Below are 56,759 nucleotides of genomic sequence, written 5' to 3' on the forward strand. Positions count from 1 at the left end.
GTGGATGGGTCCGATCACCGAGGCGACCGCTGCCATGCTCGCCTGCGACTCGACCATCAGCTTCATAACCCTGGACGGCCAGCAAGTGCCAATCGACATGAGTCCGCCGAAGCGGCTGTTCAGCGGATTGGTACGCAAGGCCATCATCGTGCGCGATGAGTGCTGTATCAAGTGCGGCGCACCCGCCGGTTGGTCGGACTGCCACCACATCGTCTACTGGTCGAACGGCGGCACCACCACAGTCGGGAATGGTTGCCTGCTGTGCCGAACATGCCATCGCGCAGTCCATTACACCGAGTGGGAGATCGAGATGGGTAGCGACGGGCATCCGTGGTTGATCCCGCCGGCTGACGTCGACCCGCGGCGAAGACCCCTGCCCGCGTACAACCGCCGGACGATGACACTCGCAGCCTGATCCCGACGCCTCGATCCTCGAACCCATAGCTCTGATTGCTTCGATTCCTGCCGCACCCGACCGACATCGGGACCGCGCACGTTACTTTGAAAACTCCATAGTGTGAAACCGCATGGTGCTGCCGCCCAGATGGGCTGGGCGGCAGCACCACGAGGCGACGTCATCCCGTCGTCCGCCACGCGGGCACGGTCGGTGTCTGGAAGGGCACGCTCAACGGAATCACAACGGTCTCGCGGTCAGGGTCGCGACGACCCCGCGACCGGGCGAGCAAATTCAACACAGCAAAGGCCCGTACCGCGAGGGGGGACGGTACGGGCCTTGCCTTATCGGGGCGGCGGAAAACTAGACCGCGTGATGGATCACTCCCCGAATGTTCTTGCCGTCGCGCAGATCCTGGTAACCCTGGTTGACGTCTTCGAGACTGTACGTCTGGGTGATCAGCTCATCGAGCTTCAACTGCCCGGCGTCGTAGAGGCGAAGAAGTCTGACGATGTCGTATTGGGGGTTCATCGAACCGAACAGACTGCCCTTGATCGTCTTCTGATTGAGTGTCAGATCAGTGCCGGAGACCTGCACCGTCAGTTTGGTCGGGTCGGCCAGGCCTGTGATCACGACCGTACCGCCCTTGCCGATCACGGCCGTCGCAGCGGAGACCACATCCTGATCGACCGTTCCGACCAGGATCAGGGCGGCATCTGCGCCCTGACCCCAGGTCAGCTCGTTGACCTTCTCGGCAGCGCTGGCTGCGTCCGCAAAGGCGTGGGTGGCACCGAATTTCAGCGCCGTCTCCCGCTTGCGTGCGACCGGGTCGACGACCACCACATGCTTGCATCCTGCGCTGACCGCACCCTGGACGGCGTTGATACCGAGGCCGCCGATGCCGTAGATGACCGCGGTGTCGCCGGCACGGAGATTGCCGGCGTTCACGGCAGTGCCCCAACCGGACGGGACGCCGCACCCTACGAGGACGGCAGTTTCCAGCGGTAGCCAATCATCGACCTTCACCACCGAGTGCTGCGAGATGGTGGCCCGCTCGGCAAAAGTGCCGAGCATGCACATCGCTCCGAAATCCTTTCCGTTGCCGTGGAATCGGAAGGACCCGTCGGGCATCGAGCCCTCGAGGATGGTGGCGCCCATGTCGCAGAGATTCTGCCGACCGGTCGAACAGTAGCGACAGGTTCCGCAGTTCGGGATGAAGCTGCACACCACGTGGTCGCCGGGTTTGACCTTGGTGACACCAGGGCCGACTTCCTCGATGATGCCTGAACCCTCATGTCCACCGACGATGGGGTAGCGGGGTGGCAGGTCGCCGTCCGTCAGGTGCAGGTCCGAATGGCACAATCCTGCGGCGGTGTACTTGATCAACACCTCACCGGCGCCGGGGCCGTCGAGCTCGAGTTCCATGATCTCGAAGGGCTTACCGGCTTCGAGAAGTACTGCTGCTTTGGTTTTCATCATTCTCCCTCTCGTGGATCTCTCTTGTCAGAGTGCGATGTTGACGGACTTGGTCTCGGTGTAGAGATCGATTGCAGAGCTGCCGAGTTCGCGTCCCCAGCCGGACTGCTTGTAGCCGCCGAATGGCATCGCGGTGTCGAAACCGTTGTACTGGTTGACCCATACGGAGCCGGCCTTGATCCGGCGGGCGGTCTTGTGGGCCTTCGACAGGTCCTTGGTCCAGATTCCTGCGGCCAGACCGTAGATCGAGTTGTTCGCGGCCGACACGACGTCGTCGCCATCAAACGGCATCGCCGCCACGACCGGTCCGAAGATTTCCTCCTCGACGATCGAGAAGCTCGGGTCGACATCGACGAACACCGTCGGCTCGACGAAGTAACCCGTTGCGTCCCAACGTTGCCCGCCGGTGAGGGCGCGGGCGCCATCGGCGAGACCCTGGGCGACATAGGCATTGACCTTGTCGAACTGCTCCTGCGAGACCATGGGGCCCAGTTCGGTGGTGGGGTCGAGGCCGGGTCCGATCTTGGTTTTGGAGGCGGCTTCGGCGACTGCTGCGGTGAAGTCGTCGAAGATGGGTCGTTCGACGAAGAGCCGAGTGCCGGCGACGCAGGACTGGCCGTGGTTGAACATCCATGCGGCCACCGATCCGGCGACCGCCTGCTCGAAGTCGGCGTCGGCGAACACGATGTTGGGGCTCTTGCCGCCGAGCTCGAGCGAAACCTTCTTCAGGTTGCCCTGTGCGGCCGCGACGATCTTCTTGCCGACCTCGGTCGAGCCGGTGAACGCGATCTTGTCGACATCGGGGTGAGCGGACAGCGCCGCACCGGCATCGCCGAATCCGGTGACGATGTTGACAACACCGGGCGGGAAGCCGGCTTCTTCGAAGACCTCGCCGAGCAACAGTGCGGTGAGGGGGGTCTGCTCGGCCGGTTTGAGGATGACGGTGTTGCCGGCAGCCAGCGCGGGCGCCAGCTTGAACGAGGCCATCAGCAGCGGGAAGTTCCACGGCACGATGAGGCCGCACACACCTACCGGATCGCGCAGGGTGTAGGCGTGGAACTCGCCACCGGGGACGAACGGCATCGAGACGTTGACGGTGGAGCCGAAGATCTTGGTGGCCAGTCCCGCGTTGTAGCGGAAGATGTCGGCCGACCACTGCGTGTCGACCGCAGCCGCGATGCCGGCGGACTTGCCGTTGTCGATCGCTTCGAGCTGGCCGAACTCCTCGGCCCGCTCCGACAGGATGTCGCCGACGCGCCACAGCAAGCGCTCGCGCTCGTTGGGCTTCATCCGGGCCCAGTGGCCGTCGTCGAAGGCCTTGCGGGCGGCGCGGACGGCACGATCCACGTCGGAGGCGTCGCCATGCGCGACGTTGGTGATGGGGGCGGTGGTGGCCGGATCGTAGGTGGTGAAGGTCTTGCCGGACGCGGCGTCGACCCATTCACCACCGATCAGCATCTTGCGATCGGTCGAAACGAAATCCCTGACCCGCGACGTCAGTTGGGGTTCGGCAATGGCGGTCATTCACATCTCCTCGTTGAGCATGCACAGTCTTGAATGTGACTGCCGTCATACTGCCAACGAAGAGTGATCCCTAACTGTCCGGAATCTGTACACCGTGCCGGACACCCGGAAGTGGTGGCCTTGGGCGACCGCCACCTGCGGAAATGATCGCCCGAACCCACCACGATCGGGGGCGGGAGGTCAGTGGTCGATGCCCAGGGCGCGCAGTCGGGTGTACAGCGTGCTGCGGCTGATGCCGAGGGTCTTGGCGGCATGCACCTTGTTGCCCGATGCCGCGGCCATCGCCTCGACGATGGCCGCTCGCTCTGCGCGATCGCGACCGGAGAGCCGATGTGCCTTGGTCGACGTCTGATACTGCGCGGGAAGGTCGGAGACAGCGATGACCCGTTCACCACGATCGCCGGACCGGTCGGCGGCCGTCTGCAATGCCATCGTCAGCTCGCTCAGGTTGCCGGGCCAATCGCAGGCCAGCAGTGCCTCGCCCGCCGCGGCGCCGAGGGTGACGCGCGGCGCGACCCGCGCGAGGATCTGACTTGCCAGCGCGGGCAACTCGGTCGTTCGTCTGCGCAGTGGGGCAAGATCGATCCTGTTCGGGCACAGCGAGATCAGTGCCGCCACCGGCCCTGGTGATTCGGCCAGTGGGGGAGCGGTGAGTACCAGTGGACCCTTGCCGGCCAGGATCGCCCCGCGGAGCGAGTTCAGATTGACTGCGTCGAGCAGGTGGACGTTCTCGATGAGCAGCGGTGTGCTGTCCAGATCCGCGATGAGCGGTTCGAGGCCGCTCATGACATGCCCGCCGAGCAGAGTTGCCGCGTCGACCGACCGAACCTCTTGGTCGCCGAGTAGCTCCATCGCCGCACTGGTACGGCCCGTACCCGGCTCTCCGGTGATCGCCGCCTGCCTCCATCCGGTGCGCGCGACCGGGGGCTCCGGGGTCAACCGAGGTGCCCGCGCCTTGCGGGGCACCGCGACCCGGCCCAGATCGGTGGGTTGGATCCGGAACAGCGCACCGCCGGCGCTGCCGGTGACCTGCTGGCCTGTCACCTGGACCGTGTTGCCTGACGACAGCGTGAGCGGTGTAGTGCGGGGGCCGGAGCCGAGGTCGGCGGCCACCGCCCGTAGTGTCCCGAAGTCCGCGGACGCGAGGATCTCGGCGGCCAGTGCATTGGTCAGCAGCAGATCGTCGCCGATGGCCACCACCGCCACATCACGCCGGGGAGCGACCCGCTGGAATGCCTCGACCACGGCCAGCTGCCGGGCCCGTGAATTGTCGAGCAACCGCTGCTCGATGTCGCCGGCGATCCGGTCGACGAACGGCGCGAACAGGGGATTGACGGTCTGCTCGAGGTTGCTCATGCAGATGATGCCCTCGAGCCGGCGCGACACCGGGTGCAGGATCGGCCGGCCGTAGCAGCTGATGGCCTTGAACTGGTCGAGAAAGTGCTCCGCGGCATTGATGGTGATGCCGCCCCGGATCTCCAAGGGCGTGCCCAGAGCCGTCGTGCCCATCGCGTCTTCGGCGAATCCGACGCCGCTGACGGCGCCCACCGACTCCATCACCTGTTCGACGCGCACGCCGCCGAACGTCCGGGAGATCAACCGGGCGTCGGCGTCCACGAGCAGCAGTGCGGTGTCGGAGTCGGCGAGCTGGTGCGCGATCTCGTCGAGTACCGGGGACGCCGCACGAAGCAGCGGATGGTCCCGGGCCGATATCGACACCGGTTCGACGTCCGGGGAGTCCTCCGGGTGGAGCCCGCTGAGCTGCGACCGTCGCCATGACTGCGCGATGACGGGACGGTCGAGCGGAGAACCAGGGCTGGTGTTCATCAGCTCTGACGCTACGCCCGCTCGATGGCCGGTTGTAGCGTTTCATGATCGGCCATCTCAGGCATCCGCGCCGACCCCCGTCGAGGGGCCGGCCGCCTTAGGCCGCCGAACCCCACGACGAACTGGACGAGCCTGACGAGCAGTTGTTCGCCAGTTGGTCCAGCGCAATGGTGTCCGCCAGTTTCTGGTAACCGGCGGCGTTGAAGTGCAGGTGGTCGCCGCTGTCGTAGGCGGGCAGGATCTGTTTCGGTGATGCGGGGTCTGCGACGGCCTTGTCGAAGTCGATGACCCCATCGGCTGGGCTGTCGGTCCGGATCCAGGCGTTGATCTGGTTACGCAGATCGTTGGTCGCGTCCGTGCCGTAGTTGCCGGGTCCGGTGTTGCCACCGGCCGGCGTGATCGTGCCCTGCAGAACCCGGATACCGCGCTGGTGCAGCGTGGTGATGATGCTCGTGTAGTTCTGCGTGATCTGCTCCAAGGTCACACCGGGTGCCTGTCCGAGGTCATTGATGCCTTCGAAGAACACCACCGTGCGGACGTTCGGGACCGACAGCACGTCCCTGCCGAGGCGGTTGAGTGCCGAAGGTCCGTCCGCGGGACGTTGGCCGCCGACCGAGGGGTCGAAGCTGACACGGTTGCCACTGATGCCGGCATTGACGACGGTCATGGGCAAGCCTCGATCGTTGACCCGGCGGGCCAGGTAGTCGGGCCACCGCACGTTCTCGTCGAGCCCTTGCGCGGATTCGCCGCCGGGCTTCGTCGGGTCGAGACCCGGCTGATAGCCGTCGGTGAGTGAGTCGCCGAGCGCGACGATCGCCCCGGTGTCAGGTGCCAGCACGTCCATTCCGGTCACGAACAACCTCGACGTGATGCTCTGGCCCGATTTGTCGCCTGTGAACATCTCCCCGCTGTGTCGGAGACCTGATTCCCGCTGCCGGCGGCGGTCAGGTACGAGGTCTGCCGTGCGACCCAGTGGCGGGTAGGAGACGTCACGGTGTCAGGCAAGAAGGTGGAGACCGCCAGGGCCTCGAATGCTTGGAACGGCATGGGTGCGGGATCGCTGACGACCTCGCCGCCCTCGGGCACCGTCACCGACGGGCTCCCCCCGAACGCCAGGGGTACAGGAAGGTCGATGCCGGCTCCCTGCGATCGCTTCGCCACGCTCGCTGCGCCGACGACCAGTGGACCATCGCCGAACGCGTTCGACAGGTGCACGCGGACCACCTGTCCCGCCCGGGTGGGAACGATCATCGATCGCACGGTGGAATTGTCGACCGCCCCGATCAGGTCGTAGCTCGGATCGACCGGCGGGTTCTGGGTGTTGTCAGAGGCCGGCGCGCTCCAGGCGCCGACCCAGGCACCTGCCGTCGGACAGCCGGTCGGACCGGGTGCCGCAGCGGCCGGGCCGACCGGTACGACGGTCAAGGTGGCGCCCAGGGTGAGGGCCACGATTGCCGACCCCGAGAAGCGTTTCGCGCTCTGGCGCAACGATCTCGCCGGCCGCTGGTCCGGCTTGTTCAGTGACATGAGCTGAACATTAAGGTTCGCCGAGTGATCCGGTGCGGTTCCGGGGGAATGGAACCGCTCCGACAGCGGTTGCATACGCGGTACCCCGGCGCCTGCCAGGTCATCGTCGGTGAATCGCCCACATCGCGACGACACCCTCGCCGAACTGCGAGATTCGTGCGTCCTGCTGTGGTATCGAGCGATTTTGACCTGGGCATGGCTGGTCGGTACAGTTGACCGCTGGTGCTCGGCCTCCGCTTTCGTCTAGATACGGCCGGGTTCCATCTGCGTGCCTTCAACTACCGCGCTGGGCGATTTCGACACGCCCGACTGTGGGGTAGGGAAGGCCACACCTGACCAGGGCTTTCAACTGGTGGGGCGTACTGCGGAGGTTCCGATCTGATCGGAGACTTGCCCGGAGCAGAAACCGCAGCAGAGTACGAAAAACGCCAAACAAAGGAAGAACTCTCAGTGCCAACTATCAACCAGCTGGTCCGCAAGGGCCGTCACGACAAGCCTGCCAAGCAGAAAACGGCAGCGCTGAAGGGCAGCCCGCAGCGACGCGGTGTATGCACCCGCGTCTACACCACCACTCCGAAGAAGCCGAACTCGGCGCTCCGGAAGGTGGCCCGTGTTCGTCTCACCAGCTCGGTCGAGGTGACCGCTTACATCCCCGGTGAAGGCCACAACCTGCAGGAGCACTCGATGGTGCTCGTTCGCGGTGGTCGTGTGAAGGACCTCCCGGGTGTGCGTTACAAGGTCATCCGCGGCTCGCTCGACACCCAGGGTGTCAAGGCCCGCAAGCAAGGCCGCAGCAAGTACGGCGCGAAGAAGGAGAAGGGCTGATGCCACGTAAAGGACCCGCGCCGAAGCGCCCACTGATCAACGACCCCGTCTACGGCAGCCCGCTGGTCACCCAGCTGGTGAACAAGATCCTGCTGGACGGCAAGAAGTCGACCGCCGAGCGCATCGTCTACAAGGCGCTCGAGCAGGCTCGCGAGAAGACCGGCACCGACCCGGTCGTCACCCTCAAGCGCGCGCTGGACAACGTCCGCCCCGCACTCGAGGTCAAGAGCCGCCGCGTCGGTGGTGCCACCTACCAGGTGCCCATCGAGGTCAAGCCGGGCCGCGCCAACACGCTGGCACTGCGCTGGCTGGTCACCTTCTCGCGGCAGCGTCGTGAGAAGACCATGGTCGAGCGTCTCGCCAATGAGCTCCTCGACGCCAGCAACGGTTTGGGCGCAGCAGTCAAGCGTCGCGAGGACACCCACAAGATGGCCGAGGCCAACCGGGCATTCGCGCACTACCGCTGGTGACCTCCCGAAGCTTGCTTCGGTGGGCGCACTAGTCGCGCTCGCAGTCAAGACAGTCTTCAGTCAGAAAACTTCCCGAAGGGAATCAAGTGGCACAGGAAGTGCTCAGCGACCTGAACAAGGTTCGCAACATCGGCATCATGGCCCACATCGATGCCGGCAAGACCACCACCACCGAGCGAATCCTCTTCTACACCGGCGTCAACTACAAGATCGGTGAGACGCACGACGGCGCGTCGACCACCGACTGGATGGAGCAGGAGAAGGAGCGGGGTATCACCATCACCTCCGCTGCGGTGACCTGTTTCTGGAACAAGAACCAGATCAACATCATCGACACCCCCGGGCACGTCGACTTCACCGTCGAGGTGGAGCGAAGCCTGCGTGTGCTCGACGGTGCTGTCGCGGTGTTCGACGGCAAAGAGGGTGTGGAGCCGCAGTCCGAGCAGGTCTGGCGGCAGGCCGAGAAGTACGAAGTCCCGCGTATCTGCTTTGTCAACAAGATGGACAAGCTGGGCGCTGACTTCTACTTCACGGTGCGCACCATCGAAGAGCGTCTCGGTGCCAAGCCGCTGGTTCTCCAGCTGCCGATCGGTGCCGAGGATGACTTCGACGGTGTCGTCGACCTCATCGAGATGAAGGCCATCACCTGGCGCGGCGTCGTGCCGACCGGTGCCGAGCCGACCATCGAGGAGATCCCGGCCGATCTGCTGGAGAAGGCCAAGGAGTACCGCGAGAAGATGATGGAGACGGTCGTCGAGACCGACGAAGCGCTCCTCGAGAAGTACTTCGGTGGCGAAGAGGTCACCATCCCCGAGGTCAAGGCAGCCATCAGGAAGCTGACGGTCACCCGTCAGCTGTACCCGGTGCTGTGTGGCTCGGCGTTCAAGAACAAGGGCGTCCAGCCCATGCTCGACGCGGTCATCGACTACCTGCCCAGCCCGCTCGACGTTCCCTCCGTGGAAGGTCATGCGGTCGGCAACGAAGAAGAGATCCTGTCGCGCAAGCCGTCGTCCGACGAGCCGTTCGCCGCGCTGGCATTCAAGATCGCCTCGCACCCGTTCTTCGGCAAGCTGACGTTCGTGCGTGTCTACTCGGGACACATCACGGCCGGCACCGGCGTTCTCAATGCCACCAAGGGCAAGAAAGAGCGCATCGGCAAGCTGTTCCAGATGCACGCCAACAAGGAAATGCCGGTCGAGGATGCCACGGCAGGCCACATCTACGCGATGATCGGCCTCAAGGACACCACCACCGGTGACACCCTGTGCGACTCGAATGCACCGATCGTCCTGGAATCGATGAGCTTCCCGGACCCGGTCATCAACGTCTCGATCGAGCCGAAGACCAAGTCGGACCAGGAGAAGCTGGGTGTCGCCATCCAGAAACTGGCCGAAGAGGACCCCACGTTCTCGGTCAAGCTGGACGACGAGACCGGCCAGACCGTCATCGGCGGTATGGGCGAGCTCCACCTCGACATCCTGGTCGACCGCATGAAGCGGGAGTTCAAGGTCGAGGCCAACGTCGGTAAGCCGCAGGTTGCCTACCGAGAGACCATCCGCAAGACGGTTGAGAAGCACGACTACGTCCACAAGAAGCAAACGGGCGGAAGCGGGCAGTTCGCCAAGGTCATCGTCAAGCTCGAACCGCTGGTCGACGCCGAAGACGGCGCCACCTACGAGTTCGTGAACGCCGTGACCGGTGGCCGCGTTCCTCGCGAGTACATCCCATCAGTGGATGCCGGCGCGCAGGACGCAATGCAGTACGGCGTGCTCGCCGGGTACCCACTCGTCAACTTGAAGTTCACTCTGCTGGACGGCGCCTACCATGACGTCGACTCCTCGGAGATGGCGTTCAAGATCGCCGGATCGGCCGCCATGAAAGAGGCGGCCCGGATGGCGGGCCCAGTAATCCTTGAACCGTTGATGGCCGTCGAGGTCACCACGCCAGAGGATTACATGGGTGACGTGATCGGTGACCTCAACTCACGCCGTGGTCAAATCCAGGCCATGGAAGAGCGCAGTGGCGCACGTGTCGTCAAGGCATTGGTTCCTCTGTCGGAGATGTTCGGCTACATCGGTGACCTGCGGTCACGGACCCAGGGCCGGGCGAACTACTCCATGGTGTTCGACTCGTACGCTGAAGTTCCGGCGAACGTGTCGAAGGAGATCATTGCCAAAGCAACGGGTGAGTGAATACTCTTCCCCTCGCCTCGGCGATAGCGCCGCCACCGGCGCAAAGCAGATAAGAAACCTGCTGCGCACGAACTGAATATTCAATGCAGTGGGATTACACCCAGTGACCAGGACAACCCCGGTCACTACAACAAGTCCAGGAGGACAATCAAGTGGCGAAGGCGAAGTTCGAGCGGACCAAGCCGCACGTGAACATCGGCACCATCGGTCACGTCGACCACGGCAAGACCACGCTGACGGCGGCCATCACCAAGGTGTTGCACGACAAGTTCCCGGATCTCAACGCGAGCTTTGCGTTCGATCAGATCGACAAGGCTCCGGAAGAGAAGGCTCGTGGTATCACGATCAACATCTCGCATGTTGAGTACCAGACGGAGAAGCGTCACTACGCCCACGTCGATGCTCCTGGTCACGCGGACTACATCAAGAACATGATCACCGGTGCAGCCCAGATGGACGGCGCGATCCTCGTGGTTGCCGCCACCGACGGTCCGATGCCCCAGACGCGTGAGCACGTGCTGCTCGCTCGCCAGGTCGGCGTGCCGTACATCCTGGTCGCGCTGAACAAGGCCGACATGGTCGACGATGACGAGATCATCGAGCTCGTCGAGATGGAGGTGCGTGAACTTCTCGCAGCTCAGGAATTCGACGAGGACGCCCCGGTCATCAAGGTCTCGGCCCTGAAGGCTCTCGAAGGCGATCCCGAGTGGGTCAAGACCGTCGAAGAGCTCATGGACGCTGTCGACGAGAGCATCCCGGAGCCGGTTCGCGAGACCGAGAAGCCGTTCCTCATGCCTGTGGAGGACGTGTTCACGATCACCGGTCGTGGCACCGTTGTCACCGGTCGTGTGGAGCGTGGCGAGGTCAAGGTGAACGAGGAAGTCGACATCGTCGGCATCCGCGAGAAGAGCACCAAGACCACCGTCACCGGTATCGAGATGTTCCACAAGCTCCTCGACTCGGCACAGGCAGGCGACAACGCCGGTCTGCTGCTGCGTGGTCTGAAGCGCGAAGACGTCGAGCGTGGACAGGTTGTCATCAAGCCGGGCACCACCACCCCGCACACCGAGTTCGAAGGACAGGCCTACATCCTGTCCAAGGACGAAGGCGGACGGCACACCCCGTTCTTCAACAACTACCGTCCCCAGTTCTACTTCCGTACAACTGACGTGACGGGCGTTGTGACCCTTCCCGAGGGCACCGAGATGGTCATGCCCGGTGACAACACCGAGATGTCCGTCAAGCTGATCCAGCCGGTCGCCATGGACGAGGGCCTGCGCTTCGCGATCCGTGAAGGTGGCCGCACCGTCGGTGCCGGTCGCGTCACGAAGATCAACAAGTAAGAACAGCGGCACCCGAGCAAGAACCCGAAAACGCCCGATCCCGTAAGGGGTCGGGCGTTTTCTGCTGTATCGGTATCGAATGCGGCCCGAGATCGTCCCCCTGACGGGGTGCGAAGGGCATATTGCCCTTGGTGACCCTTCAGGGGGACGATCTCGGGGCCGGTCTGCGCTAAGGAGTAGTACAGGAGCGCCGAGTCTCGTGTCTGCCCCTTCTGTCACACCGCGGTGCGCGATACTGAGCTGCAGACTTCGAGAACTGGGGGCGAGGCAATGGGCCTTTTCGGGCACGGCAGCAGCGACAGAGAGCCGAGTTTTGTGCGGACTTTCGTGCCGATCCTGGCCTTCTCGCTGCTCTGCGGGATCGTCGGCCCGATCTTTCTGGCAGCGTATTTCGTCATCGACGACCCGATGGTCGGCTGGATGTTCTACACCGGGCTCGCCGTCACCGTCTTGGATGTCGTCATCGCGTTCTTCATCGCGCGTTTCACCTACCGCGGTCGGCGTCGGCGGTACGAACTCGAACAGACCGGGCGGCTCGGTGTGGCCGACGTGCTGTCGGTGGAGCAGACGAACGTCCAGGTCAACAATCAGCCGATGATGAAACTCAAGCTGCGGATCCATGGCGACGGCATCGCGCCGTTCGAGGCCGACAAGCGGCTGGTCGTTCCGCTGATGCATCTGGCAGCACTCAACGCGCGACGGCTGGCAGTGCTGGTCGACCCCTACTCGGGTGAGTTCGAGATCGATTGGAACCGTACGTCGTTGCTGGCCGGGTCCGCGCCTGCGCGGTTCACCGACACCGATACCGGCCGTGAATATGATCTGTCGGGGCAGTCCGCAGCCTTGATGGAGATCATGAATGTGTTCAAGAACAACAACATTCCCTTCGGTGGCACCGTCGATCTTCGCTCCAATCCCGTTGCCCGTCAGCAGGTCATGGACATCGTGCGCCGCGTCGGAGGACAACCCGCTGGTGGCCCGGACCTGCGAAAGGTCGACTATGCCGCACCTCCTGCGCCCCCGCAAAGCCCGAGTCAGCGGCTGGCCGAACTCGAGGCGATGCGGGGTGCCGGCAACATCAGCGACGCGGAGTACCAGGCGGTTCGGACGCGGATTCTCGGCCAGCTCTAGACCCCGAAATTCGCGCCAGATACCTGCGTACGCGCCGGTTGCAACCGGCGCGTACGCAGGCAAGCGGCGCGAATTCTGGCTGCAGCTGAGGGCAGAGCTGCCCACGGCAGCAACGGCTTTCGCGATCACCTGCTGGCGCGCAGGCTTGGTCCATGACAGATGACAAGACACCCGGCCCCATCGACGACGAATTGGTCACCCGACTGTTTCACCAACGCGTGATCGTTCTCGGTGACCAACTGGACCAGCAACTCGGCAATCGCCTCTGCAGCCAGCTACTGCTGCTCTCGGCCGAGGACTCCCACAAGGACATCAGCTTCTGGATCAACTCGCCGGGAGGTTCGGTCCCGGCGATGCTGGCGATCATGGATGTCATGCGCGCCATTCCCAACGACGTGAGCACCCTGGCCCTCGGGATCGCGGCGAGCGCCGGCCAGTTCCTGCTCTCGGCCGGCACGCCGGGCAAGCGGTACGCGCTGACGCACTCGCGAATCCTGATGCATCAGGGCTCGTCGGGTATCGGGGGCACCGCCGTCGACATCGAACTGCAGGCCGACGACCTGCGCCACACCCGGGACACCGTGCTGGCCCTGATCTCGGCGAACACGGGTCGCCCGGCCGAGCAGATCTGGAACGACTCGCTCCGCGACCGCTGGTACACCGCGCAGCAGGCAGCCGACTACGGATTCATCGACCGGGTCATCGACACCGTCGAGGACATCTACCCGGCGTACTCCCGCCCGGCGGCGCTGGGAGGTCGGCGATGAGCGGCTACACGATTCCGTACGTGGTCGAGAAGTCCGCAGGCGGCGAACGGTCGATGGACGTCTACAGCCGACTGCTGTCGGAGCGGATCGTGTACCTCGGCACCGCGATCGACGACGGGGTCGCAAACGTCCTGATCGCCCAGATGCTGCATCTGGAGTCCGACAGCGCTGACCTGCCGATCAACCTCTACATCAATTCCTCTGGCGGATCGCCCGAGGCGATGCTGGCCGTGTACGACACGATGCAGTACATCCGATCCGAGGTTGCCACGACCTGCGTGGGGCAGGCGGGTGGCCCCGCAGCGGTACTCCTGTCGGGCGGTGCTCCCGGGCAGCGCGGCATTCTGGGCCACGGGCGGGTTGTGCTGCATCAGCCGTCCATCCAGGGGCAGGGTTCGATTCCCGACCTCATCATCCACGCGGACGAGGTGGTGCGGGTACGCGGCGAACTGGAGCAACTGCTGGCCCGGCACACTGGGAAGGACCTGCAGACGTTGCGCCACGACACCGACCGCGACCTGATTCTGCCGGCCGCGGCGGCGGTCGACTACGGGCTGGCCGACGAGGTGCTCTCCACGAGACCCAGGTGATGGAGGGGCGGTCAGGACACCATGCGCAGTTGCGCTCGCCCGCGCGCCGGGTCCACTGCGGACGGGCGGGCGCCGCGGCGGTGAGTGCCGCCGACGGCGACGACGGGGCGCGCGGCTCGCTCGAGCAGCAGCGCGACGCCTTTGGTCACGTCGAGCAACGTGATCCCGAGAGCGCCGCTCACCGCGGAAAGGATCTCTGACGAGGGCTCTTTGCGCCCGCGCTCGATCTCTGAGAGGTACTGCGGAGAGACCCCGGCCTCCGTCGCGATGTCGGTGAGGATTCGCCCCTGCGCCGTTCGCTCCGCCCGGAGGTACGTCCCGAGCACACTCCGCCACAGGGCGTCTGGACGCGAAGGCTCGGGGGTGCGGCCGGGGAGGGTCATCGAGGTGTCGCCCATGGTTCGAACCTAGTTCGACGAACCGCGTCGTGGTGTGGATATCCGCTCTGGGCAGAATTGCTGCAACTCTTTGCGAGTGGTCACTCTCTATGTTATGTTGCACGTGAGTGATGGAGGTCACATATGAGTCTGCAGCTGGAAACATCAGGACCGGTGGACGGCGGCGACGGTGGTCGGTTCGACATGGTCGTCCGCGGAGGCACCTGGTTCGACGGCACGGGCGCCCCCGGTCTACGCCGCGATCTCGGGATCCGCGACGGCAAGGTGGTCGAGATCTCCAACGGCCCGCTTCCGGTCGGACCTGCGACGAAGGTCATCGAAGCCGGTGGCCAGTGGGTCATGCCTGGGTTCATCGACGTACACACCCATTACGACGCCGAGGTTCTCGTCGCTCCCGGACTCGGTGAATCGATCCGGCACGGCGTCACCACCGCGATCATCGGCAACTGCTCGCTGTCGACGGTGTACACGACCCCGGTCGACGCTGCCGACCTCTTCAGCCGGGTGGAGGCATTGCCCCGCGACCACGTGATCAAGGCGCTCGACCAGGGAAAGAACTGGACGGACCCGGCGTCGTACATCGAGTCGCTGGAGGCGCTGGCGCTCGGCCCGAACATCGCGGCGTTCCTCGGGCATTCCGACATCCGCGCGTCGGTGATGGGGCTCGGACGCGCCACCGATCGCGCCCACAAACCGAGCCGCTCGGAGATGGCTGCGATCAGCTCGGCCATCGAGGACGCACTCGACGCCGGGTTCCTCGGGGTCTCGTCGATGACCAATCCCTGGGACAAACTCGACGGAGACCGATATCGCTCCCGCTGCCTGCCGTCGGTGTACGCGCGCTGGAGCGAACGCCGGAAGATCAACCGGATCCTGCGGCGGCGTGACCGGGTGCTGCAGACGATTCCGAACCTGAACACCAAGTACGACATCCTCTTCTTCCTGGCAGGCAGCACCGGTCTGGGCCGGAAGCCGTTGCGCACCTCGGTGCTGGCGGCGGCAGATGCGAAGTCCGACCGTTGGGTACGCCGGATCTTCGGTCCCATCGCCACGCTGGCGAACGACCTGGGCCGGGGTGCGTTGCGCTGGCAGCATCTACCCGTGCCGTTCGAGGTGTACAGCGATGGCATCGACCTCGTGGTGTTCGAGGAGTTCGGCTCCGGTCGTGCGGCTTTGCATCTGCGCGAGGAGATGGGTCGCAATGACCTACTCAAGGATCCGGAATACCGCCGGTGGTTCCGCGAGGACTTCGAGAAGAAATTCAGTTCGCGGGTCTGGCACCGCGACTTCGATGACGCCGAGATCACCGAATGCCCGGACGAGGCCTTGGTCGGCAAGACGATCGAGCAGGTTGCTCGGGAACGCGGTATCCACAGCACGGACATGTTCCTCGACCTCGTGGTCGAGCACGGCACCGACTTCCGCTGGCGCACGGTGATCACCAACGACCGTCCCGACATCGCCGACTGGCTGATCAAACAGAACGGTGTCACCATCGGCTTCTCCGATGCCGGTGCACACCTGCGCAACATGGCGTTCTACAACTATGGGATCAAGTTGCTGCAGCGGGTCAAAGAAGCCGAACACGGGGCCCGGACGCCGTTCCTGACGATCGAAGAGGCGATCCACAAGCTCACCGGTGAGCTGGGTGAGTTCTACGGTCTGGACGCGGGCTTCCTTCGAATCGGTGACCGTGCCGACTTCGTCGTCGTCGACCCGGCCGGTCTCACCGACCAGACGAAGGAATACGCTGAGGAAGCGATGCCCGAATTCGGAGGAATCATGCGGATGGTGAACCGCAACGACGACGCGGTGACGGCAACAGTTGTCGCCGGTGAATATCTTTACGGCCGTGGAGATTTCGCTCCGGGCTTCGGGACCACACTGCGCAGTGGGCAGTTCCTGCGTGCGGATCAGCCGCGAGGCACGGTGAAGAATCAGTCCGATCGACCCAGGCAGACGGTGGTTGGATGACCCCTGCCACGGACACCACCGGGGATGGCCGGCGGACCCAGCAGCAGCGCCGGGACGCGACCAAGGCCCGGCTGGTCGACGCGTGCGTGGAGTCGCTGTGCGAGATCGGTTACCAGCGCAGCACGATCAGCGAGATCTGTGGTCGCAGTGGGGTATCGCAAGGCGGTCTGTTCCGGCACTTCCCGACTCGGCTCGACCTGGTGATCGCTGCCGCGGACGAGGTGCGGCGCAGACAGTTCGAGGCGTTCTCCCAGAGTTTGTCCATGCTCGGGGTCGGTACGCTGTCCGACTGTTTGCTGTTGGTCCGGGCCGCCTGCCGAGCTCCGGTCAACGGCGCCTGGTACGAGTTGCTGGTGGCGGCGAGGACCGACGCGGACTTACGTGAACGCCTCGCTCCCATGCTGGCCGAATATCACAGCCAGATCGCCGACTTCGCCAGGACGATACCCGCGGTACAGGGGCTGCCCCCGGGGCAGATAGAGGTGGTCGCCTTGACGGTCGTCCACCTGTTCGACGGTGAATCTGTTGCGGCAGCGGTCAATCCGCAGCCTGCGCTCGACGATGCCCGCCTCGAGCTGGTCCTCGGTTGGCTTGCCGGGCTCGCGGGATGAGTTGGGGCATGGCCAAAGGTCCGTCGTATTCCGATCTGGCCGAGTCGGCTGCTGTCGTTGCGTTGCCGATGCGGATGCGCTTTCGCGGGATCACTGTCCGTGAGGTGATGATCTTCCGCGGACCCGCGGGGTGGGGTGAGTTCGGTGCTTTCCCCGAATACGACGACGTCGAGGCGTCGGCGTGGCTGGCGGCGGGTATCGAAGCGGCCTACGAGGGCCCGCCGTCGCCCGTGCGCGCGGCGGTACCGGTCAACGCCACCATCCCTGCGATCCCCGCAGACCAGGTTGCGGAGGTGATCGCTCGGTTCCCCGGCGCGCACACCGCGAAGGTCAAGGTGGCACAGGAGGGGCAGACCCTCGCAGACGACGTGGCGCGGGTCGAGGCGGTACGCGAGCACATCGCGAATGTCCGGGTGGATGCCAATGGTAAATGGACTGTGGCCCAAGCCATCACGGCGTTGCGCGCGATAGGTGAGCTGGAGTACGCCGAGCAGCCCTGTGCCACGATCGACGAACTCGCGCAGGTGCGCAGGGCCACGGCGACGCCGATCGCCGCCGACGAGAGCATCCGCCGGGTGGCGGATCCGCTGCGGGTGATCGCGGCGGGTGCTGCGGACATCGCCGTCCTCAAGGTCGCCCCGCTCGGGGGGATGCGGCGGGTTCTCGAGCTCGCGGCCGAGATACCGATACCGGTGGTGATCTCGAGCGCACTCGATTCGGCGGTCGGGATCTCGGCGGGGGTGGCCGCCGCAGCTGCGTTGCCCGATCTGGGTTTGGCGTGCGGGCTCGGCACGGGAGGGCTGTTCACCACCGATGTCGCCGCGCCTTTTGTTCCCGATGGGGGCCTGCTGATGCCGCGAACGGTCGACGTCGACGTGGCGGCCCTCCCGCGTGCCGATGCGGCGCGTACCCGCTGGTGGATGGAGCGCCTCGAGCGCTGCCACGCACTCCTGCCGGGGTGAGCCCGAACTGGCGGGTGGTCTTCGTCACCGACAGAAGATACAATTTCCGCAAAACGTTCCAATAGCGAACGTTCAGCCACAGCGGAGGTTCGGAATATGTCGGTCATCCTGGCGCAGGCCCCAGCGGACAGCGGCTTGAAACCGGTGCGCGGGTCGAAGACCAACGGCGCCATCCAGATCCTGAAGATGCGCCGCGATCCCTTCGCCTTCGCCGATGCCCAGCAGGCCGAGTTCGGACGAGTGTCGTTCATCAACGCCTTCGGGCAGAAGCTGGTGACCTGTCGAGGCCCACAGGCGGCCGACCAGATTCTGATGAACAAGGACAAGGCCTTTGCCAACGGCCCTGCCTGGAGTTTCTTCATCGGCCCGTTCTTCAACCGCGGCGTGATGCTCCTCGACTTCGAGGAGCATCGGCACCACCGACTGATCCTGCAGCAGGCATTCACCCAGCCCGTTCTCAAGGGCTACATGCAAGAGATGCAGCCGATGATCACCGAACGCATCAAGCAGTTCCCGGTCGGCGAGGTGAAACTGTTCAGTGAGTTCAAGGCGCTCACCCTCGATGTCGCCCTCGAGGTCTTCATGGGTCTGGAACTGCCGCAGGCCGAGGCGGATCGGATCAACAAGGCCTTCATCGACACCGTGCGGGCCGGGGTTGCGCTGGTGCGGCGTCCGGTGCCGGGCGGTCGCTGGTGGAAGGGTCTGCGCTCACGCAAGGTCCTCGAAGATTTCTTCATGAGCCACATCGCTCAGAAGCGGGCGGGCGAGTCGCCAGATCTGTTCTCGGTGCTGTGCCATGCCGAGAGCGAAGAAGGGCACCGGTTCACCGACGAAGACGTCGTCAACCACATGATCTTCGTGTTGATGGCCGCCCATGACACCTCGACGATGACGATGACCCAGATGGCCTATCGCATGGCCAAGTCGCCCGAATGGCAGGAGCGAGCTCGTGCCCAGTCACTCGAGCTCGGACCCGAGCTCGCCTACGAGGATCTTGCCAAGCTGACCGACCTCGACATCATCATGAAGGAGTCGTTGCGGATGTGTGCGCCGGTGCCGGGGCAGCCGCGCATGACGATCAAGGACACCGAGGTGCTCGGGCATTTCGTTCCCAAGGGATCCATCGTCACGGTGCCGAGCCTGACCAACCACTACGACGCCGAGTACTGGTCGAATCCTTACGTTTTCGACCCCGAACGTTTCACCGCCGAGCGCAGGGAGGACAAGTCGCATCGGATGGCGTGGTCGCCGTTCGGTGGTGGGGTACACAAGTGCATCGGGCTGTATTTTGGCCAAATGGAGATTCGGACGATCATGCACCAGTTGCTGCGCGGATTCGAGTGGTCGGTGCCTGCGGACTACACGATGCCGATGGATTTCAGCGCGCTGCCGGTGCCCAAGGACAATTTCCCAGTGACCGTGCGGCGCGTCTGATGCCGCCGACATCGGCACGACCCGCCCGCAAAGTCCGCAACACCGCCTCGCCGCGTGAGCAAGAAGGCGCGATCCTGCAAGCGGCGCGACAAGAGTTCGAAGAGAACGGTATCCGGCGGACCGGCGTCGACGACGTCGCCAAGCGGGCAGGTGTGAGCAGGAGCACGCTGTACCGGCGGTTTCCGAACAAGGAAGCGCTGCTGCTCGGCGTGGCCGAGCGGATCTACCTCGACGGCATGGTCGTCCTCGAGGAGGCCACCGTCGGGCACGGGCCACAGGAAGCCGTGGTCGAGGCCTTCCTCGCAGGAGCGGAACTGGTCAACGAAGACCCCCTGATCCGGCGGATGATGGTCGATGAACGGGATGCGCTCAAGGGGATCACGAACTCGGTCACCGGCCTGTTCATCGAGATCGTCACCGGGCGGATCATGCAGACCCTGCGCGGCGCCGGAGCCCAGATGCCCGACGAGGATCTGCACGCCGTCACAGAAATTCTTGTACGACTGGTCATCTCGTTCCTCGACACCCCGTCGATCGACGAGTCGCGTTCGGAGCCGGAGTCCGTGCGCGACTTCGCCCAGCGGTACCTCGCACCGATGGTCTGGTGAGGGTGCCGGTGGCGAAGCTGGACCACCTGAAGACGGAGATGCTGGCGGTCCGAGAACTCCGGCGCGCGGGAGCGTTGCCCGGCGTGAAGCTGCTGCCCCAGGTCGCGAGACTGCGGCGCCGGGCCGGTGAGGCTTCCGGGCCTGCGGTGTACGCAGCGATGTACGGCGATCGGGTCGCGATCGTCGACCCCCACGGTGAAGTGACCTACAACGATCTCGCAGACCTGTGCCACGGTGTCATCAACGGGCTGCGTGCTGTGCTGGTGGCCCCAGGTCGGCCGACGGTCGGTGTGATGTGCCGCAACAGCCGGTATGCCGTGATCGGACTGTTGTCGGCGATCGGTCTCGGCGCCCGGGTAGTGCTGTTGAACACTGATCTCGGGGCCAAACAGATGGCCGAGGTGGTTTCCCGCGAACGGGTGGACGTGATCCTCCACGATTCCGAGTTCACCGGGGTGCTCGCGCTCGTCGAACCTGATGTGCGCCGATATGTGGCGTGGACGGACGACGCGACAGATTCGGCGACGGTGGACGGGCTGGTCGCCGGGAACTCCACGGCACTTCCGCCGGCGCCGGCGTCGAAGTCTTCGCTGGTGATTCTCACCAGCGGCAGTACGGGTGCACCGAAGGGCGCACCCCGCGACGGCGGTCCGGCCATGTCACTACCGGCCGGGTTCGTGTCGAAGATCCCGATCCGCGGTTCGGACACGGTGCTCATGTGTGCTCCCGCTTTTCACGGCTGGGGCCTGCTCGCCACCATGGTGTGTCTGCTCACGGGCGCCACCGTGGTCATGGACCGACGATTCAAAGCGCAGGAATCGCTGGAGCTTGTGGTCGAGCATCGCTGCACCGCGGTGATGATGGTCCCGACGATGTTGCGGCGTCTGATGGACCTCGATGACAGCGACCTCGACCGGATCGACCGGAGCCGTTTGCGCATGATCGCCTCGGGAGGGGCGAAACTCGACGAGTCACTGGTGCGCGCAGTACAGGCCCGGTTCGGTGCGGTCCTGCACAATCTCTATGGCGCCACCGAGGCGTCGTACATCACGATCGCGACCCCGCAGGATCTGGCGGCGGCACCGACGACGGCCGGTCGTCCACCCCTCGGCGTCGCGGTGGCGATCATCGGTGACGGCGCGCCGGTGCCCGCCGGTGAAACCGGTCGGATCTTCGTCCGTTCGGGTAGCCAGATCAGCAAGTACACCAATGGCACCAGCAAAGAGATGCTGGCCGGGATGCTGGCGACCGGTGACACCGGTCGATTCGACTCCGCAGGCCGCCTCTTCGTCGAGGGGCGCAGTGACGGCATGATCGTCTCGGGCGGAGAGAACGTCTTTCCAGAAGAGGTCGAACTGGCCCTGGGCCGGCATCCGGACATCGTCGACGCCGCCGTCGTGGCGGTCGCCGACGCCGATTTCGGACAGCGGTTGCGTGCCTTCGTGGTCGCCCGGGACGGCATCGAGGTGACGGAGGCGGATGTGAAGAAGTACGTCGGCGCCGAACTGTCCCGCTCCCGCGTCCCACGAGAGGTGATCGTGGTGGCAGAGTTGCCGCGGGGTGCTCAGGGAAAGGTCACCAAGCTGACGCTCGACGCCCTGGCCGCAGAACACGGGCAGGGCTGACCGAGGGTGTGTTGCTCACCAGTCTTCGAGGCGGGTGTGACCATCTTGGACGGCTCTGGCAAACAGGCTCGATTTCGTTTTCGCGGGCCTTCCGCAAGCGGCATATTTGGCACGGATTCTCGTCACGTGAGTGCTCACCGTTGCGGCGGAGATGTAAAGACGTGCTGCTGCGGCCTCTTTCGAATCGGCGTCGAACCACGCCAACAACACCTCTATTTCACGAGATGACAACTGCGGCTTATCATTCGTTTCGCAAACAAGTCTGAGCGGTGCGGGTCGCGAATCTATTTCATCTGAATAGACGATTGAATCGCTTGCCTCTGTGTGCATTTCGAAGCTCCCCTTCGCCCATCGACATAGGCGTGTAAGTGTCCGAAGCGGACCTGTCTATCATTTCGGAGATCAGGAAACGATTGCCACCTGAAGGGGCGTATCGGGGCAAGTCGATACGGAATCCGTACAGCGAAGTGGCTGTTCGTCGAGGAAGATCGCCAGACGGGTTGGTATCGCATGTATCCGGAAACAGTTCAGACACGGGACGATCTGGGCAAGGCGCTCACCGAACTTCGGGAGAATGCCGGTCTCACCGTGCGAGAACTGGTCGAGCAATCGGACGCCCTGCTCGGAACGGTGAGTGGATGGCTGGCCGGCAATCACGCGCCGACCGCCGCGAGCAAAGAAATGTTTTTCGCCGTGCTCAATACGTGCGGAGTCACCGGTTCCGACACCGATATCTGGTGGGCTGCCGTACGGCGGGCCCGGCGAAAGGTCTCGACCCGTTCGAAGATAGCCCCGACGCCCTATCGAGGATTCGAGTCATTTCAGACCGACGACAAAGAGTGGTTCTTCGGTCGAGAAGATGTGACCGATCGACTCGTCGAGGCGGTCTCATCGGCAGCATCGAGCAAGGATCCTCGGCGGCGGATGGTGATGGTGGTCGGGCCGTCGGGCGCCGGTAAGTCATCGGTGGTCCGCGCCGGTTTGCTTCCCTCTGTAGGAGGTGGATTGCTCACCGGCTGGCGTTCGACCCTGATGGTTCCGGGGGCCGATCCCGTGGCGGCGCTGGCGACGGCCCGCGTAGAAGCCGTGCCCGGTGAACCGGGGACCCGTGGAGCGCAAGACACCGGGAACGGCCCGCTGGTCGTGGTCGTCGACCAGCTCGAAGAACTCTGGACCGTGGCGCCCGCGGTGGCCAGGCAGGACTTCCTGGCGGCCGTCACCGATTTGGTCGAGGACCGTGGTGGTCCCGGGACAGTGGTGGTGGGGGTGCTGCGGGCCGATTACTACGCGCGGGTCTCGGCGGTCCCGTTCCTCGTCGACGTCCTGCAGCATTCGCAGGTGGTGGTCGCGACGATGGGCGTCGACCAGCTCCGTGACGTGATCACGGGGCCTGCTCGCCGCGCGGGGCTGGACATCGACGACGATCTGGTCGACTTGTTGCTCGCCGACGTCGCCCCCGCTGCCGGATACTCCGGTGCCACCGCGCTGCCCATGCTCTCGCACGCATTGCTGGCGACCTGGTCGCACTCGGACCGGCAGCGGCTCACGGTTGCCGACTACCTGGCCACAGGCCGGATCAGCGGGGCCGTCGAGCGCACGGCCGAAGCGGTCTACGCAGACCTCGACGACACCGAGCGAGATCTCGCCAGGCGCCAGCTGCTCGCCATGGTCAATGTCGATGACGACGTGGTGAGCCGGCGAAAGGCGCCGCTCGAAGCCCTGCGTATCGCGACCGCCGACTCTGTGGTCGCCGGCGATGCCCCGGCGGCACTGAGTCCGGAGGCCGCCCGCGCCGTCGAGGTACTCGAACGGTTCGCCGCGGCCCGCCTGGTGAGCGTCGATGCCGACTACGCCGAGGTGACCCACGAGGCGTTGCTCACCGCCTGGCCCAGGCTCCAGCAATGGATTGACGGGGATCGTGCCAGGCTGCTGATGCACAAACGCTTTCGGCAAGCGTGGACCCTGTGGGAATCGGGCGATCGCGCCGACGAACTACTGATCCGCGGCGCCTGGCTCGGTATGGTCAACGACTTCATCCCCGGCGAGCGCGGTGAGCCGCAGCTCACGGCCGCCGAGTCCGACTTCCTGCGCGCCAGCAATGAGCAGCAGCACAGGCTCGAGGCGGGCGAGCGTCGCCGGGTGCGGCAACTGCGGCGTATCGCTGTCGGTGTCGCCGTGGTGGCAATGGTGGCCGCGCTCGCCGCGACCTTCGCGGTGATCGCACGCGGCGACGCCGTCGACGAGCGAAATCGTGCAGAGCAACTCCAGAGACAGGCCATGAGCCGGCAACTCGCTGTGCAATCAGGCGAACTAACCGAGCGCGATCCGGCCCTCGCCCGGCAGTTGGCCATGATCGCCTATCGAACATCACCGACCTTGGAGGCGCGGTCCAACCTGATCGACAACAGCGCGATCGCCACGCCCGCCAGGTTTCTTGGTCCAGTCGGTCCGATCAAGGTCGCCTACAGCGCTGATCGCGGGCTGTTGGCGATGGCCGATGCCGGAAATCGTGTCACCCTCTACACCACCGCGCCCGGGGCCACCGGTCCTGTCGTATTGGGCGGACTGGCCCACCGTCTCGGCGATTTCGGTGGACACGAGTCGAACGGTGCTCTGCGTGCACTGTCCTTCAGCGCGGACTCGGCGACCCTCGTCCTCGGGGGGCGCGCCGCGGTCGAGGTGTGGGACGTCCGCGACCCGCTGACCCCTACCAGGACAGCGGTGCTGCGGACCAGCCAGCCGGTGAACGGTCTCGCGCTCAGTCCCGACGGTAGGACTCTCGTGGCCGCCGTGGAGCAGGTCGGGGTGCTGGGGTGGCAGCGCGTGGGTGAGCAGTGGGTGGCCATGGCTCTGCCGACCGAAGTTGCCGGAACCGGTCAGGCGGTCGCCTTCTCGCGTGACGGCTCGACCCTTGCCACGAGCAGCGCGACGCGGCGGGTCGATCTGTGGACGGTGGCAGGGGCGGGACTCAACCCGCTGCCACCGATCGAGTTGACCGACTGGGCGGACAACCAGCAGGCCCTGAGTCTGGTGTTCGCTCCGAATGGAGAACTCGTGATGGGGCTGAAAAGTCACCAGGTGCAGTTCTACGCGCTGTCGGCCGGGGGCGGCCCCACGCTCGTGCGGGTCATCGAGGGATTCGGCAACTACGTCAACGGCATCAGTATCAGCGACGATGGCAACCGACTCGCTGCCGCGGGGTCGGACAACACCGTGCGCGAATTCGATCTGCGCGCACCTGATCTCGATGAGCCCCGGATCTGGCACGGGCCGTCGACGTTCACCTCCGTGGCCTACGTCGGCGGGGAGGTCGTCGCCACCGCAGATGACGGGGTGGTCACTGCGTGGCAGAGCACGCATCCCGTGATGCGGTTGGGATCGGAGACCATCTTCCAGATCCCGGCCGGTTCGCGTAGCCCCGACATTCTTGCGGGCAGCGGACCGTCCGGGGAGATCACGCGGCTGCGGGTTTCGGACGGTCCGAACCTGGTCAGGGTGGGACCCGAGCTCGCGCCGCCGCCCGACGCCTCGTTCTCCGGAGCGATCGGGATCTCGGCGTCTGGCCGTCTGGCCGTCCTGGGCTCTGCTGACGGCACGGTCTTCTTCGGTGACTACTCCGACACGAGACGGCCGAAACTCGTCGGGCCGGGGGTGCGTGCCCTGCAGACGCTGAACGAGACCGTCGACATCAACGAAGCTCGGTCCATCGCCGTGACCGGCGGGTTGGAGTCGCCGCGGCTGCCGGTGATCGACGTGTCCGATCTGTCGGCGCCCGAGGTGGTGTCCACCATCGACGTCGGCGAAGGAGTGACCTGGGCGTCGCTGAGTCCGGACGGGACGTCGGTCGCCTTCGCCACTCCGGGCGGGGCGGTACTGCTCTACGATCTGACCGACCCGGCACGCCCGGCGCAGCTGATGACGATCAAAGCGTTCGACACCGCCGCCCTCGCGGTTCGCTTCCGGCCCGACGGCCACGCACTCTTGGCCACCTCGTCGACCAAGGAGCTCGTCACCATCGACATCACCCGGCGCAGCACTCCCGAGATCACCGCCCGGCTCTCGGGGCCGGTCGGCCAGATCTACAGTGGCGCCTATTCATCGGACGGGGACATGATCGTCGTCGGTGGTGGTGCCGGGGAGATCTGGACGTGGGACGTCACCGATGAACGCCGTCCCGACCTGCGGGTGGTGCTCAGGGCTTTCGGTGGGAAGGTGTTCGACGTCCGGTTCGCCGATGACGACCGCACCGTCCTGGCAGCAGGCGATGGCGGCGCGGTGATGTCGTGGACAGTGGACGCCGATCTCATGCTGGACAGGGCCTGCCGGAGTGCGGGGGCGCAGATCACCGAAGCCGAATGGCGACAGTACCTTCCGGGCAGCCCCTACGACCCACCCTGTGAAGACTGATCCGGGGGCGACTGACCCGGTGCAGTGCCGGCGCCCGGTTTGGTCGCGGCGCCGCCCAGGGGATCCGAGGTGATGTTCAGCAGCGAGTGCTTACGTCCGTAGACGAGGTAGTACACGAGCACGACGCCGACCCACAGCAGGAAGAACAGGTATGTGTACCAGTGCAATCCGTAGAGGATGTAGATGCACGCGGCGATCGCCAGGATAGGTGTGACCGGATAGAACGGCACCTTGAACGGCCGGTACAGGTCGGGCTCGCGACGGCGCAGCAGGATGACCCCCAGGCTGACGACACTGAAGGCGGTCAGGGTGCCGATGGAAACCATGTCGATCAGGTAGTCCAGCGGGACGAATCCCGCCAGCAGGGCGACGACGATCGCGACCACGACGGTGTTGTTCACCGGCGTCAGGGTCCGGGGATTGACCCGTGTGAAGAACTTGGGCAGCATGCCGTCGCGCCCCATCGCGAACAGGATCCGCGTCTGTCCGTACAGGGTCACCAGGGTGACCGAAAAAATCGAGATGACTGCGCCGAGGGACAGCACCAGCGACGGCCACGTCTCGCCGGTCACCTTTTCCAGGATGGCGGCGAGGCCCGCTTCTTGACCCTCGAACTCGGAGGCCTGTTGTGCTCCGACGGCGGCCAGCGCCACCAGCACGTAGACCAGCACGACGGTGACCAGTGCGGCGATGAGGGCGCGGGGCATCGTTCGCTGGGGATCCTTGACCTCCTCGCCGGCTGTCGACACCGCGTCGAGGCCGATGAACGAGAAGAAGATGACGCCGGCAGCGGCTGTGACACCGTTCGCGCCGTCGAGGAAGAACGGGCTGAGATTGTCGGCATTGAAGCCTGCAAAGGCGATTGCGATGAACATGGCGAGGACGGCGAGCTTGATCGCGACCATCACCATGTTCGCCTTCGCCGACTCACTTGCCCCGCGGATCAACAGCAGGGCGCACAGGCCGACCAGGATGATCGCGGGCAGGTTGACCACCCCGGGGTCGGCGTCCCAGGGCGCGGCGGACAGCGCGTGCGGGATCTGCGGAATGTGCAGGTAGCCGAGCAGGGCGTTGAGGTACTCGCTCCAGCCGACCGCGACCGCTGCGGTGGACACCCCGTACTCCAGCAGCAGGCATGCGGCCACCGCCATCGCCACGATCTCGCCGAGGGTGGCGTACGCGTACGAGTATGTCGAACCCGACACCGGTACTGACGACGCCATCTCGGCGTAGCAGATGGCTGCCAATCCGGCGGCTATGCCCGCGACGATGAACGCCACGACGACCGACGGGCCCGCGTCCGGAACGGCCACGCTCATCACGAAGAAGATGCCGGTGCCGATGGTGGCACCGATTCCGAAACAGGCCAGCTGCGTGGTGGTGATCGTCCGTTCGAGGCCGGTATCGGCCTCGGCTTCATCGCCTGTCGGGATCGGCTTTCGTCGGAACAGGGTTCGGGTGTTCAGTGCGCCGGGCTGCTGCGCCGGGTCTTTGTTCAAATCCATGTGGACACCTCAGCCTGGGAAGATGATTGCCGGAACAGTTGCGGAGGCAACGATCTTCGCTGCCCTGGAACCCAGGAACACCCGCTTGATCGCGTCCCGTGGGGTGGTGCCGATCGCGAGGACCTCACCGTCGGACCACTCGATGGCGTCGAATGCGGCGTCCCAGTCGTTGCCGGTACTGATCGTCGTCGGGACGGTCTCGTCGATTATCTTGTCCGTCACCAGCTTCTGCATGGACGCCGCCATCTGCTCCTTCCACGCCTGGAGCACGCTGCGTTCGACGTCGAAGCCGACCTCGGGTGGGAACATGTCCGCTGGGGTGACGCCGAAGGTGGCGACCCGCAGCGGGACGGTCATCTGCGCGGCGAGGGCCTTCGCTGACATGACGACGTCTTCACTGTGGTCATCTCCGGAATAGGCGCAGGTGACCCCGGTGATCCGCGCGCACTTGTACCCCTTGGGGGCCAGCGCCAGCGGGATGGAACTCGAATGCATCAGTCGACTGGTCGTCACGCCCAACGACATCCGGCCGTCATCGGATCCGTGGGTGGTGCCCAGGACGAGTACTTCGCCGTCGTGCTCGGTGAGTACCTTCTGGATCGACTTGGACACCGACCGCTCACTGACCCGGAGGTATGTCACCGCGGTGTCCGGCGCGCGTAGCGCCAGATGCGCGCGGGCCGCGGCTTCGGCGTCGTCGCCGTACCGCCGCGCGTAGGCACTGAACTCGGCGTCCACCCGAGCCAGAGATGGGGTCGTCCACGGTTTGGGGGTCGCGATGACCATGACCAGGTTGGTCGACAGTGCGCCGGCCAGGCTCGCGCCGAGTTCGACCGCTTCGTCACCACCCCGCCCGGGCTGGTATCCGACGATGACGCTCATGGGCGTGCGTCAGCTGTCGGTGGCGACAACGGATTCGCAGGCGGCGAATCTGCCGGTGTCGGCTGTGTGGCCATCGACGACCTCCGAATCTGTGTGGTGCAAAACATGTAACCACCGCAGGCACGATCCGGCGCGGTTAGCGACAAATCGTTTCCTCGGGCACAGATGTTCGTGCGGCCCGCGGCGGGTGCGCAGTAGAGAAGCCCGACGACCGTGGTCACCTTCGGGTGGGCGCTGAACGTGTTCTATTAGGCTGGTCCGGTGTTGAACGTCCGTGTACTGCGCCCTGCCGTATCCGCGCAGGATCGCGCTCTGGTCGCCTCGGACAAGGCTGCGCGTGCACATCTGCGCACCACCGAGCGCGAACTGGCCGATTTGGAAGTCGAACTCGGTGAGCGCGAGCCTGACCGTAGGCCGCGGTGGCTCCTGGTCTTGGTGGCCGCAGTCGTGGTCGCAGCGGTCGCAGCAGCGATCGGCGGCTATCGCTATGTGCAGGCCGACCGGGGGTTCACCGACGCCCAGTACATGCAGGCCGCGACCGATCGGGTCGAGGTGTTGCTGACGCCCGAGGCCGGCGATGATGGCAAACGCGCCAGGGCGATCCTCGCGGGCGCGACCGGCTCGTTCGAAGACGAGTTCGCGCAATCCACCGACGCTTTCACGGCGTTCGTCCAAAAAATCGGCACGGTGTCGACGGGGACGGTCGACGGTGTCGGGATCTCGTCGAGATCTGGTGAGCGCGCGACGTTGCTCGTCACCGCAGCGATCGAGGTGCGGACCGGTCTCGACACGGATCAGTCGAGGGCTCCCGCAGTACAACGCTTCCGGATACAGGTCGACATGGTGCCCGACGAGGGCACCCTGAAGATCTCTGCGTTGGAGTTCTACCCGTGACCGCGCGCCGTATGTGGTGCTGGTATCTGGCGAACCTGGTGATTGTCGTCGTCTGCGTGATCGTTCTGACAGCGGCCTGGCAACTCCATCGAAGCGACGAGAAACTGGCCACCAACCGTTCTGAGGTACTCGAGCTGGCGGGACCGGCTGTGGCTACGTTGTTCTCAGTCGAGTCGGGCGACATCGACGCGCAGCGACAGCGTGCCCTGGCCGTGGTGACCGACGAGTTCGCACGCGAATACGGGCAGTTCTTGAAGTCGACGACGGCACCTTCCGAGCCCCTGACCGTCACATGGGAGCCGGTGCACACAGGGATTTCCGCGGTCGCGTCGGACCATGTCGACGCAGTGGTCTCGGCAGCGGTCACCGAGGCTCGGCCCGGTGCCGAATCCGTCGACTACACCAAGGTTCTGGACGTCAGGTTCGAACGATCCGGCGATGACTGGAAGATCGCCAGGGCGGACGAGGTGCTGTGAGCACTCCAGAGAACGACCCGTCGGCAGGCTCGTCGCGGCGGCTCCAGGCGGCACGTCTACGGGTGGCCGACGCGCGAGCGGAGGCCGAGCGGGCGCGCGCCGGCGCCGAGCAGGCCTGGGCGAACCTGGCGGTTCGGAGACGACGCGCGGTGACGGTGGTGAGCAGCGGCTGCGCGGCGCTGTGCGTGGTCATACTGGTAGCAGTTCTCGTGCTCGTCGTCGCGCACCGCGGGGCGGTATCGGACCGCGCCCGCGACGCGGATGTCCTGGCCGATACCCGGTCCGCGGTGACCACTCTGCTGACCATCGACCCGGCGCGGGCCCAGGAGTTCGTGGACAGCGCTCTTGCCGTCACCACCGGCCCGCAACGTGAACGCCTCGAGAACTCGCGTTCGGAGCTGCTGGACGTCATCGGCGGGTTGCGGGTGCCGAGCACCGGGCAGGTCCTGTCCGCGGGCATCGTCGGCGACGCCTCCGATGACTCCGCCGATGTCCTGGTGGTCGCCGAAGGCACCAACCCGACCGTGCTGGGGGCCGACCCGGCGCAGAGTCGGGTCGCTGTGCTGGTGACGATGAAGGAGACCGGCGGACGCTGGAAGATCGATCGGACGCAACTGCAATGAGTGGACTGAGAGAAAATCTGACCAGATCTGCTGTGGCAGGGCCGATCCTGGCGGCTGTTCTGGTGGTCCTGATCGCCGTCGCGGTGGTGGGCTTTCTCGGGCCGTCCATCCCCGGCCGGGCGGATGAGGCCGCGCGTCGGCAGGTGCAGTTGGCCACCACCGACGCGGTCAGCTCGTTGATGACCTTCGGCCCCGATTCGCTGATTTCGCAACAGCGTACGGTCGGTCCGAAACTCACCGGGCGTCTGCTCCTCGAGTTTCGTAGTCAGGGCCCCGGGGTGGTGTTGCCGACCGCGGTGGAATCGAAGGTCGTGATGACGGGCCGGGTACTGGCCACCGCGGTGAACCGGATGGCCGACGACACCGCCCGGGTGCTGGTTTTCGTGAATCAGAGCATCGTGTTGCCCGCGGCCGGTGCTGAGCCCGAGGTGGTGGCTGTCACACGCTGGGCCGACATGCGTAAGGTCAACGGAAATTGGCTGCTTGCCGGGTTGCAACAGGTCGGGCCCGGATAGCACGAGAATCCGTGGGATGTGAGGTGGCAATGAGTGCCGCAATGGTGATTGTCGGGGCCGGACTCGGTGGTGCGCGACTGGTGGCCGATCTTCGGAACGAGGGCTACGAGGGCGAGCTGATCCTGATCGGCAAGGAGGCCCGTATCCCTTATGACCGGCCACCTCTGTCCAAGGCTGTGCTGACGGGAGACAAGGACGACGTCGACCTGCAGCCCCAGGAGTTCTACACCGAAAAGGACGTCGATCTCCGGACCGGAATGTGCGTCACCTCAATCGATCCGGACGCACACACGGTGACCGTCGAACCGGTCGAGGGTGGGGAAGCGGAAACCGTTGCCTACAGCACGTTGATACTCGCCACGGGTCTCGACCCCCGTAGCCTGCCGTTCGCCGCGGGCAAGTCGGGCGTACACACCCTGCGTACCTACGACGACGCGATGGCGCTGCGGTCGGAGATCGAGGGCGCGTCCACCGCGGTGGTGATCGGGGCCGGGTTCATCGGCTGCGAGGTCGCGGCGAGCCTGAGCACCAAGGGCCTCGAGGTCACCGTGGTCGAACCGGCGCTTGCTCCGCTGGCGATCGCGCTCGGAGAGCAGGTCGGCACCATGGTCGGCAGAATCCATGCCGACCGCGGCGTGCAGATCCGTACCGGCGTCGGGGTCACCGGTATCACCGGTGAGGACAAGGTGACCGGCGTGACGCTGGCGGACGGCACCGAGTTGCCCGCCGACATCGTGGTCCTGGGAATCGGCTCGACCCCCGTGGTCGACTACCTCGAGGGATCGGGCATCGCACTCGCCGACCGCGAATTCGGTGGCGGGATCGCCTGCGACGAGGTTGGCCGCACCAGTGCGCCGGATGTCTACGCCATCGGCGATGTCGCCAACTGGCGCGACGAGCACGGCGTTCCGTCCCGGGTCGAGCACTGGAACAACGTCGTCGAGCAGGCTGCGAAAGTTGCCTATGCGATCCTCGGTGTCGATGAGTCGAATGCCCGCCCGTTTGTTCCGTACTTCTGGAGCGACCAGTTCGAGGTGAAGGTGCAGGCCCTGGGACATCCCTCGGCGGGCGACGACGTCCACGTGATCTCTGATGACGGCACCAAGTTCGTCGTCTATTACAGCCGCGACGGCGTGTTCACAGCCGTGGTCGGCGCAGGTAAGGCCGGCGCCGTGATGAAGATGCGGGCCAAGCTTCTCGAGAAGACGCCGATCTCGGAACTGCTCGGCTGATGCCCGTCGCCGGGCCGGTGCCGACGGCGGCGGCGGTCACGGCGGCCCTGGCGGAGCTGGCAGATCCGGCCCGTGCGGAGAGCTCGGCGTGGTTCTTCAAGACCGGACCCGGCGAGTACGGCGAAGGCGATCGGTTCATCGGCGTGAGTGTGCCCGCGCAACGCAAGGTGGCCAAGGCTTTTCGCGGTCTCGACCGGGCAGGTGTCGAAATGTTGCTCGCGAGCGACATCCATGAGCACCGGTTGACCGGGCTGCTGCTGCTGCGATCGAGTTTCGAGAAGGCGCACTCAGAGTCCGACCGCGACGCCTGGGTCCGATGCTATGTCGACGCGGTGTTCGCAGGGCGGGTCAACAACTGGGATCTCGTCGATTCGTCGGCACCCTATGTTCTCGGCGAATCACTGGTCGGAAAGGATCATTCGCCTCTGTTTGCGCTGGTCGCCGACCGTGATCTATGGCGGCGCCGGGTCGCGATTCTCGCGACGCATGCCTTCATCAAACGCGGTGACGGCACAACGCTGCTCGAGTTGGCACCGCTGGCCCTCGATGATCGTCGTGATCTGATCCAGAAGGCGGTGGGCTGGATGCTGCGAGAGACCGGTAAGCGGGTGGACAACACCGTGCTGCTCGACTTCCTCGAGCAGCATGCAGCCGTCATGGGTCGCACGGCCCTGAGCTATGCCACCGAGCACCTCACGGCCCCGCAGCGCGCTCACTTTCGACAGTTGCGCTGAACTACTGCTTCAGAATTCGATCTTCAAAGTGTTCGACGTCGGTCGGGCCTGGCACCCGAGGATGTATCCGTCGGCGATGTCGTCCTCGTCGAGCGCGCCGATGTTCTCCATCTCCACCGTGCCCTCCGTGACGGTGCATGCGCACGATCCACACTCGCCCTCGCGACATGAGTACGGGACGTCGAGGCCGGCCGACAGCATGATGTCGACGAGGGTCTGGCTTCGCGGCCAAGCCATCTCGTGCACCTCGCCATCGAGTTCGACCTCCACCGAGGCGGCGTCCGCGATCTCTTCCTCGGTGAGTTCGGCGGGCGCGGTGTCCTCGAACGGGTCGCCGGACAGCGAGCTGAAGACCTCGGCGTGCACCTGGTGATGCGACATCCCTATCGCGGCGAGGGCTTTGTGTACTGCGTCCATGAACGGGCCCGGCCCACACATGTACGCGTTGTAGGCCTTGAACGGACGCAGGAGCGTGGCGAGCGATTCGACCGACGGCATGCCCTGCACCGACTGCAGCCAGTGGATCACGGTGAGACGGTCGTGGAACCTCTCCTGCAACCCGCGCAACTCGGCAGCGAAGATCACATCGCTCTCGCTGCGATTGGCGTAGACCAACAGCACTCGGCCGCTCCCTTGCGACAGTGCCGACTTGAGGATCGACATCACCGGGGTGATACCGCTGCCTGCGCCGAGTAGCAAGATCGGCGCGTCCAGATCGGCGGGCGTGAAGACACCCGACGGTGGCAGGACCTCGATCTGGTCGCCGGCTGCGACGTTGTCGCAGAGCCAGTTCGAGCCGTACCCGTCTGCGGTCCGCTTGACGGTCACCTTGGGCTTCTCATCGCCGAAGGGCGATGAGGCCAGCGAATAGCACCGGGCCACCGACCCCGTCCGGTCACTGGGGATGCGCAGCGTCAGGAATTGGCCGGGCTTGTAGTGGAATCGCTCGGTGCTGTCCTCCGGCACGTCGAAGACCAACGATTTGGCGTCGCCGGTCTCGTCGATCACGTCGGCCACGGTCAGCACAACGCTCCGGGTGCTGTGCGGGGACACGGTCACCGGCGTACCTCCTAGTCGTGGAGAAGATGCCTCAAAACAGGAACACGTTCTAATTTAGATTACCAGTGTCGGCGCTCGGTGCCGACCGTCCCTCGATGCCAGGTGAGAGAACGTCCTGCAGTCCGAGGGTCAGTATCCGGCTGCCCTGGGTGAGGAGTTCATCGAGGTCGGACTCGGGGTCCTCGAGCCACTGCTCGTACGCGGCCAGTGCGGTGGCCAGCAGTGTCCACGCCACGGTCTGCGGTACGAGGGCCGACAGGTCACTGCCGGTGCGCGACGCGACGAACTCCGCGACGACGTTGCGCCATCCGGTGTACATGAGCATCGAATGTGCTTGCAGGGCGGGCACCCCCAGCAGCAGGCGCATCCTGCGTCGGTGGTGTTCGCGATGCTCTGCGGGTACCTCGTTGAAGGCGAGCAGGGCGGTGTGCAGCGCTTCCGCCACAGGCATGTCCGGGGGTACCTCGGAAAGGAGGCGTCGCATGTCCTGGAGATGTTCGTCGAAATCGCCCCACGCGATCGCGTTCTTCGAGGAGTAGTAGCGAAAGAGGGTCCGCCGTGCGATCCCGGCTGCCGCGGCGATGTCGTCCACACTCGTCTCGTCGAAGCCGGCCTCGGTGAACAGGTCGATGGCGGCCTCGGTGATCTTCGACTTGGTGGTGCTGGGTCGCCTGCCGATCTGAGCGGTCATGACACCCGTAATCTGCTGGTCAACGGACAGTCCCTCCATGCCCCGGGCATCAGCTTGGGTCGCGGGTGCACCAGAGGTCATGGTAGTTGCTCACCGGTTGACGAAGTCGAGTACCGCAGCAGTGAACGCGTCGTTGTCGTCACCTGCTGCCGTGTGGCCCGCGCCGGTGAGTTCGACGACATCGACCGTCGGGACCAGCTTCACGAAATCGCGGACCGCCTGTTCGCTGACGACGTCCGAGAGTCTGCCTCTGATCAGCTGGATCGGAATGGTCAGCGATTGCGCCTGCCGTTCCAGGAGATCGGTGCGAATCATGGACTCGTCGCTCGGAGGTGTGAGGAACGCCGGATCCCAATGCCAGTACCAACGGCCGTCGTCGCGCTTTCGAAGGTTCCGTTTGAGACCTTCCGAGGGGCCGGTGGCCCGGCGGTGCGGTAGATACTCGGCGATCGCGGCGGCGGCCTGGTCGAGATCGTCGAAACCATCCACATTGCCGGCCATGAAGTCCCGGATTCGCTGACTGCCGGCCTTCTCGAACCGTGGAACCACATCGACCAGTACCAATTTGTCGACCGCACCGGTGGGAGCCAGTGCGGATATGCCGATGCCGGCCATCCCACCCATGCTGGCGCCGACGATCGTCACCGGATCGTGTCGTCCGGTCAGCGTCGGGATCTGCTCGAGTACCGCCAGCCCGTCCCTGTTCTGAGCCTGCAGGCTGTAGTCGGCCGCCGGGTCCCAGTCACTGTCGCCGTGGCCACGGCTGTCGAGTGCGATCACATCCGAACCACGCTGGGCGAGCACCCGGCCGGTGTTCTTCCAGGAATGGCGCGTCTGGCCGCCGCCGTGCAGGAGCAAGATCGTGCTCGCGGGGGAGTCGCCATTGCGGACCGCCGTCCAGTGATCGGCCGCCAGCGAGAGTCCGCCGGAGCCGCGCAATCGCACCCCCGTCGGTTGAAATGCCCCCGTCGGTTGTGGTGCATCGGCTTCATCCACGTCGCGCTCCTCTCGGTTTCCCGTCTTCGACCATCTCACTGAGGTCGGGCACCTGTCCTTTCGGGTGGTTTTTGACGACTTCCGAATAGATTCTCCGCAACGCTGGCATTTGTGCACTGAGTGCCATTATGGTGATGGTCACAGTCCCGACTACATCTGGAGGCAATCACATGAGCGCTCAGAATCCGGCTTCACAGTCCGACAGCATCACCTCGACGGAATCCGAGCTGGTCTCGGAATCGTTGGTCGAAGAGGTGTCGATCGACGGCATGTGCGGCGTCTACTGACATGAGTGTTGCCACGACTGATCTTGTCTTCGACGCTGATCGGGCGTGGGTGCTGAACTCTTCGGTCGCATTGCGGCCCGAACCGTTTGGTGCGCTGCTGTACCACTTCGGCACTCGTAAGCTGTCGTTTCTCAAGAATCTGACAGTGGTCGAAGTGGTGCAGTCGCTGCCCCAACACGCGAGTGCCACCGACGCCCTGGCCGCAGCCGGCATTGCCGACAGCGACCGCCCGCTCTACCTGAATGCGCTTGCCGCACTGGCTGCTTCGGGCATGATCGTCCAACCCTCTTGAGTTTCGGCACTGCCGTTGCTCCAGCCCCTTGAGGACTCTGCCATGACTTCAATTCTCGAGCGCCCCGCTGCGCCGCAACAGCCCGTCGGCCGCCTGGTCGACCAATTCGAAAAGGGCCTCGACGCCCCGATCTGTCTGACCTGGGAGCTGACGTACGCCTGCAACCTGTCGTGCGTGCACTGCCTGTCGTCGTCGGGTAAGCGTGACCCGCGTGAACTCGACACCGCACAGTGCAAGGCCATCATCGATGAGCTCCAGCGCATGCAGGTGTTCTACGTCAACATCGGCGGCGGTGAGCCGACCGTGCGCCCGGACTTCTGGGAACTCGTCGACTACGCGACCGATCATCAGGTGGGCGTGAAGTTCTCGACCAACGGGCTGAAGATCGACAAGAAGGTCGCCCAGCGTCTGGCCGCCTCCGACTACGTCGATGTGCAGATCTCTCTCGACGGTGCGACCGCCGAGGTCAACGACGCGGTGCGCGGTCCCGGCTCTTTCGACATGGCCATCAAGGCGCTCGAGAACCTGCACGAGGCCGGCTTCGCCGATGCAAAGATCAGCGTCGTCGTGACCCGCCAGAACGTCACGCAACTCGACGAGTTCAAGGCGCTCGCAGACCGTTTCGGTGCGACCCTGCGGATCACCCGGCTGCGTCCGTCCGGTCGTGGGGCAGACGTCTGGGACGATCTGCATCCGTTGCCCGAGCAGCAGCGCGGTCTGTACAACTGGCTGGTCGAACACGGAGAGGGAGTCCTGACCGGTGACTCGTTCTTCCATCTCTCTGCCTTTGCCGAGCCCGGTCAGGGTGCCCTGCCCGGCCTGAATCTCTGCGGCGCCGGACGGGTGGTCTGCCTGATCGACCCGATCGGTGACGTCTACGCGTGCCCGTTCGCGATCCATGAGAACTTCCTGGCCGGAAACATCCTGTCCGACGGTGGTTTCAAGACGATCTGGCAGGAATCGGATCTGTTCTTGGAACTGCGTGAGCCGCAGAACGCCGGGGCCTGCACCAAGTGCGCGCACTTCGATGCCTGCCGCGGTGGCTGCATGGCGGCCAAGTTCTTCACCGGTCTGCCGCTCGCCGGCCCGGACCCCGAGTGCGTCCAGGGCTACGGAGAAACCCTGCTCGAGCAGGACCGGCGCGTTCCCTCGGCGAACAAGGACCACTCCCGCGGCGTGCCGCTGACCCTGATGACCCGGCCACCGTCGCGTGACTGTGACGAAAACCCCCTCGCCGGATTCACACCGGCGGGTCTGACCCCTTCCAAGTAATGAAGAACCCCGGCAGTGTTGCCGGGTGAGCAAAGGAATATTGCGATGGCGAACCCCTGGTTCGAGACTGTTCTAGAAGCGCAGCGGCGGGCGAAAAAGCGCCTCCCCAAGTCTGTGTACTCCTCATTGGTCGCGGGCAGTGAAAAAGGCATCACGCTCAGCGACAACGTCGAGGCATTCTCCGAACTGGGGTTCGCTCCGCACGTGGTCGGCGCACAAGCTGACCGCGAGTTGTCGACAACGGTGATGGGACAAGAGATCTCACTGCCGGTGATGATCTCGCCGACCGGCGTTCAGGCCGTGGACAAAGATGGTGAGGTCGCGGTCGCCCGCGCCGCAGCCGCGCGGGGTACGGCAATGGGACTGTCGAGCTTCGCCAGCAAGCCCATCGAAGAGGTCACCGCGGTCAACGACAAGATCTTCTTCCAGGCCTACTGGCTCAACTCACGCGAGGACATCCTCAAGCGGGCCGAACGGGCCCGCGAAGCCGGCGCCAAAGGCCTGATCGTCACCACCGACTGGTCGTTCTCCATGGGTCGCGACTGGGGCAGTCCGGAGATCCCCGAAAAGGTGGACTTCAAGGCACTGCTGAAGCTGGCTCCCGAACTCGCCGCCCGCCCGCGCTATGCGTGGGACTGGTTCAACAAGGGCAACTTCACCATCCCCGACCTCACCGCACCCAACGTGGTCGACAAGGGCGAGACCGGACCGACGTTCTTCGGTGCCTACGGGCAGTGGATGCAGACCGCACCGCCGTCCTGGGAAGATTTGGCCTGGCTGCGTGAGCAGTGGGGCGGACCCTTCATGGTCAAAGGCATCACCCGCCTCGACGACGCGAAGCGCGCCGTCGACATCGGCGCCAGTGCGATCTCGGTGTCCAATCACGGAGGCAACAACCTCGACGGAACCCCCGCCACCATCCGCATGCTCGGACCGATCGCCGACGCTGTCGGCAAGGACATCGAGGTGCTGCTCGACGGCGGCATCCGCCGCGGCAGCGACGTCGTCAAGGCTCTCGCGCTCGGTGCCGACGCCGTCATGATCGGCCGCGCCTACCTCTGGGGCCTCGGTGCCAACGGACAGGCCGGCGTCGAGAACGTCCTCGACATCCTGCGCGGCGGCATCGACTCCGCGCTGATGGGCCTGGGTCGCAAGAGCATTCACGAACTCACCCGTGATGACATCATCATTCCCGAGGGCTTCGAAAAGCGTTTCGGCGAGACCACCGCGTAGGCCTCGCCGATAAGCACCACCCGTTTCGGTCACATCCATTGGTTCTGGAGATCCAGGGTGTGACCGGAGCGGGTGGTTCTGCGTCTGGAGAAACAGTGGCCGAACGGCACTAGAACACGTTACAGTTCTGGTATGGGAGATTTCGACGGCAAGGTCGTCTACATCACGGGTATCGCCCGCGGGCAGGGTCGCAGTCACGCGATCAAGTTCGCCGAAGAGGGCGCCTCGGTCATCGGTCTCGATGTCTGCCGTGAGGTGACGGCGATCGGATATCCGGCGGCCACACCTGAGGATCTCGAAGAGACGATCCGGCTGGTGAAAGCAGCCGGCGGCAACATCCTTGCCATCCAAGCTGATACCCGCGACCTCGCCGCGCAACAGCAGCTGGTTGCCGACGGGGTGGCGCAGTTCGGCCGCCTCGACTACGTGATCGCGAACGCCGGTGTGCTCACCTGGGGCGCGGTGCACGAACTGACCGAAAGCCAGTTCATGGATGTCATCGACGTCAATGTGAACGGCACCTGGAAGACCCTCAAGGCAACCATTCCCGCGATGATCGACGCGGACAACGGGGGGTCGATCGTCATCATCTCGTCGGTGGCCGGCATCAAGTCGATGCCCATGCAGGCCGCGTACTCGGCGTCAAAGCACGCACTTGTCGGCCTGTCGCACACCACGGCAAAAGAACTGGGAAAGCATCGCATCCGGGTCAACACCGTGCACCCGTACGGAGTCGACACCCCCATGTGCATCGAGGACACCGATGCATTCGCGGTCTTCGAGATGCCCGAGTTTCAACCGCATTTCCTGCCCATCCTGCCGGGGATGGCCAAGTCCGCGGACATCAGCGACGCAGTGATGTACCTGTGCTCGAAGAAGGCCCGGTTCATCACCGCGTCGTCGATCGAGGTCGACATGGGCGCCACGAAAATCTAGGTCGCACAAAAACACACCGTCCGGTCACAAGCACACGCTGCAACGTGTGCCTATGACCGGACGGTGTGCATCTGTTCCGATCAGTCGAGCCAGAGGGTGGCCGGGTCTGTCGCAGCCCGTGCCGGGGCCGCGGGAACATCGGGCACCGTGCGCGAAAAACGCGGCGCCACAGAGGCTTGCATGACACCGTCGATCTCGACCAGCGACCCACGGCTGGCGAGATGTTTGTTCTGAGGTGCTTCCTCCCAGTTGAGCACCGGCGACGCACAGGCGTCGGTGCCCTCGAAGATCGCGGTCCATTCGTCGCGGGTCTTGGACTTGAAGACCTCCGCGAACCGGACCTTCATCGCAGGCCACTGCGACTGGTCGAGTTGATGTGGAAGTGTCTCGTCATCTGCCAGCCCCATGCCGTCGAGCAGCAACGCGTAGAACTGCGGCTCGATCGCCCCGACGGCGAAATACTTGCCGTCCGACGTCTCGTACACGTCATAGAAAGGCGCGCCGGTGTCCAGGAGGTTGGAACCGCGTTCGTTGCCCCACAGGCCGGTTCCGCGGAACGCCCACATCATCTGGCCGAGCACTGAGGCACCGTCAACCATTGCGGCATCGACGGTTTGACCCTTACCGGACTTCTCGCGTTCGAGCAGGGCGGCCAGGATGCCCTGCACCAGGAACATCGATCCACCGCCGAAGTCGCCGAACAGATTCAGCGGAGGGGTCGGGACCTCGTCCTTGCGGCCGACTGCGTGCAGCAGGCCCGTGAGAGAGATGTAGTTGATGTCGTGGCCCGCTACCTGCGAGAGCGGTCCGTCTTGGCCCCAGCCGGTCATGCGGCCGTACACGATGCGCGGGTTGACGGCGGCCACGTCCTCCGGGCCGAAACCGAGTCGCTCGGTGACGCCGGGCCGGAATCCCTCGATCACGACGTCGGCCTTGGCGATCAGGTTCATGATCGCCTCCTTGTCGACGGGATCCTTGAGGTTCGCCTCCACGATCGTGCGGTTACGCAGCAGCTGGTCGGCCACCTGACCGTCCTGCGGCAGCTTGCCGGGGCGCTCCACCCGCACCACCTCGGCACCCAGATCGCCCAGCATCATCGCCGCGTGCGGCCCGGGCCCGATGCCCGCGAACTCGATTACCCTTGTCCCGCTCAGCGGTCCGCTCTTTGTCATGCCCTCGCCCCTCATCGTCGAGTGGTGGATCACCATTGCTGCGCACGCGCGCTGTGATGCCAACCCGGTACAGTCGGTCCCCAGTAAACCAGGTACCGAGCGATTGATCGGGTCGAGCTCCGCTCCGCTCCGTCTCGGTGCTCGGGTCGAGCTCCGCTCCGCTTCGTCTCCGTGATCGGGTCGAGCTTCGCACTCTGCACCGGCGAACCCCTTCAGACCGCGACCCAGACGGGCTAGCATTGTCCGAATGACATCGTCTGGCGGACTCGGTTTCGAGAGCTGGACCGAATTGGACGGTCGCCGCGTCACCCTGCTCGTCCCCCTGGGCTCGATTGAGCAGCACGGCCCTCATCTGCCACTCGACACCGACGTGCGGATCGCCACGGCAGTGTCCGAAGCCGTAGCCGAGGTCGATGCCGGCTCGGACCGGCCAGGAGGAGAGCTACTCGTCGCCCCGGCGCTGAACTATGGCGCGGCGGGAGAGCACGAAGGCTTCCCCGGCACCATCTCGATCGGCCGGGACGTGTTGCAAACAGTATTGGTGGAGTACGGTCGCAGTGCGTGCCGTTGGGCCGAGCGCGTGGTGTTCGTGAACGGACATGGCGGCAACGGATCGGTGCTGTCGGCCGCAGTGAAACAACTGCGGTACGAAGGCCGAGACGTCGCCTGGTACGGCTGTGGCGCGCCTGGTGGAGATGCGCACGCGGGTTTCACCGAAACATCCTTGCTGCTGCACCTTTCACCTGAGGTGGTGCGGCAGGAAGCCATGGTACGAGGCAACGTGGCGCCGGTGTCAGAGCTGATGACAGCGATGCGTTCAGGGGGTGTGGCAGCAGTGAGTGGCAACGGTGTCCTCGGTGATCCGACGCAGGCGTCGGCTCCCGACGGTAGGCGAATGCTGAACGAGATGGTCGCGCGACTGTCCGAGGTTCTCGAAGGTTGGCGACCAGACGCGTTGGGGATGTTGCGGTGATCTCTGATCAAGGCAATCGCAGCGACGCCACAGCGGCGACCGAGCAGGCGGTATCCGCAGGCCCAGGGGCGGCGCTGCCCCCGACCGGCTTCCAGGTGCAGATCGATCCGCACTGCACGGTCTCGGACGATCGTCGCCATATCGTGGGCGGCTCCCCGCTGCGGCTGCTGAACCTCTCGGAGGTCGCCGGGGGACTGCTCGACGCAGACGGCAGGCTGATGGTCAGCAATCGACTCACCTCACAGCTCGCCCGCAAATTGCTCGACGCCGGAGTGGGGCACCCGCGGCCGATGTTCGGTCCGTCCGAAACCGACATCACCGTCGTGGTACCCGTGCGCAACAATCAATCCGGGATCGACAGACTGCTCCCCAGGCTGACCGGGCACCGAGTCGTCATCGTCGACGATGGCTCCACTGCGCCCGTGCGGGCTCCCGGGGCGACGGTTCTGCGAACGGAGCGCAGCGAAGGCCCGGCCGCTGCTCGAAACCGCGGTGCGGCTCTGGCGGAGACCGAACTGCTGGCATTCCTTGATTCCGACGTCGTCCCCGAGCACGACTGGCTGACCAAGCTGGTGGGGCACTTCTCCGACCCAAAGGTCGCTCTCGTGGCGCCGCGCATCGTGGCTCTCGAACCGGGTGGTGGCGCCACCTCACGGTACGAGGCACTGTGTTCCTCCCTCGACATGGGTCGTCGCGAAGGCCCCATCGCCCCACGCTCGCGCATACCGTACGTACCCAGTGCCGCAATGGTGGTGCGCCGCAGTTGTTTCGAGGGTTTCGACGAGACCATGGAGGTCGCGGAGGACGTCGACCTGTGCTGGCGACTGCACGAGAACGGTTGGTCCCTGCGGTACGACCCGATCGCGACCGTGGCCCACGACCACCGCAGCCGGTTGTCGAAGAGCCTCGATCGCAAGCGTTACTACGGTACCGGTGCCGCATTGCTGTCCGGTCGGCATCCCGGTCTCGGAGCGCCGTTGGCCCTGACCGTCCCGATGGCAGCGGCCATGGCAGCCCTGGTGACCGGGACTGCGTGGGGTGTCTTGGCTGCGCTGGTGGTCTTCGGGGTGATCGGAGGGCGACTCCACAGACGTGTCTCGCCGATGCCGGATGCCGCACGCATGGCGGCGAAGCTGACGGCTCAGTCCGTGGGCTTCGGATTACTGCAATCGGCCTCGGCCCTGTGCCGGCACTATTGGCCGCTCTCGTTCCTGCTTGCCCTGGTGTCCAAGCGCTTTCGAAACCTCCTGTTGGCGGTGGCCGTCGGCGAAGCGGCATATGAATGGGTCCGCCTGGAACTGCTGAACCCCGAACCGGGTGCCAGGGTCGGATGGTGGCGCTTCATCGCGCTCAAGCGACTCGACGACCTGGCATACGGAACCGGGCTCTGGCAGGGGGCGCTTGCCGGGCGCAGTGCCGATGCCCTCTACCCCCGGATCAGCAACAGTGTGACCACCGAGTCGCGGCCCTCCGCCACCCGCAGCGGAGTCGGGTGACCGCTGCCGCAGACTCCCGGGCCGACGTCATCGTGGTCGGCGCCGGGAGTAGTGGATGTGTTGTTGCCGAGCGCCTCTCGCGCGACCCGGCACGTCAGGTGATCCTGCTCGAGGCCGGTGGCGATGCTCCTGCGTCCGCGTCGTTGCGACTCGATCACCTACCCATCGGGGCCGGTTCGGACCGGGTGGTGCACTACCCGACCCGGCAGGGATTCGATCTGCCCCGCGGGAAGGGGCTGGGTGGGTCGTCAGCCGTCAACGGCGGGTACTTCCTGCGCTGGCATCCGAACGATTTCGAAGGTTGGTCGCCCGACGTGTGGCCGATGGCGGCCATCGGATCGGCCTACGACCACGTCGACGGTGGCGTCGGCGGCGGCGGGGTCATGAACGTTTCGGAGTTCGCTGATGATGAGCTGCACCCGTACGCATGCGCCTTCGAAAGGCACTGGAAGGATGAAGGTTTCGGTGTTGCCTCGCCACCGTGGCCCGCGGTGGGGGTGGTCAGGGTCCGGTCCAATCGCGACGGATGGCACCGGCATTCCACCGCAGTCCTGTTGCAGGAGGCACTGCGCAGGCCCAACCTGCGCCTGCTGAGCCACTCCCAGGTCGTTGGGCTCCGGCACTCGGGCGGCCGCGTGAGTGGCGTGGTGGTGGGAGAGCAGGTGCTTTCGGCCGACGAGGTGATCCTGTGCGCAGGGACTCTGGGGACCGCTGAGCTGCTGGCGCGATCAGGCGTGGTGGAGATCGAGGACGCCGCGGTCTGGGAACACCGCGAGCAATTGGTGAGGTTCACCCCGGCGGGCGGCCTACCCGGTCATGCGAGGGCGCTGCTCCAGGCCGTGCTGCACACGCGCGATGGGTTGGAAATTCGTTGTTATAACGACGATTTCGCAGAGTTCATCGATGGGTTGCCGCACTCGTCGCCGGCGTTCGGGGTCGCGCTCATGCATCCGGAGCTCCCGGGGTCGGTGTCCTGGGGTCCGGTGGCGAGACTGCGTATCGACCTCGGCGAGGTGTCCGGCGGCGATTCCGAGAAGATTCGGCGATGCGCCGAGCGGGTCGTTTCCATGCTCGGTGGAGCCGATTTCGAAGGACTCGTGCAGCCGGGGTCCCCGTGGGTCGAGCCGGTGATCCGGACTTCCCAGCATGCCTGGGGGACCATGCCCATGGGCGAGCGCACCGATTGGCTCGGCGCCGTCGACGAGGTCCGGGGTCTACGGATCGTGGATGCCTCCATCTTGCCGACCGCCGGTTCGAGCGGGCCGCACGCGACGGTGATGATGATGGCGTGGCACATCGCGAACACGGTCGCATGAAAAGGTGCTTTTACCTGTCGGTGTCGTTAGTTTGAACAGGTGACCACTTGCCGACTTTCCGTCGTCGTTCCCGCTTACAACGAATCCGAAGCCCTCCGAGGTTGTCTGAACAGCCTTCTGACCCAGATCGCGATGATCGATGAGGTCGTCGTGGTCGACAACAATTCGACCGATGACACGGCGTCGGTGGTCGATGAGTTCACGCAGATCAGCGAAAAGTTCAGGCGTGTCGAGGCGAAACAGCAGGGGGTCATGTTTGCTCGCACCGTGGGTTTCGACAGCGCACGAGGGGAGCTGGTGGCCCGTATCGACGCGGACACCCGAGTGAACCCGACCTGGGCGCAGGCGATTCTCGACTTCTTCGAAGCTCATGGGGACATCTACGAAGCGGGCATGGGCATGTGTACCGCCTATGATTTGCCGTTTCAAGAGCGATTTCGCAGGTCACAGCGTGAATTGACCGAGCAGGCCACAGCAAAGTTGGCGAGTGGAGAAGGTGCGGACATGCAGCGCCTCTTCGGGTCGAACATGGTCATCACCAAAGCGGCGTGGGAGGCTGCGCGTCCGATGAGCTGTGACGCACGATTTCCGGCCGTCGATTCCTCACCGCCGTCGGGCCGTATTTCCGTTACTGCCAGCGGGATCAGCGAACGTACAAAGTGCACGGGTTTCCCGATCGCCGCCGCAAGGCGATCATCCAGATGCTGGTGGTTGCCATGCCGTTCTATCTCCTGCACTGGATACCGTTTCGGGCATACGATCCGTCGACCGAGTCGTTCTCGCTGCGAATGTTGCGGCAGCCGGCGCAGAACCGGCCGACACCGCGCGCGCATCGATGAAGGCGGTGGGCGTCTGCGTATCGCAGGGTTAGGCTGGTCGTATGACATCACTGACAGATCCATCAGTTCGGGAATTCCTCGAGACCGGTACGCGGACCGGACATCTCGGATACACGGCCTCCGACGGCCGGCCGCTGGTGGCCCCCGTCTGGTTTGTCGTCGACGGCGATCGTCTGGCCTTCAACACCGGTGCCGACACGGCCAAAGGCAAAGCAATCGCGCGTGACGGCAGACTTGTGTTGTGCGTCGACCTGCAAGAGCCGCCGTTCGCGTTCGTGCAGGTGCAGGGCATCGCGGAGGTCAGTGATGACCTTGCGGAGGTGCACCGCATCGCGACTGCGTGCGGAGGCCGGTACATGGGTTCCGATCGCGCCGAGGAGTTCGGTGATCGGAACGGTGTGCCGGGGGAGCTGGTGATCTGGATCAAACCCACAAAAGTCATTGCATCCTTGGACGCGACGGCCTGACGCGGGCGTCGCGCCCTAGCCTGGTCAGACGCACATGATTCGCCGAGCGATGCTCTCGCGCATCTTTCCTGCTTCGTGAGCGGTGTAGAAGATCCAGCGACCGGTGCTGAGCCGCGTGATCGACCGCGGTAGGAGCGGATTGCGCACTGCCAGGGTGAGAATCATGAAGGGCAGCAGCCATGGATGGTTGTAGCCACTGAGTCCGTGAGGTCGGTAGGTGGCGTAATTCGTCACGGCGGCACGGCCATAGCTGTAGGTCTGCTTCCACAGATCGCGGTAGTTGTCTCGCAGACGATAGTCGACGACTGCAGCCGGACTGTGCACCAGTGAGTACCCGGCGATCTGGCATCGCCAGGCGTAGTCGTTGTCGTCGCCGCCGTGGGTGTACGTCTCGTCGAAACCGCCGATCGCATCATGAACGTCGCGCCACACGCCCATGCTCGTGCCGATCGCGGCGGGATACCAATCTCGGACCGCCCAGCCCGCGTCGGCCGCAGGCATCGGCCTCCACTCGACGACCTCGGGGTCGTTGATGACCGATACGTCGACTGTTCCGGTGACGAGATCGGCTGTCGTTGCCGTGTCGACGAGCTCCCGAAGCCAGTCGGTTCGAACCAGGTCATCGCTGTCTGTGAAGGCGAGAAAGTCTCCGCGTGCCGCCTGCACGCCGACATTCCGGGCGTAGGTGGCTCCGGCTTTTGCCGAGCTGTCGACGTGGTTGACGTCGAGACCGCCGGGCACTTCGGCGCTCCGAAGGTACTCCGCGAGGCCGTCGGAAGACCCGTTGTCGCTGACGATCACATCCCAGTCACCGGAGTAATCCTGCGCAGCCAGTGCTTTCAACTGCTCGCGGAGGTACGTCAATCCGTTGCGAACCGGAATGACGACGGTGACGTGTTCGGGCGGACGCCGGTCAGCCATCAGCCCGCAGATTCTTCAGACGTGTGAGCCAGATGCGTTGCCATGGACTCGAGGAGGTGGACACGGTATGGCGCCAGGTCCGGCATGACATCGGAATCGACCGTCACCGCGACGACGAGTTTGCCGCGATAGTCGGCAACGGTGTGAGCGAGCGTCGCACCCGCGCCGAGGGGCGCAAGAGCCCATGCCTGCCTGACGCTCATACCCATGATGGTGCTCGCTGTCTCTTGCTCGGTGTGGACATTCGACACGACGATGTTGAACGGGACCTCCGGCTTGATCGCGCTCATGGACCGGTAGTTGACGCGCATGATTCGCCGCAGCGCCGGGGCCGGCACAAGATTCATCAAATGTTTGGACTCGGATTTCGACCACTCCGCGACCCGCTCCTTCTCGGCCTTGCTCTCGGCCGAGATCTCGCCGAGTCGCGCGCCGAGATCGGGTTGGTCGATGTGCAGGTCCACCACGATGAGCGAGAACTGATTGGACGACGAGTCGTCGTACATCTTTCGAGTTGAGATGGGAGACAGTGCTGCGATGGATCCGTCCGGAATCTCTCCGGACTGCGCGAGGTGGCGCTTGAGGGCTTCGCCGATGACCGACAGAAGGACATCGTTGACGGTGAGTCCGGGGATCCGTGACTGCAACTCGGCCACATCGCTGCGCTCGAACTCGACGAAGTCGATGTTCCGCCGGCCGGCGAGCGGCCTGTTGAAGCGGGTGGCCGGGAAGACGCGGGCCGGAGGCTGTGGCTCGCGGCGCCGGTTCCGCCGGATTTCCTGGAGAAGCGCTCTGGAGACACGAAACCACTGCGCGGGCATCCGGCGAATCTCCCGCATCGTCAGCGAGGTTCGAGACGCGGTGTCGGAGCCCACGAACTCGATGGGCGCCACAGGATCGTCGGAGAACATCTTGCTCAGCAGTTTCACCAGGGTGAGCCCGTCGAACGCCACGTGATGAAATCGGAATCCCACAATGGTGACGACTCGGTCTTCGCCGGGCAGTCCAGTGACATTCGGGATCACATGCAGCGTCCACGGTGGTTTGGAAAGATCGAACGGCTGCTCGACGGCCGTGGTCATCACTTCTTTGGCGCCGGCCCAATCGATGTCGCCGTCATGGATCACGATATGATCCGACACCGAGAAGTCGGGATCCGGCACCCAGTACGGCAGGCCCACGTTCAGCGGTAGCTGCACCATCTTGCTCCGGAACTGGTCCGATATCGCGACGCGTTGACGTGCCCATTCGACGACCTCGTCGTGGGCGAGATGCAGTGGCCCACCGTCGGCACCTGCGATCGTCGTGCAACTGAGCGCGGTCGAGAACGACTGATTGTCGCCGGCGTACAGGTACACGGCGTCGCGGGCTCTGACTTGTCTCATTCGGCAATTCCTTGGTTCCGCGCCATTCTTTGCCCCGTGTGCGCCTAGGAGGAGATTCTAAGTACTACGGGATGCAAAAGAACGCAATTGAGCCGGGTATCGGGCGGCGATCGGATTTCGATCGCGTCAGATGCAGAGAGTTCGTTCGACAATGCTGCCGTGGACCTTTCCGACCTCGTGGGCGACGTGGAAGATCCAGCGGCCGGTGGTCATGCGGGTGATCGCGTAGGGCAACAGAGGATTGCGAACCGCAAGCGACGCCACGACCAGTGGAAAGACGAGCGGCTTGTTGTAGTACGAGAACCCGTCTCGACGAAAGCGCTTGTGGAGGAGCACGATCCCGCGGCCGTAGCGATACGCCTGATCCCAGAAGTCGCGGTAGTTGTCGCGAAGTCGGTAGTCGACGACAGCATCTGCGCTGTGGACCATCGTGAAGCCGGCCGATTGTGCTCGCCACACGTAGTCGACGTCCTCCGCCGCCAACGTCATCGACTCGTCGAATCCACCGATCGCGTCGTGTACGTCGCGCCACGCGCCGAAGTTCGCGCCCATCGCTGTGGGAAACCAGCCTGCTACCGGCCAGCCCGCGTCGGGTGAGGGAACCGGCCGCCACTGCGCAACGCGCGGCGTGTTGATCACCGTGGTCACGATCGAACCGGACACGAGATCGCCGCGGACGGCGGCTGCGGCAATGGCGCTGAGCCACCCGGGCCGGGCGACGTCATCACTGTCCAGATAGGCGATGAAATCACCGCGAGCCGTCGCGACACCGCGGTTACGCGCGCCCGCCACGCCCACGCCGTCCGATGAGTCGACGTACGAGGTGTCGAGTCCTGCCGGGACCGTGGGTCCGTGCATGTAGTCGATCAGACCGTCTGTCGACCCATTGTCACTGACAACCACATCCCAGCTGCCCGGGTAGTCCTGCGAGGCCAGCGCGGTCAATTGCGCATGGAGATGACGACGGCCGTTCTTCACCGGAATGACGACCGAAACGTGAGTCGGTGGGTGGCGATGCACCCAGCAATCTTCCCGTACCGAGGCGGCTGTGTCCCACGACCGTATTCTGTTGTGCGTCATGTGGGGTGCGGTAATCTTCGCCGCATGCCCACCGCCAAGCTGTCGGTCGTTGTTCCCGCTTACAACGAGGCCGAGGTCATTCGGAGCTGTCTGCTGAGGTTGACGGATGAGATCGAGGCGATTCACGAGGTCATCGTCGTCGACAACAACTCCACGGATGACACGCGGTCGATCGTGGACGAGTTCGTGGCGGACAATTCCAAGATCTCGGTGATCGTCGAGAAGGAACAGGGTCTGTTTCCGGCGCGCGACACCGGATTCGACAGCGCCACCGGTGACATCCTCGCCCGCATCGATGCCGACACGCGAGTCGGCGACGGTTGGGCGGCAGCCGTGGTCGCCTTCTTCGCCGCGCACGGGGACGATTTCGACGGTGGCACGGGGCTGTGTTCGTTCTACGACGCCCCGTTCCAAGAGCGGTTTCGGCGCAGCCACGACGAAGTGACAGCCGCCATGCAGGCCGAGCCCGAGTCCCCGAGGGAACACAATCGGCTGTTCGGATCCAACATGGCCATCACGGCGACGGCCTGGCGTGCGATCAGGACCCGCACCTCACGGCGCCACGACGTTTTCGAAGATCTCGACATCGCCCTGTGTCTGAAGTCGACCGGCGCCCGGCTGGGGCTGATACCCGGAGCTGACGCGACCATCTCCGGACGACGCTTCCGTACGGGGCCGATCTCGCAGATCCGATACTGCCTGTGTGACCAGCGGACGTACGAGATCCACGGCCTCAGTCGTGAGCGCCGTGGTGCGATACTCACGATGCTTCTGGTCTCGTTGCCGTTGTACGCGGCCATGTATCTGCCGTTCCGGCTCTACGACCCGGCCACCGCGTCGTTCTCGGTGTCGGCGCTGTGGCGAAAAAATCGGCTGGGCGTGCGGGCGCACGCCTGACAATTACTCAGAGGTCGACCGCTGCTGGAAGGTCGACGTCATCGAGCGCTGCTCCATGTGCACGAAAAGAGGCCCGGAGACATTCGCAGTATTCACCGATGTCGGGCATCACGGACCCGTCGACGGTGACCGAGATGTTGATCTTGTCGAGGCGGTTCACCACGGCGTGGGCGAGGGTCGTTCCGGTTGCGATCGGTTGGATCCCGAAGCTGCGGGCGACAGGTATGCCGAAGATCTTCCGCTCGACATCGGGTGTCCGGACATTCGAGACGACCACGTTGAACGGTGGATTGGTGGGCGTCGTCATCTTCGTCTTGGACCGTTGGTTGAGGTAGCCGAGATATCGGAGGATCGGGCCGGGCGTGACCGCGACCATCCCTACGGGGGCGTCCTCGAACTGCGCGGCTACGCGTGCCTTTGCTGCGGTCGTCTCCTGGGAGATGTTCAGCAGTCGAGTGCGAAGATCGGGTTCTCGGGTATGCAGATCGATGACCATGAACGTGAACTGGTTGAGGGTGTCGCCTGCGCGTATCGATCTGGTCGAGACGGGCGCGAGGGAGGACAACGACGAGTGTGGCGTTTCGCCATGCGCGCGTAGGTACTGATGAACGGCCTCCCCGACACCGACAACATCAGATCGTTGACCGTCACCCCTGCGATGCGACTCTTGAGGTCTACGACGCGATCTCGCGGGAACGACACGAGGTCTGCCGTGCGCGGGCCGCGAAAAGTGCCGTTGAATCTGGTGACCGGCCAGGTACTGTTCGCGGGTTCGGCCACCGCCGGTGTGGCTTTCCGGGATCGTCGATAGTTCTGGACGCCTGCGCCGATGAACCGACCGGCCGTGGCCGGCACCCGAACCGCTTCGCGGGCCATCAGTGAAGCCGTCGATCGGGAGCCCTCGCCGACAAACGTGCCGGGATCGGTGATCGGGGCGTCGCTGAACATGGTCGCGGACATCGTTCCCAAGGTGATCCCGTCGAAGGCGACGTGGTGGAAGTGGAATGCGATGATCGAGGTGAGCCCCTCGTGTTCGGGGACGTTCTCCACATCGGGGATGACGTGCATCATCCACGGCGGCCGGGTCAGGTCGAGTGAGGCGTCGGCGAGCTCGGCCAACGTGGCCCGCACCGCGGCCCAGTCGCGGTCGCCGGCGCGATGGATCTCCACATGGTCGGTGATCGAGAAGTCGGGGTCGTGCATCCAGTAGGGCAGGCCGAAATCGCCGGGCAGGCGGACGAGCTTGCTCTTGAACAGATCGTTCACTTCGATCCGAGCGAGGGCCCACTCGGCCATGTCGTCGGGGGAGAGTCCGAGTGGGAGGCCACCGGGGTTTTCCACGAAATTGCACGACAACACCGTCGACGCCGCGCCGCCTTTGCCGATGTACAGGAACACCGCGTCGCGGCCGGCGACTTGCTTCATTGCTGCTACCCCTAGGCGAGGCAACGTGTGTGCCGCGACATTCCGAGTCTGCGAACATTGATTCGCGATCTCAGATTCTGCGCTGATCGTAGCCGGGTCATCGGGAGTCGGCGTACAAATGCCCAAGAGGGACGGCCCCTCGCGCCGCACGAATTGCGGTCAGGTTCGCGACGCGGCGGCCCGCCGATAACCCCGCATGGCGGGCCAGATGAAGATCAGCATGATCGCCACTGCCCAAGCGATGGTCTTCGTGAGGTTCTCCGCGATCGGCCCGCCGGTCGCCAATGCGCGCATCGTCTCGATCGCGCAGGTCATCGGTTGGTTGCGTACCAAGGGCTGGAGGATCTCCGGGTAGGCCTCGATGGGAGAGAAACCCGAATTGAAGAACATCAGCAGACTGGTGCACAGGGACATGATCGGCACGAGCGGTGCGTTGGATGCGGAAACCGCCATCGTGAGGACGATGGTGGAATAGGCGGCACCGTAGAGGAGTGCGACGGCGAATATGCCTATCGCGGGCAGCACTCCCTGGTTGAAACGCCACCCGATGAGCATGCCCGCCGTGGTCAGGACCAGCGTGCTGGCAAGGATCCGGAACATCTCGATGTTGATCCGAGAGGTGAGATCGGCTGCACGATGAACCGGCAGGACGTACAGGCGGGTGAGAAGCCCGGTGCGGCGCTCGCTGATCAACCTCGTGCCCACGGCGAGAGAGCCGAACATCGCGCCGACCAGGACCACCAGCGGAACGGTACCGAAAGCGCTGTTCTGGCCGGTTGCCTGACCGACCGCGTCGCCGAGCACCACCTTGAACATGACCATGCTCAGCAACGGGAAGAGCATGCTCTGCATCAAGGTGAGGCGATCGCGGGTGACAACGCGAAGCTGTCGTCCCGTCAGGATCTTGGTGTGACCGAGGTAGGCGCGCAGACCACGTTCGTCGGTGTCGGGGGCAGCCGGCAGGTGTGTGGCAAGACCGGAAGCGCTCTTCTCGGCAGCGTCCGCGGCAGCGCTCCTGGCCGCGATCTGCCCCAGGTCGAGGCGCTCGGTCTCAGCTGCCTGCAACTCGGGTGACAACTCGAAGTCGAGTGATTCGCGATCGGTGATCGAGGTGATCTGACGATCGCGCCGGGGCCCGCCCCGGGTGGTGCTCTCGGCCTGCCGTTCCGCGATCTGTTCTGCGGTCCAGTCAGAGGTCGCGGCACCGGGGGAGAGCATCGTCCAGGGCCCGACCATGGTGCGGCGTGACCCGATGCCGCGAATCTCCCGCCTGGAGTCCGCAGAATCGAAGCGGGTCGTCGGTTCGTCATCGGGTGCCGCACGGCGGCGGGTTCGCGGCACAGAGTCGTTTGTTCGCCACCAGTGGTCGATCGGCGCGGCGTCGTCGCCACGGTGACGTGGTAGTCGGGGCTCTGGCCTCGAATGCCCGCCTGGCGTCCCGAGATCCGATTCGCTCATCGCTTGCTGCTCCGGATGGTCACCCACGTGCCGCCGATGATGCCCGCTGCGGCGATTCCCGCGGCCCAACAGACTGACGGCAATGCCATGTCCCATGTCACGTTGCCGCCGTCGAAACCTCGCATCAGCTCGGTGAACTGCGAGATCGGCTGATTGCGGGCGAACGGTCTGATCCATTCCGGGAATCGCTCTTCGGGAACGAAACCAGTGGACAGCATGCCGAGGATCAGCTGCGGAAGCGCAAGCGCCTGGCTCGTCGCCTGTGGGTTTCTGGTGATCGCGCCGATCGTGTCCGCCCCGAACGCGAGGATGACGCCGACAACCATCGACACCGCGAAGAACCCGAGAAAGTTCAGCAGGCCGGACTCCGGACGCCACCCGATCACGAGGCCGGAGATCATCGCCCAGGTGAGCGAGATGACGAGGAGGACCACGTTGGCACACAATCGGGCCATCAACGGAACGATGATGCTGACCGGCATACTGCGAAGTCGGTTGGTCAAACCCAGACTGCCGTCGGTCGCCGCGCGCATCGCGGCAGACGTCGCGACGAACCCAACCGACTGCAGGCAGATCACCGGCATGAGGAATTGGGCGTAGTCCATGCCCGGGTAGCCGTCCATGATCGTGCGCAGCGGGATGTAGAAGCAGACTGTGAGCAAGACCGGGGCCGTGATGCAGAGGAAGAACTCGCCGCGCCGTTTCATCCCGATCAACGATCGGGTCGTCAGCGCCAGCCACTGCCGCACAGGGCGGACCGTCGGATGGTTGTCGCCAGAGGACACGACCCTCGCGGGGGTCAGAGTCGTCATGGGCGCTCTTCCGCGGCCTGCGGGCCTTCGGTCAATTTGAGGAACACGTCGTCCAGCGAAGGGCGCCGCAGTCCGACGTCGGTCAGCTCGATACCCGCCGCGTCGGTGCGTCGAACGATCTCGACCAGGGTCTGGGTGGCCCTGACTGCCGGCAGCGTCAGCGAGGTGCGGGCGAGGTCGATACGGATCTGATCGGCGGGGACCAGATCGGACAGCAGGGCCTTGATCTTCTTCAGATCATCCGGGTAGCTGGGGACCACCTCGCAGAAGGTGCCGCTGACCTGTTCCTTGAGTTCGCTGGCGGTGCCCTCGGCGATGACCTTGCCCTTGTCGATGACGACGATGTTGTCGCTGAGGAGGTCGGCCTCCTCCAGGTACTGCGTGGTGAGCAAGGTCGTGATGCCCTGCTCGCGCAGTGACGTCACGATGTTCCAGACGTCTTGGCGACTTCGTGGATCCAGTCCTGTGGTCGGCTCGTCGAGGAACACCACCTCGGGGCGCACCACCAGACCGCAGGCGATGTCGATCCTGCGTCGCATACCGCCCGAGAACTTGCCGACGCGTCGCGATGCCGCCTCGACCAGATTGAAGGCCTCGAGCAATTCATCGGCGCGCACCAGCGCGTCGCTCTTCTTCAGGCCCATCAGCCGACCGAAGAGGATGAGGTTCTCGCGGCCGGTCAGCGACTCGTCCAGAGCCGCGAACTGGCCGGTCAACATGATCGACTTTCGCACCGACGCGCGGTCCTTCACCACGTCGTACCCGGCGATGTGGGCGCTTCCGCCGTCCGGGGTCAGCAGCGTGGCGAGCATGTTGACGGTGGTTGTCTTGCCGGCTCCGTTGGGCCCGAGGAGTCCGAGCACGGTCCCGGTCGGGACCTCGAAGCTGATGCCGTCGACCGCGGTGAAGTCACCGAACCGTTTGACCAGGCCGGAGGCGACGACGCTGTTCGCGGGACGGCCCCTGCCGTGTCGCTCGCTCATCCGGCCGGCGCTGGCGAAGTCTGTGGTCGCTGGCTCGTCGCGCGCACTGCTGGTTCCCGTAACTCGGCCCCGCCTGGCTTGCATGTCCGTCCCGTCATCGTCATGGTCGCATGGCGATGCGATCGCCCCTGTCGATTTACAGTGAACCTAGCGCAGAAATCACGGCGTAACACTACGCCGCGACACGGCGATATCGTCTCTGTGAATGGAATGTCGGCCAATTGGTATTCAACGGTCGAGCAATAGCTATAGTTTGGTGACCTGGCTTGGGGCAAATGCAGGTTACTCCAGCGACGAGAACGTGTTTCGTAGGTCGCATTCGGCGCACGAGGCAAGATGGGAGGGCGTTGTGGTACTGCAGCTCCGCCGTAATGGCAGGGGGCCGTCGGCCCAACCCGGCGAACGAGGATTTCGGGTTCGGGGTGACCGCACCTTGACGCAACTGGTGATCGCAGCGGCCGACGCCGGCCGTGACAAGCCTGCGGTGATCAACCGTGACAACAATTACGCAGTGAGCTTCGGCGAACTCAAGGCGCGCGCTCAGAGCGCCGCGATCGCGATGTCGAGCGAGTCGGGCATCGACGACTCCGCCCTGACTGTCGCTCTGATGACCGCGGTTCCCGGACTGGCGGTTTCAGGTCCGAAGGGTCTCGCGGATACGCTTACTGCGATACGTATTCAAGCAATGATGGTTCTCGCAGAACCACAACAGGTCTGACCTGCGGTTGCCTTGGCCCACACGCTGACTGGCGGGGGCCGGTAGCTGTCGGTTGGCAGGCCGTCGTGGCTGCTGCGTGAAGCGAAGACACGACAGGAGGGTCCGCCATGAGCAACCCATTCGATGACGAAGACGGCCGGTTCTTTGTGTTGGTCAATGATGAGAATCAGCACTCCCTGTGGCCGACGTTCGCCGACATCCCTGCGGGCTGGAACAAAGTGTTCGGTGAAGCGTCCCGAGCCGAGTGCCTCGACTACGTGAATGAGCACTGGACGGACCTGCGTCCGCAAAGCCTCATCGACGCCATGGAAGCCGATTCGGCCCAGTAGGTTACAATTGATCGTCAAGATCACAACCGTCTGATCTCGAATCGGGGTCGGCGGAGGGTCTGTGCTGCCTTGTCAGCGCAGGTCACAAGCTCTTTCAAAGGCGGGTGTGTGATAGATCACACTCCAATCATGTAACAGGTTAGCCATCCTCCCTTCCCTTCTCGTTCGAGTACTGTGAATATAGCCACGACGACCCAATTGGGGTCGAGGTCGATGCACAGGTTGGTGAGCACATGGCGATTTCAACGGTTCGAGCTCAAGAGATCCCGGCGGATACGGCCGTCCCTCTGGCGGAACTGCCCGACGCGGTGGCACGCCTTACGCGCGTGACGCCTGATCGCGTTGTCGTGCGTTACCGGAGCCGTGGGTTGAACTACCGCGAACTGGCCGCCGCGATACAGCTGATGATGCCTGTGACCCGCAGTCAGAACATGGATGACCGCTCGGCGGTCGTCGCTGCCATCTTTGCCGGCATCCCGAGTCTCGGATCAGAACCGGATTCCGCTGTCGTTGCGGCGGTGGTGGACGCAGCCTTGGCCAGAGTCGGTGCCGACCTCAGTGAACTCAACTCGGCCACGGCTCCGCCTCGGCAGCCCGTGCGTGCGAACCGGACCAGCGAGATGGATTTGCGGGTCATCGCCAGCAGGCTCTCCAGCGCGTAGGCCTTTCCGAAGAGAACGCGGGATCGGCTGTTCGGTCGACATCGGTGTTGTCCGTTTTCGAGTCCCCTGTTTGTTCCGGCTGTCGAGCTGTCCTATGGTCTGTTATTTGCAGTA

At 64.7% G+C, this 56,759-nt stretch carries 56 protein-coding genes and 1 pseudogene; 36 read left to right on the forward strand and 21 right to left on the reverse strand.

Annotated elements, in window-relative coordinates; translation table 11 throughout:
- Window positions 1-415: HNH endonuclease (locus DFR67_RS24300; protein ID WP_146240526.1), on the forward strand; the 415-nt coding region annotated here is incomplete at its 5' end.
- 342 nt (window positions 416-757) lie between these two features.
- Here the strand turns inward: DFR67_RS24300 and DFR67_RS24305 are convergent.
- The 5 genes from DFR67_RS24305 to DFR67_RS24325 all read right to left on the reverse strand — a co-directional run bounded on the left by DFR67_RS24305 (window position 758) and on the right by DFR67_RS24325 (window position 6,748).
- Entirely contained in the window at window positions 758-1,870 is a 1,113-nt protein-coding gene (locus DFR67_RS24305; protein WP_110472143.1) for an NDMA-dependent alcohol dehydrogenase, read from the reverse strand.
- A gap of 27 nt (window positions 1,871-1,897) precedes the next feature.
- The gene (locus tag DFR67_RS24310; protein ID WP_110472072.1) at window positions 1,898-3,394 is read right to left on the reverse strand and encodes an aldehyde dehydrogenase family protein; all 1,497 of its coding nucleotides are present in this window, start codon (window positions 3,392-3,394) and stop codon (window positions 1,898-1,900) included.
- A 180-nt stretch (window positions 3,395-3,574) separates the two neighbouring features.
- Window positions 3,575-5,221: a sigma-54-dependent Fis family transcriptional regulator gene (locus DFR67_RS24315; RefSeq protein WP_110472073.1), complete on the reverse strand. Its 1,647-nt coding sequence runs from the start codon at window positions 5,219-5,221 to the stop codon at window positions 3,575-3,577.
- Window positions 5,222-5,318: 97 nt separating this feature from the next.
- On the reverse strand, window positions 5,319-6,065 hold the full coding sequence (locus DFR67_RS24320; RefSeq protein ID WP_245938141.1) for a GDSL-type esterase/lipase family protein: 747 nt from the start codon (window positions 6,063-6,065) through the stop codon (window positions 5,319-5,321).
- 5 nt (window positions 6,066-6,070) lie between these two features.
- Window positions 6,071-6,748, reverse strand: a complete 678-nt coding sequence (locus DFR67_RS24325) for a hypothetical protein (protein ID WP_146240527.1) — start codon at window positions 6,746-6,748, stop codon at window positions 6,071-6,073.
- A gap of 450 nt (window positions 6,749-7,198) precedes the next feature.
- On the opposite strand from DFR67_RS24325, the gene rpsL reads away from it, so the two are divergent.
- The 7 genes from rpsL (at window position 7,199) to DFR67_RS24360 (ending at window position 14,066) form a co-directional block, all read left to right on the forward strand.
- Complete coding sequence (rpsL, locus tag DFR67_RS24330; protein WP_023956148.1) at window positions 7,199-7,573, forward strand: 30S ribosomal protein S12; 375 nt, start codon at window positions 7,199-7,201, stop codon at window positions 7,571-7,573.
- Entirely contained in the window at window positions 7,573-8,043 is a 471-nt protein-coding gene (gene rpsG, locus DFR67_RS24335; RefSeq protein ID WP_084837384.1) for a 30S ribosomal protein S7, read from the forward strand. The genes rpsL and rpsG overlap by 1 nt, the downstream gene beginning before the upstream one ends.
- A gap of 86 nt (window positions 8,044-8,129) precedes the next feature.
- Window positions 8,130-10,235 (forward strand): elongation factor G, encoded by a 2,106-nt coding sequence (gene fusA / locus DFR67_RS24340; protein WP_110472076.1) that lies wholly within the window; start codon window positions 8,130-8,132, stop codon window positions 10,233-10,235.
- Window positions 10,236-10,387: 152 nt separating this feature from the next.
- Window positions 10,388-11,578, forward strand: a complete 1,191-nt coding sequence (gene tuf, locus DFR67_RS24345; protein WP_084837382.1) for an elongation factor Tu — start codon at window positions 10,388-10,390, stop codon at window positions 11,576-11,578.
- 327 nt (window positions 11,579-11,905) lie between these two features.
- Window positions 11,906-12,709, forward strand: a complete 804-nt coding sequence (locus tag DFR67_RS24350; RefSeq protein ID WP_245938137.1) for an SHOCT domain-containing protein — start codon at window positions 11,906-11,908, stop codon at window positions 12,707-12,709.
- Between the two features lie 152 nt (window positions 12,710-12,861).
- Entirely contained in the window at window positions 12,862-13,476 is a 615-nt protein-coding gene (locus DFR67_RS24355) for a ClpP family protease (protein WP_110472078.1), read from the forward strand.
- The gene (locus tag DFR67_RS24360) at window positions 13,473-14,066 is read left to right on the forward strand and encodes a ClpP family protease (RefSeq protein WP_110472079.1); all 594 of its coding nucleotides are present in this window, start codon (window positions 13,473-13,475) and stop codon (window positions 14,064-14,066) included. Before DFR67_RS24355 ends, DFR67_RS24360 begins: the two co-directional genes overlap by 4 nt.
- Window positions 14,067-14,077: 11 nt before the next feature.
- Here DFR67_RS24360 and DFR67_RS24365 read toward each other — a convergent pair whose 3' ends face one another.
- Window positions 14,078-14,464 (reverse strand): helix-turn-helix domain-containing protein, encoded by a 387-nt coding sequence (locus DFR67_RS24365; protein WP_110472080.1) that lies wholly within the window; start codon window positions 14,462-14,464, stop codon window positions 14,078-14,080.
- Between the two features lie 123 nt (window positions 14,465-14,587).
- On the opposite strand from DFR67_RS24365, the gene DFR67_RS24370 reads away from it, so the two are divergent.
- The 6 genes from DFR67_RS24370 (at window position 14,588) to DFR67_RS24395 (ending at window position 21,678) form a co-directional block, all read left to right on the forward strand.
- On the forward strand, window positions 14,588-16,438 hold the full coding sequence (locus tag DFR67_RS24370) for an N-acyl-D-amino-acid deacylase family protein (RefSeq protein ID WP_110472081.1): 1,851 nt from the start codon (window positions 14,588-14,590) through the stop codon (window positions 16,436-16,438).
- On the forward strand, window positions 16,435-17,049 hold the full coding sequence (locus DFR67_RS24375) for a TetR/AcrR family transcriptional regulator (RefSeq protein ID WP_110472082.1): 615 nt from the start codon (window positions 16,435-16,437) through the stop codon (window positions 17,047-17,049). The genes DFR67_RS24370 and DFR67_RS24375 overlap by 4 nt, the downstream gene beginning before the upstream one ends.
- A gap of 8 nt (window positions 17,050-17,057) precedes the next feature.
- The gene (locus tag DFR67_RS24380) at window positions 17,058-18,011 is read left to right on the forward strand and encodes an o-succinylbenzoate synthase (protein WP_110472083.1); all 954 of its coding nucleotides are present in this window, start codon (window positions 17,058-17,060) and stop codon (window positions 18,009-18,011) included.
- A gap of 96 nt (window positions 18,012-18,107) precedes the next feature.
- Window positions 18,108-19,445, forward strand: coding sequence for a cytochrome P450 (locus DFR67_RS24385; protein ID WP_110472084.1), 1,338 nt, complete (start codon window positions 18,108-18,110; stop codon window positions 19,443-19,445).
- Window positions 19,445-20,053, forward strand: coding sequence for a TetR/AcrR family transcriptional regulator (locus DFR67_RS24390; protein WP_110472085.1), 609 nt, complete (start codon window positions 19,445-19,447; stop codon window positions 20,051-20,053). The genes DFR67_RS24385 and DFR67_RS24390 overlap by 1 nt, the downstream gene beginning before the upstream one ends.
- An 8-nt stretch (window positions 20,054-20,061) precedes the next feature.
- Entirely contained in the window at window positions 20,062-21,678 is a 1,617-nt protein-coding gene (locus DFR67_RS24395) for an AMP-binding protein (RefSeq protein WP_245938138.1), read from the forward strand.
- A 15-nt stretch (window positions 21,679-21,693) separates the two neighbouring features.
- Here DFR67_RS24395 and DFR67_RS24400 read toward each other — a convergent pair whose 3' ends face one another.
- On the reverse strand, window positions 21,694-22,008 hold the full coding sequence (locus DFR67_RS24400; protein WP_110472086.1) for a LuxR C-terminal-related transcriptional regulator: 315 nt from the start codon (window positions 22,006-22,008) through the stop codon (window positions 21,694-21,696).
- Window positions 22,009-22,188: 180 nt separating this feature from the next.
- On the opposite strand from DFR67_RS24400, the gene DFR67_RS24405 reads away from it, so the two are divergent.
- Complete coding sequence (locus DFR67_RS24405; protein WP_110472087.1) at window positions 22,189-26,085, forward strand: nSTAND1 domain-containing NTPase; 3,897 nt, start codon at window positions 22,189-22,191, stop codon at window positions 26,083-26,085.
- Here DFR67_RS24405 and DFR67_RS24410 read toward each other — a convergent pair.
- Window positions 26,061-27,590, reverse strand: coding sequence for an amino acid permease (locus tag DFR67_RS24410; RefSeq protein ID WP_110472088.1), 1,530 nt, complete (start codon window positions 27,588-27,590; stop codon window positions 26,061-26,063). The genes DFR67_RS24405 and DFR67_RS24410 overlap by 25 nt on opposite strands.
- Before the next feature lie 9 nt (window positions 27,591-27,599).
- The gene (locus DFR67_RS24415; RefSeq protein ID WP_110472089.1) at window positions 27,600-28,472 is read right to left on the reverse strand and encodes a universal stress protein; all 873 of its coding nucleotides are present in this window, start codon (window positions 28,470-28,472) and stop codon (window positions 27,600-27,602) included.
- A gap of 261 nt (window positions 28,473-28,733) precedes the next feature.
- On the opposite strand from DFR67_RS24415, the gene DFR67_RS24420 reads away from it, so the two are divergent.
- The 6 genes from DFR67_RS24420 to DFR67_RS24445 are packed head-to-tail and all read left to right on the forward strand — an operon-like array spanning window position 28,734 to window position 32,946.
- A complete protein-coding gene (locus DFR67_RS24420; protein WP_110472090.1) occupies window positions 28,734-29,366 on the forward strand; it encodes a hypothetical protein in 633 nt (210 codons plus the stop codon).
- On the forward strand, window positions 29,363-29,842 hold the full coding sequence (locus tag DFR67_RS24425) for a hypothetical protein (protein WP_146240528.1): 480 nt from the start codon (window positions 29,363-29,365) through the stop codon (window positions 29,840-29,842). The genes DFR67_RS24420 and DFR67_RS24425 overlap by 4 nt, the downstream gene beginning before the upstream one ends.
- On the forward strand, window positions 29,839-30,465 hold the full coding sequence (locus tag DFR67_RS24430) for a hypothetical protein (RefSeq protein WP_110472092.1): 627 nt from the start codon (window positions 29,839-29,841) through the stop codon (window positions 30,463-30,465). Before DFR67_RS24425 ends, DFR67_RS24430 begins: the two co-directional genes overlap by 4 nt.
- Window positions 30,462-30,980 (forward strand): hypothetical protein, encoded by a 519-nt coding sequence (locus DFR67_RS24435; protein WP_110472093.1) that lies wholly within the window; start codon window positions 30,462-30,464, stop codon window positions 30,978-30,980. Before DFR67_RS24430 ends, DFR67_RS24435 begins: the two co-directional genes overlap by 4 nt.
- A gap of 29 nt (window positions 30,981-31,009) precedes the next feature.
- Window positions 31,010-32,212 (forward strand): NAD(P)/FAD-dependent oxidoreductase, encoded by a 1,203-nt coding sequence (locus DFR67_RS24440; RefSeq protein WP_110472094.1) that lies wholly within the window; start codon window positions 31,010-31,012, stop codon window positions 32,210-32,212.
- The gene (locus DFR67_RS24445; RefSeq protein ID WP_110472095.1) at window positions 32,212-32,946 is read left to right on the forward strand and encodes a DNA alkylation repair protein; all 735 of its coding nucleotides are present in this window, start codon (window positions 32,212-32,214) and stop codon (window positions 32,944-32,946) included. Before DFR67_RS24440 ends, DFR67_RS24445 begins: the two co-directional genes overlap by 1 nt.
- Before the next feature lie 9 nt (window positions 32,947-32,955).
- Here the strand turns inward: DFR67_RS24445 and DFR67_RS24450 are convergent, their stop codons facing one another.
- The 3 genes from DFR67_RS24450 to DFR67_RS24460 all read right to left on the reverse strand — a co-directional run bounded on the left by DFR67_RS24450 (window position 32,956) and on the right by DFR67_RS24460 (window position 35,692).
- Window positions 32,956-34,005, reverse strand: coding sequence for a ferredoxin--NADP reductase (locus tag DFR67_RS24450; protein WP_110472096.1), 1,050 nt, complete (start codon window positions 34,003-34,005; stop codon window positions 32,956-32,958).
- 49 nt (window positions 34,006-34,054) lie between these two features.
- Window positions 34,055-34,696, reverse strand: coding sequence for a mycofactocin system transcriptional regulator (gene mftR, locus DFR67_RS24455; protein WP_110472145.1), 642 nt, complete (start codon window positions 34,694-34,696; stop codon window positions 34,055-34,057).
- Window positions 34,697-34,786: 90 nt separating this feature from the next.
- Complete coding sequence (locus tag DFR67_RS24460) at window positions 34,787-35,692, reverse strand: alpha/beta fold hydrolase (protein ID WP_425451334.1); 906 nt, start codon at window positions 35,690-35,692, stop codon at window positions 34,787-34,789.
- A gap of 170 nt (window positions 35,693-35,862) precedes the next feature.
- Here DFR67_RS24460 and mftA point away from each other — a divergent pair, with 170 nt between their 5' ends.
- From mftA to DFR67_RS24485, 5 genes are all read left to right on the forward strand, one after another.
- Entirely contained in the window at window positions 35,863-35,979 is a 117-nt protein-coding gene (mftA, locus tag DFR67_RS24465; RefSeq protein ID WP_110472097.1) for a mycofactocin precursor MftA, read from the forward strand.
- A 1-nt stretch (window position 35,980) separates the two neighbouring features.
- Entirely contained in the window at window positions 35,981-36,271 is a 291-nt protein-coding gene (gene mftB, locus DFR67_RS24470; protein WP_110472098.1) for a mycofactocin biosynthesis chaperone MftB, read from the forward strand.
- A 42-nt stretch (window positions 36,272-36,313) separates the two neighbouring features.
- On the forward strand, window positions 36,314-37,543 hold the full coding sequence (mftC, locus tag DFR67_RS24475; RefSeq protein WP_110472099.1) for a mycofactocin radical SAM maturase: 1,230 nt from the start codon (window positions 36,314-36,316) through the stop codon (window positions 37,541-37,543).
- A 45-nt stretch (window positions 37,544-37,588) separates the two neighbouring features.
- Window positions 37,589-38,776: a pre-mycofactocin synthase MftD gene (gene mftD, locus DFR67_RS24480; protein ID WP_110472100.1), complete on the forward strand. Its 1,188-nt coding sequence runs from the start codon at window positions 37,589-37,591 to the stop codon at window positions 38,774-38,776.
- 132 nt (window positions 38,777-38,908) lie between these two features.
- Complete coding sequence (locus DFR67_RS24485; RefSeq protein ID WP_110472101.1) at window positions 38,909-39,712, forward strand: mycofactocin-coupled SDR family oxidoreductase; 804 nt, start codon at window positions 38,909-38,911, stop codon at window positions 39,710-39,712.
- Between the two features lie 80 nt (window positions 39,713-39,792).
- On the opposite strand, the gene DFR67_RS24490 is transcribed toward DFR67_RS24485, so the two are convergent.
- The gene (locus DFR67_RS24490) at window positions 39,793-40,884 is read right to left on the reverse strand and encodes a CaiB/BaiF CoA transferase family protein (RefSeq protein WP_110472147.1); all 1,092 of its coding nucleotides are present in this window, start codon (window positions 40,882-40,884) and stop codon (window positions 39,793-39,795) included.
- A gap of 247 nt (window positions 40,885-41,131) precedes the next feature.
- On the opposite strand from DFR67_RS24490, the gene mftE reads away from it, so the two are divergent.
- The 6 genes and pseudogenes from mftE to DFR67_RS24515 all read left to right on the forward strand — a co-directional run bounded on the left by mftE (window position 41,132) and on the right by DFR67_RS24515 (window position 45,975).
- Window positions 41,132-41,857 carry a mycofactocin biosynthesis peptidyl-dipeptidase MftE gene (gene mftE / locus DFR67_RS24495; protein ID WP_110472102.1) on the forward strand — a complete coding sequence of 242 codons (726 nt, stop codon included), beginning with the start codon at window positions 41,132-41,134 and terminating at the stop codon, window positions 41,855-41,857.
- Window positions 41,854-43,353: a mycofactocin biosynthesis glycosyltransferase MftF gene (gene mftF, locus DFR67_RS24500; RefSeq protein ID WP_342766757.1), complete on the forward strand. Its 1,500-nt coding sequence runs from the start codon at window positions 41,854-41,856 to the stop codon at window positions 43,351-43,353. The genes mftE and mftF overlap by 4 nt, the downstream gene beginning before the upstream one ends.
- Complete coding sequence (gene mftG / locus DFR67_RS24505) at window positions 43,350-44,669, forward strand: mycofactocin system GMC family oxidoreductase MftG (protein ID WP_110472103.1); 1,320 nt, start codon at window positions 43,350-43,352, stop codon at window positions 44,667-44,669. The genes mftF and mftG overlap by 4 nt, the downstream gene beginning before the upstream one ends.
- Before the next feature lie 39 nt (window positions 44,670-44,708).
- A pseudogene (locus DFR67_RS31620) lies at window positions 44,709-45,047 on the forward strand (glycosyltransferase family 2 protein); the annotation flags it as partial.
- Window positions 45,048-45,328: 281 nt separating this feature from the next.
- Window positions 45,329-45,508 carry a hypothetical protein gene (locus tag DFR67_RS30860; protein ID WP_170135278.1) on the forward strand — a complete coding sequence of 60 codons (180 nt, stop codon included), beginning with the start codon at window positions 45,329-45,331 and terminating at the stop codon, window positions 45,506-45,508.
- 41 nt (window positions 45,509-45,549) lie between these two features.
- On the forward strand, window positions 45,550-45,975 hold the full coding sequence (locus DFR67_RS24515; protein WP_110472105.1) for a PPOX class F420-dependent oxidoreductase: 426 nt from the start codon (window positions 45,550-45,552) through the stop codon (window positions 45,973-45,975).
- Window positions 45,976-45,999: 24 nt separating this feature from the next.
- Here the strand turns inward: DFR67_RS24515 and DFR67_RS24520 are convergent, their stop codons facing one another.
- The 3 genes from DFR67_RS24520 to DFR67_RS24530 all read right to left on the reverse strand — a co-directional run bounded on the left by DFR67_RS24520 (window position 46,000) and on the right by DFR67_RS24530 (window position 49,301).
- Window positions 46,000-46,896: a glycosyltransferase family 2 protein gene (locus tag DFR67_RS24520; protein ID WP_110472106.1), complete on the reverse strand. Its 897-nt coding sequence runs from the start codon at window positions 46,894-46,896 to the stop codon at window positions 46,000-46,002.
- The gene (locus DFR67_RS24525) at window positions 46,896-48,281 is read right to left on the reverse strand and encodes a wax ester/triacylglycerol synthase domain-containing protein (RefSeq protein ID WP_110472107.1); all 1,386 of its coding nucleotides are present in this window, start codon (window positions 48,279-48,281) and stop codon (window positions 46,896-46,898) included. The genes DFR67_RS24520 and DFR67_RS24525 overlap by 1 nt, the downstream gene beginning before the upstream one ends.
- 126 nt (window positions 48,282-48,407) lie before the next feature.
- Window positions 48,408-49,301, reverse strand: a complete 894-nt coding sequence (locus tag DFR67_RS24530) for a glycosyltransferase family 2 protein (RefSeq protein ID WP_158540027.1) — start codon at window positions 49,299-49,301, stop codon at window positions 48,408-48,410.
- Between the two features lie 84 nt (window positions 49,302-49,385).
- Here DFR67_RS24530 and DFR67_RS24535 point away from each other — a divergent pair, with 84 nt between their 5' ends.
- Entirely contained in the window at window positions 49,386-50,258 is an 873-nt protein-coding gene (locus DFR67_RS24535; protein WP_158540028.1) for a glycosyltransferase family 2 protein, read from the forward strand.
- A 7-nt stretch (window positions 50,259-50,265) separates the two neighbouring features.
- Here DFR67_RS24535 and DFR67_RS24540 read toward each other — a convergent pair whose 3' ends face one another.
- The 5 genes from DFR67_RS24540 to DFR67_RS24560 form a co-directional block, all read right to left on the reverse strand.
- On the reverse strand, window positions 50,266-50,754 hold the full coding sequence (locus DFR67_RS24540; protein ID WP_110472109.1) for a WS/DGAT domain-containing protein: 489 nt from the start codon (window positions 50,752-50,754) through the stop codon (window positions 50,266-50,268).
- Window positions 50,703-51,683 (reverse strand): wax ester/triacylglycerol synthase domain-containing protein, encoded by a 981-nt coding sequence (locus DFR67_RS24545; protein WP_110472110.1) that lies wholly within the window; start codon window positions 51,681-51,683, stop codon window positions 50,703-50,705. Before DFR67_RS24545 ends, DFR67_RS24540 begins: the two co-directional genes overlap by 52 nt.
- A 159-nt stretch (window positions 51,684-51,842) precedes the next feature.
- Entirely contained in the window at window positions 51,843-52,709 is an 867-nt protein-coding gene (locus DFR67_RS24550) for an ABC transporter permease (protein WP_425451335.1), read from the reverse strand.
- A gap of 428 nt (window positions 52,710-53,137) precedes the next feature.
- Entirely contained in the window at window positions 53,138-53,953 is an 816-nt protein-coding gene (locus DFR67_RS24555; RefSeq protein ID WP_110472111.1) for an ABC transporter permease, read from the reverse strand.
- Window positions 53,950-54,936 carry an ATP-binding cassette domain-containing protein gene (locus DFR67_RS24560; RefSeq protein ID WP_110472112.1) on the reverse strand — a complete coding sequence of 329 codons (987 nt, stop codon included), beginning with the start codon at window positions 54,934-54,936 and terminating at the stop codon, window positions 53,950-53,952. The genes DFR67_RS24555 and DFR67_RS24560 overlap by 4 nt, the downstream gene beginning before the upstream one ends.
- 433 nt (window positions 54,937-55,369) lie before the next feature.
- Between DFR67_RS24560 and DFR67_RS24565 the strand changes: the two genes are divergently transcribed.
- From DFR67_RS24565 to DFR67_RS24575, 3 genes are all read left to right on the forward strand, one after another.
- Window positions 55,370-55,654: a hypothetical protein gene (locus DFR67_RS24565; protein ID WP_146240530.1), complete on the forward strand. Its 285-nt coding sequence runs from the start codon at window positions 55,370-55,372 to the stop codon at window positions 55,652-55,654.
- Between the two features lie 107 nt (window positions 55,655-55,761).
- A complete protein-coding gene (locus tag DFR67_RS24570; RefSeq protein WP_110472114.1) occupies window positions 55,762-55,983 on the forward strand; it encodes an MbtH family protein in 222 nt (73 codons plus the stop codon).
- A 233-nt stretch (window positions 55,984-56,216) separates the two neighbouring features.
- On the forward strand, window positions 56,217-56,645 hold the full coding sequence (locus DFR67_RS24575) for a hypothetical protein (protein WP_110472115.1): 429 nt from the start codon (window positions 56,217-56,219) through the stop codon (window positions 56,643-56,645).
- The last annotated feature ends 114 nt before the right edge of the window (window positions 56,646-56,759 follow it).

This window comes from Williamsia limnetica, from assembly GCF_003217475.1.
Classification (GTDB): domain Bacteria; phylum Actinomycetota; class Actinomycetes; order Mycobacteriales; family Mycobacteriaceae; genus Williamsia; species Williamsia limnetica.

Coding starts and splice junctions, on each gene's coding strand:
- DFR67_RS24405 (WP_110472087.1), top strand. CDS start 22,189: ATGTATCCGGAAACAGTTCAGACACGGGACGATCTGGGCAAGGCGCTC.
- mftA (WP_110472097.1), top strand. CDS start 35,863: ATGAGCGCTCAGAATCCGGCTTCACAGTCCGACAGCATCACCTCGACG.
- mftD (WP_110472100.1), top strand. CDS start 37,589: ATGGCGAACCCCTGGTTCGAGACTGTTCTAGAAGCGCAGCGGCGGGCG.
- DFR67_RS24385 (WP_110472084.1), top strand. CDS start 18,108: ATGTCGGTCATCCTGGCGCAGGCCCCAGCGGACAGCGGCTTGAAACCG.
- DFR67_RS24400 (WP_110472086.1), bottom strand. CDS start 22,008: ATGCACACAGAGGCAAGCGATTCAATCGTCTATTCAGATGAAATAGAT.
- DFR67_RS24305 (WP_110472143.1), bottom strand. CDS start 1,870: ATGAAAACCAAAGCAGCAGTACTTCTCGAAGCCGGTAAGCCCTTCGAG.
- DFR67_RS24355 (WP_110472078.1), top strand. CDS start 12,862: ATGACAGATGACAAGACACCCGGCCCCATCGACGACGAATTGGTCACC.
- DFR67_RS24560 (WP_110472112.1), bottom strand. CDS start 54,936: ATGAGCGAGCGACACGGCAGGGGCCGTCCCGCGAACAGCGTCGTCGCC.
- DFR67_RS24515 (WP_110472105.1), top strand. CDS start 45,550: ATGACATCACTGACAGATCCATCAGTTCGGGAATTCCTCGAGACCGGT.
- mftR (WP_110472145.1), bottom strand. CDS start 34,696: ATGACCGCTCAGATCGGCAGGCGACCCAGCACCACCAAGTCGAAGATC.
- DFR67_RS24390 (WP_110472085.1), top strand. CDS start 19,445: ATGCCGCCGACATCGGCACGACCCGCCCGCAAAGTCCGCAACACCGCC.
- DFR67_RS24380 (WP_110472083.1), top strand. CDS start 17,058: ATGGCCAAAGGTCCGTCGTATTCCGATCTGGCCGAGTCGGCTGCTGTC.
- DFR67_RS24435 (WP_110472093.1), top strand. CDS start 30,462: ATGAGTGGACTGAGAGAAAATCTGACCAGATCTGCTGTGGCAGGGCCG.
- DFR67_RS24575 (WP_110472115.1), top strand. CDS start 56,217: ATGGCGATTTCAACGGTTCGAGCTCAAGAGATCCCGGCGGATACGGCC.
- DFR67_RS24365 (WP_110472080.1), bottom strand. CDS start 14,464: ATGGGCGACACCTCGATGACCCTCCCCGGCCGCACCCCCGAGCCTTCG.
- DFR67_RS24525 (WP_110472107.1), bottom strand. CDS start 48,281: ATGAGACAAGTCAGAGCCCGCGACGCCGTGTACCTGTACGCCGGCGAC.
- mftE (WP_110472102.1), top strand. CDS start 41,132: ATGACATCGTCTGGCGGACTCGGTTTCGAGAGCTGGACCGAATTGGAC.
- DFR67_RS24370 (WP_110472081.1), top strand. CDS start 14,588: ATGAGTCTGCAGCTGGAAACATCAGGACCGGTGGACGGCGGCGACGGT.
- DFR67_RS24415 (WP_110472089.1), bottom strand. CDS start 28,472: ATGAGCGTCATCGTCGGATACCAGCCCGGGCGGGGTGGTGACGAAGCG.
- DFR67_RS24545 (WP_110472110.1), bottom strand. CDS start 51,683: ATGAAGCAAGTCGCCGGCCGCGACGCGGTGTTCCTGTACATCGGCAAA.
- DFR67_RS24325 (WP_146240527.1), bottom strand. CDS start 6,748: ATGTCACTGAACAAGCCGGACCAGCGGCCGGCGAGATCGTTGCGCCAG.
- DFR67_RS24445 (WP_110472095.1), top strand. CDS start 32,212: ATGCCCGTCGCCGGGCCGGTGCCGACGGCGGCGGCGGTCACGGCGGCC.
- DFR67_RS24440 (WP_110472094.1), top strand. CDS start 31,010: ATGAGTGCCGCAATGGTGATTGTCGGGGCCGGACTCGGTGGTGCGCGA.
- mftB (WP_110472098.1), top strand. CDS start 35,981: ATGAGTGTTGCCACGACTGATCTTGTCTTCGACGCTGATCGGGCGTGG.
- DFR67_RS24570 (WP_110472114.1), top strand. CDS start 55,762: ATGAGCAACCCATTCGATGACGAAGACGGCCGGTTCTTTGTGTTGGTC.
- DFR67_RS24320 (WP_245938141.1), bottom strand. CDS start 6,065: ATGGACGTGCTGGCACCTGACACCGGGGCGATCGTCGCGCTCGGCGAC.
- mftC (WP_110472099.1), top strand. CDS start 36,314: ATGACTTCAATTCTCGAGCGCCCCGCTGCGCCGCAACAGCCCGTCGGC.
- DFR67_RS24360 (WP_110472079.1), top strand. CDS start 13,473: ATGAGCGGCTACACGATTCCGTACGTGGTCGAGAAGTCCGCAGGCGGC.
- DFR67_RS24540 (WP_110472109.1), bottom strand. CDS start 50,754: ATGGTCATCGATCTGCATACCCGAGAACCCGATCTTCGCACTCGACTG.
- DFR67_RS24555 (WP_110472111.1), bottom strand. CDS start 53,953: ATGACGACTCTGACCCCCGCGAGGGTCGTGTCCTCTGGCGACAACCAT.
- DFR67_RS24310 (WP_110472072.1), bottom strand. CDS start 3,394: ATGACCGCCATTGCCGAACCCCAACTGACGTCGCGGGTCAGGGATTTC.
- DFR67_RS24520 (WP_110472106.1), bottom strand. CDS start 46,896: ATGGCTGACCGGCGTCCGCCCGAACACGTCACCGTCGTCATTCCGGTT.
- rpsG (WP_084837384.1), top strand. CDS start 7,573: ATGCCACGTAAAGGACCCGCGCCGAAGCGCCCACTGATCAACGACCCC.
- DFR67_RS24535 (WP_158540028.1), top strand. CDS start 49,386: ATGCCCACCGCCAAGCTGTCGGTCGTTGTTCCCGCTTACAACGAGGCC.
- DFR67_RS24490 (WP_110472147.1), bottom strand. CDS start 40,884: ATGACAAAGAGCGGACCGCTGAGCGGGACAAGGGTAATCGAGTTCGCG.
- DFR67_RS24485 (WP_110472101.1), top strand. CDS start 38,909: ATGGGAGATTTCGACGGCAAGGTCGTCTACATCACGGGTATCGCCCGC.
- DFR67_RS24315 (WP_110472073.1), bottom strand. CDS start 5,221: ATGAACACCAGCCCTGGTTCTCCGCTCGACCGTCCCGTCATCGCGCAG.
- DFR67_RS24410 (WP_110472088.1), bottom strand. CDS start 27,590: ATGGATTTGAACAAAGACCCGGCGCAGCAGCCCGGCGCACTGAACACC.
- DFR67_RS24375 (WP_110472082.1), top strand. CDS start 16,435: ATGACCCCTGCCACGGACACCACCGGGGATGGCCGGCGGACCCAGCAG.